The following is a 49901-nucleotide window of genomic DNA, read 5'->3' as shown; positions in this document are numbered from 1 at the left end:
TGAGCAGCAACAACGGGTTCGAATCTTTCTTCCAATTCGACAATGTTCAATTCTTCTAACATAATTTTCTAATTTTAAGGGTTTAACAATTATTGGATACATATTTACTCTTTATCTTTATTTTCAACAGCATTATAAACGCTATCAGCCAGAGAACCAACTGTTTCAAAACTTTTATTATCGAAGCATGAAGGCTCAATATCGAATTCTCCAACCAGAGCTGATGTTACTTCAAGTACACACAAAGAGTTGTCGAATAACCCAGGTTTATAACTTGTGCCGAATAAGGGTGTTTCATCTAGAATATCTTTCACTTCCATGTTTAGATTCAAAGTTTCAATAATAATCTCTTTCACTTTTACATTTAATTCTTGCTTTTTCATCTTAGTAAATTTTAATTATTTATATTACTTATAATTATACTTGCCATATTTCCACCAAAACCAAATGAGTTTGATATTATTGCATTTATTAGGACATTTTTTTTGTTATTATTTACAAATTCAATTTTTTCTGAGGGAGGATAATGATATTCCTTGCCATTAGCGAAAATGGTACTATTTTGCATACTCAACAAGCAAATTATAGCTTCAATACTTCCTGCTGCTCCTAATGCATGACCTGTTAAACCTTTTGTTGAGTTAACATAAGTTTTTGCTTGTTTATTCTTTAATAGCAACTCAATACCCTTTATTTCTGATAGATCATTCTTTTCAGTACCGGTACCATGTGAATTGATATAGCTGATATCATCAATATCCATTTGACTTGCAGTCAAAGCATTTTTCATACATTTGTAAGCATATATACCTTCGGGATGTGGCGCTGTTGGATGATAAGCTTCATTCAAGGTATAATATCCTTTAATTTCACCATATATTTTTGCACCTCTCTCTTTAGCAGATTCATATGATTCTAAGATAAGCATAGAGCATGCATCTCCTAAAGACATTCCATCTCTCTCATTGGCAAGTGGCTTACAGCGGTCTCTTGAGATAGCCATTAGAGAATTAAAACCAGAATAGGTTAATTCTGTAAAAATATCTATACCACCACAAATCATGATATCTTCTTTTCCATTTTTAATTAAATCAAATCCTCTTCCAATTGAATTTGTTCCAGAAGCACATGCAGTAGATATAGTAGAAACAGTCCCATTAAGTCTAAATTTACGAGCAATCTTCCCTATCATTATTGGAGTGGTATATCTCCCAAATTCATAATTCTCTTTATTCAAATTAATCTGATCTTTTATCCTATCCATCATTATGTAGCTTGCTCCTACTGAAGTACCTAAACATAATCCTGTTTGATATTTTTTCAACATTTCTGTATTTAACAAAGCGTTGCTCAGCGCCTCATTTATACACTTGCATGCAATTGAATACATAGTGGATGGCTCATCTTTCTTTGCGGAAGAATATAATTCCTGATCCATAATAAACCCCCGGTTATTCCTATATAATTTATGATCTGTTAAAAATCTATCATCTGGAATTCTTTCGTATTTATCAATCCTATTATTTAAACTATACAACATTTCTTCAATCGTATTACCTAAAGATGATACTGATCCCATGCCTGTAATTACTACTCTTATATCCATTTCGTTTTATATTTAAGCAATTCCACCATCAATTAATATCTCTTGATTTATCAAATAACTAGGTGCTTCAATCGCTAAATAATGAATTATGTTTGCGACCTCTTTGGTAGTACCCATTCTTTGAAGAATACTATTCTCTAGTCTTGAATTGTAATAAGCTGCCGGTGAATTTGAAGTCATTTCAGTTTCAATAAATCCGGGAGCTAGACAATTAATAACTATGCCAGAACCTTTCAACTCTTTAGATAAAGACTTAGAAAAAGCTGATATAGCTGACTTGGAAGCCGAATATGCTGATTGCCCAGGATTTCCTTTAATCCCGGATAAGGATGTTACATTAATTATTCTTCCGTGTTTATTTCTTAGCATTATAGGAAGAACAGCTCTGGTACAGTTTAAAACGCTTCCAAGATTAGTATGCATTACTTTCCACCATTCCTGCGAACCTGTGAGCATAAATTGTTTTGCTGAACTCCCTGTTATACCTGCGTTGTTTATGAGAATATCAATGTTTGACAATATAGATTTATTTTCTTTAAATATTCTTTTAACTTCATTCTCTTCAGATAAATCACATTTGATAGCATAAACCGAAATACGGCTTGTGGATTGTAAATCTGTTATAATTTTATTTGCATCAGCTTCTGAACTATTATAAGTAAAGAATACATTATTTCCAGTATTAGCGAATTTATAAACCAATTCTTTACCAATACCTCTTGAACCTCCTGTAATGAATATATTTTTCATAACTTATGAATTTATGAGTTTAGATTCTTAAGTAAGAATAACGAACTAGAACCTCCCTCTTGAGTAGTATTAACTAATGCTATATTTGCATTGGATTTATGACATCCTTTCATATCTGCAGGGTACTTTTTTTCGTGCAGGCTTTTTGCTGCTAATAAGATTCCAAAAAGGCTACTGGCCGAACGCATATCCCCGGTATATTCTTTATGACTTGAATAATGAATATTTTTAGCTATTAAATCAGCCAATAGTTCTTTAGGCTCATTGGTGCTCTTCTGTATATCAGTCTGAAAGGGGCTAAACCAAAGAATATCTGAGTCATTAGGAATATAGTCGAGAATTCCCATTATATTATTACGAAGGTTCTTTTGAGTTCTTCGTGTTGTGCTATCTATATTCTCATAATCAAAACTGGTATTGTAATCAACTATTTCTGCATAAGGTTTTACCCCTCTTTTTTTTATACTTTCCTGGGTTTCGATTACAATGAAACAAGCACCCTCACCTAACATCTTTTGCTCAATTCGTTCCGTTTTAGAAATAGCTTCTTCTAAAGAATATCTCTCATCTATTAAGCAATATGACTCCTGTTCGCTCAACACATAATAATCTGTATAATGATCAATAGCCCCACAGATCACCATATCAATAACACCTTTACGTACTAAATCAATACCATAGCACAAACTACATTCATTTAAAAGCAATGAACTGGGGCCATTCAGTTTAAAGAGACGTGAAATATCACCTATTGCAGTATTAGTAACTGTTTTAGTGAATTTCATTGGACTTATTTTCGATAATCCTCGTTGATACAGATCCTGAAGATATTGCTCTACTGATGAAGCAGAACCCATTGACGTATCAATCACCATTCCTATTTCATTATTCTCCGTATTCAAATTTAATTTTGCATCCTCAATTGCTTTTTTACAAGCATACATGCCAAGAAGAGAATATCGAGTAGGTGGGAACATTTCAGGCCATTTTATCTCTTCTTTAAAAGAAAGTGATTGTGGTAATCCGTAATAATGGCTCCTAATATTAGAATTTTCCCAATCCTTAATCTTTTCAAGACCAGTATAACCATTTGATATGTTATCCCACGTTTGTTTAATACCATATCCAACAGGAGAATAAACTCCCAACCCGCTTATAAAAATCTTCTTGTTTATCATGATTGTACTGATATAATAAGTTCGGCATTGCACACTTCTTCTTCACCAACAAAAGCATTCACGATAAATTCAGTAAAAGTCATTACACTATACTTTTTAGTAGCTTTTATCTGGATTATTGAATCTGGAGAAACTTCCTTTTTAAATTTTGCAGACTTAATACTGACTGCTTTACCAGCTTGTATATTTGCTGAATTACTTTCTTTGCTGGTGTTACTTAATCGAACCAATATTCCGCAAGTCTGGAACATCATCTCAATTATAAAAACTCCAGGAACAATTGGATGATTTGGAAAGTGACCATCAAAATAAAAATCATTTCTATCCACCGTGCGTTCAGTTACTACAAAACTTTCATAATCAGAATCTATAATTCTATCTACCAATAACATTGTTCCATTATGAGGTAATAAATCAACCGGCTTTAATTTTGTAAGTTCCATATTAGATACATTTAAATTGTATATTATTTTTTTTGAATATAATTTCTCTGCTGAAATAGCGATTATATAGTTTCTGTCAAGCATTATATGAATGGTATCTAAACCGTACTGTTTACTACTTAATTTATTATATATGAAATCCTTGATACCTTTATTATCAAAGTATTTAACAATCGATTCCAGTCTTGTCCATTCTTTAAAGAAAGTAAGATAATCTTTTATGTCAGTCTTAAAGAAATGATTGAATACTTCAAATTCATTTCTTGGAACGTCGAAATTAATATGCTCAACATCAAATCCAACTTTGAAGTCGCTCAACATACAGAATGTATACCCCCCAGAATAAGAAACTGCGATATTATAATTATCCATTATGAGCTTTCCAGAGTGATTGTGATAAATTGTCCCCAATGATGAAGATGGTATTCCCAAAAAACGACAAATATTAATCATCATACACATAAATGTTAAGCGCCGATTTTTATAAAGATAAGAGTAGGATTCTTCTAACCTTTTTATCATTTCAATATTATATAAGCGATTTACCATATTAATTTCCTTATCAGTAAAAACATGCTTTAATTCAGAATAAAATATGAATGTCATTTATATTGATTATATTGATATCCAACTACTGTTAATGAATAATCCAAATCTTTTTTTATACCGAAATATGAATTGAATGAGTCTTCCATATCAAAATTCACACTGTCTTTGCTCTTATAGAAAATCGTAAAAATCAGTTTACTATCTGTATCTTTCTGAATTTTGACCTTTAAAACATTCGGATTATTATAAAAAAATGACTTAAAATCCTGAAACCAATACAGCTTTGAACCGATCATTATATACTCATTATCCCTACCTAACAAACAGTATGTATTATCAGAGTTGTATACAATATCTTTGGTCATTATAAATTCAGAAGATTCTGGTTTACACAAACTGCTCCCTTGTATATAACCTAAATAGATTGAAGGGGTATATATCTTTAAATATCCTATAGCTTTAATCTTCGTGATTTCTCTATATTTTTCATCTTCAACAATTGAAACTTCTATACCAGGATTAATCTGGCCTATATCCACTTTAGTCTTTTCAATATTAAGTTTAGAAGTCGCAACACGCGGCCCAGCTTCTGCCAACCCATATGTACCATATATTTCACAATCAAACAGGCTTCTAACTCCGTTGATTGTTGATTGACAAGGCTTATCTCCACCTAGTGTAACAAATCTTAGATTATTGTTTATAAAAGTATTATTATAGATTAGTATAAGCCGTGCTAATAATGGGGTTAAAAAAATATTCGTAACATCATAATCATGAATAATTGTTTTAAGTTGTATTACACCGACTATTCGAGGGGCTATAATAATATCTGTACCTACAAATAAATGTGTTAAAAATTGGGCTATTAAACCATATGAATAAGAAAAGGGCAATAAAACAAGAGTTCTTTCATCTTTTAATATAGGAAGTGATTTCCTATTAGATTCTATGTTGAACAATGTTTCTTTAGCTCCTAATAATATTTTTTTAGCTACAGTGGAAGTACTCTTTGAGCTTGTTACTATAATAAAATCATTTTCATTTCCTTTATAATAGTCTTCCGAATCCATTTCATATACTACAACACCTGAGATTGAATTCAGAATGATAGGCAAAGTTTTAGTGGATGAAATAATGCTGTTCGTAATAATTGCTTTGTATTTTAGATCCGAAATATTTTTAATATCTTCAGTATCTACTATGAAAGGAATCAGATCACTTTTCAAACAAGCAAAAAAAGCCAATATAGACTCAAATGGATTACTTATTTTATATATAAGTACAATGCTTCTTGGTGTTAATTTTGCCATAAACAGCTCAGAGCTGATATTCATAACTTTTTGAAAAAAAACATCATAGGTATAATGCGATTTTGTGGATACGTCAATTATACATGACTCTTTAAATTCCATAAACGGTCTAAAAAAATCATTGCAGCTCATCTTGATAAAATTTTAATGATTAACTTTATTAATTCTTCATCACTCGAAGTGTTTATATTTTCAGAAAGAAAATGTGAATCGTCATCAATATGGCTTGTAAAATTGACATCTTGAAGTTGTGTCTCAACCATCAACCTTATCAACCTAGCTACAATACAGTCATAATTTATATATAGACTCTTCTGAATGAAAATATTATATTCTTGGATGTACTGTCCCTTTTGCATTATATTTTTTGCCTCTTTAGCCAACAATGCGCAACAAAATGCTTGGTATGCATTCTTTTCATCTTCACTTATCATATTAGCAATGTTTTTATCAGTTAGAACTTTAATTAAATCTGAAACTGATTTTTCTTCATATGCTACATCTATAAAAAGAGTTTTAATAGTATTCATATATATTTATTTGTTTTTTCTAATGAATTTATTTAGTTCAACAGGGATTGGGTAAATCTCTCATTTAACCGATGTTCGTTTTGACTTTGCAACATTAAGGAACATAATTTGATAAATAAAATTTTGGTGACAGACAGCTTAAAATAGTGATATTTGTCTAATAGCAAGCCATGACTGACAAAAACAAATGACAGTTAGCTAACCCATTTTATGAATAGCTAGATACTCTACTTCAACAAAACAAACCTATCCAAACGTGTTTAAAACCTAGTCATTAGAAATATTATTTGTTATTCATCACAAATTGTAGCTGTATATCCTTGTTAATTGCTCGAGTTAATTATAGTCTATAATATTGTGCTATGAACCAAAATATCATATAGATTATGAAATACTTTTTTAAAAGAACACTACTGTTCATTTTGCTTATTTATTGCGGTGGAGAAATGTTATACTCTCAGTCAAAGGCAGAAATAAGTGGCATCGTCAAAGATAAAACGAATGAGCCTCTCATTGGAGCAAATGTTTTTATATATAAAACTATAGAAGGAGGTATTACAAACAATGATGGTAAATTTAAGTTTGTAACGACAAAGACTGAGGCGGATACTGTAACGTTAATAGTAAGCTATCTTGGATTCAAGGATTATAAAATAACCTCAAATGTGTCTCGTCTGAAAAATTTGGAAATAACACTAGAATTAAAAGACATTGCAATAGATGAAGTTGTAGTTGTCGCAAGTAGTTTTAATTTTGGCTCGGACGGTAATAAGCTAAAAAAGATGAACTCTTTAGATATTGTAATGACCGGAAGTTCAAATGGAGATATTTATGCCGCCCTTCAATCTTTACCTGGTACACAAAAAGTAGGGGAGAATGGTAGATTATATGTTAGGGGTGGAGAAAGCGATGAAACCCAAACATTTATTAACGGAATGCATGTTTTAGAGCCATACACAACTAATGCAGAAAATTCAGTCCAAAGAAGTCGCTTCTCTCCTTTTTTATTCAAAGGTATTAATTTAACATTAGGAGGGTATGGGGCTGAATATGGACAAGCCTTATCCTCCGTATTACCAATGCAAACAACTGATGTATCTTCAGGGGACAAACTTGGGATCAGTGTCTCACCATTCAGTTTTAATTTGGGAGGTACTATTTCTCAAAAAAAGAGTTCTATTTCCTTTAATGGTGATTATATGAATATGCATTTATATAACAAAGCCTTTCCCGACAAATACAATTGGGTTAACCCTTATCAGAAAATTTCCGGACAAGGTCAATATAAAATAGAGTTTAATCCTAATAATATATTGAAAGTCTACTTAGGATATGATTATACCTCATTCAAACAAAAAGTAGAAGGGACATTCGATAAAACCAATAAAAGGAACTTATCACTTAGAGAGCATAACGTATATATAAATACAACATATAGGTCATTCTTCAATAATGGATACTCGTTATTTCTAGGGGCAGCAGGTTCAATTGTTAAAGATAAAATGGACAATGCCTTAGTAAATGATGATGATTATAAAAATAACCGGCAAGAAATACACTTAAAAGCCACAGTTGATAAGTCTTTCTCTAATATATACAAAACATCTTTTGGTGGAGAAGCATTCTTAAGGAAAAGCGTGAAAGATTATTCAATCTTACAAGAAAATATACAGCGTAAATATGATTTAGGCTATGATGTATTATCTTTTTACACCGACAATAACCTAAAATTACATAAAGGATTATACTTCAATTTTTCCGGTAGAATGGAATATCAAACTAATAATAAAAAATGGACACTCTTACCGAGAACAACTTTAAGTTATATACCTAATAATAGTCTACAATTTTCTGTAATTTATGGTTCTTATAGTCAATCAACAAAAGATGATATTCTTGCACTGAACAGAAAAGACTTGAAGCAAGAATTATCTAATCATTTCATATTTAGTATGGCGTATAATAAGCCTGGATTAGTATTCAGAATTGAACCATATTATAAAAAATATAAAAAATTACCATTATTAGAAGATGGCATATATTTGTCAAAAGGTTATGGACATAGTAAAGGAATCGATTTGTTTTTGGAAGAAGAAGTTTTAATAAAAAATTTAAGATCGACAATAGCATATTCTTATAATGACAGTAAAAGGTTATATCTCGATTATCCTGTATTATCTCAACCCCAATACGCAACATCGCATAATTTCAATATTTCTTTCAGGTACTACCTTTCTCCTATAAAAACATATGTAGGTGCGTCTAATCTTTTTGCAAGTGGAAGACCTTATCATAATCCTAATAAAACAGGATATATGAATTCAAAAACAAGCCCATACAATAGCCTTGATTTGAATCTTACTTTCCTTTTAAAGCCTAACATTATATTATATACTTCGGTGACAAATATACTAGGAAGAAACAATATCTTTAATTATAACTATTCATCTACTCGTGGCTCTGATAATATATATCATGGAGTCCCTGTAGTATCATCTCGTGAACGTTTCTTTTACGTTGGATTATTTATCTCTCTTAATAATACTAAAGCTTATGAAATCTCTAATTTTTAAACTATTACCCCATGTAAGCATCATAATATTACTTACATCTTCTGTCGTTATCAATTCAAATAACAAGTGCAATTTAACCATTAAGATAACAGACATATCAGCAATAAAGGGCGATATTTATATCGCTATTTATGACAACCAGAATGCATTTGATAATAAGAACGCCATAAATTCCAAACGTTTAATGGTTACGTCTACAAAAGAAGAATATACGCTTTCATTACCTATCGGAGAATATGCTGTTATCCTTTATCAAGATCTAAATAAAAATAAAAAATTGGATAGATTATTTTCTGTACCACTAGAACCGTATGGGATTTCAAATAATGTAAATGGATTCCCGTCTTTTGACATTGCAAAATTCACCCTTAAAAAAAATAAAACAATTATTATTAACATTAAAAAGTAAAAGTTATGAAACAAATTTTATCTATTTTAGTAATGTTCCTATGTATTCAGACTACTAGAACTTATGCAAGCATACCTGAAGAAGTGCAATTTGTTCAAATGTTGAATGAGACTTTATCAAAGTTGGAAAGTAATACTTCTCCTGACCGGCTTCTAACTTGTGTAGCAGAACTCAAAAGAATGTCTACCATGTATCCAAATGAATGGATAATCTATTATTACATTTCTTTATATCAAATCCAGCAGACATTCAGTAACTTATCAGCAAATAATGAAGATATTCTAAATGATGCAATGGCAAACATAAATTTACTAAAACGAAACAAGAATGCTGATAAATCTGAGATAAGCACAATAGAAGGCTATTATTACTATGCAATTATAGCTAAAAACCCAAATAAAAACGGACAGATATATTACAAAAACGTTTTAGAATCATATCAAAAAGCACTTAAATATAATCCTAAAAATCCCAGAGCACAATTATTACTTTTGATGTTTAGAATAAAGATGTCTGGGTTTACCGGAAATAATGAAGAAAACAACTTTTATGATAGTCTCCTAGAGATAGAAAAGCTATTCCAAAAAGAAACAAATAATTATCTTAAACCTTCCTGGGGCGAAAATACTTTAATAGCACTAAAAAAGACTTTATGTAATAATTAAATCATCTCTCAAAGACGCAATATCTGCAATACTGAACTAACCTGTAATTTAAACGGTGTAAGCAAGTTAATAATTTATTAGCACTGTCCATAATTTCATATAAACTATATTCATGTTGAGCTTTAGTCTAGTGCTAAAGCTCAATTCTGTTTTTAAAGATAACTAAAAATGGATTCATTACCACACCCTAATTTCGGGTAGGCATCGTCCATTTCTTTTCAATCTCACAAATAACCAACCAAACAGACTTGCTGAGGGTATCGTCAGTAGAAAAAGATAATTTTATTCTGGTAAATCGCCGTATCTTGCCATTCAGATTTTCTATTAAATAGGTTATATAAATGATAGTACATATTTCTAAGGGAAAATCAAAGAAAGCAATCAGATCGTTCCAGTTGCGATGCCAGCATTGTACGACATGGCGATATTTAGAACCCCATTTTCACTCAAATTCTTCCAATGCGATGGCTGCTTGGTATCGATTGACGGAGGTATAAATCTCTTTCATATCAGCCGTAAATTCTTTTAAATTCTTCCATACAACGTATCTAGATGAATTCAAACTCTTTTTTGCGATCACGAGGAAATTCGATTATATTCTCACGATACTCGTTCTGAATCTTCTTGCTAAAGCTTCCATTGCAATAGTAACCACTGTTATAACCATCAGTATTATGCTTGTCATAACCTAAATGTGCATCCATCTCACCCTGAGGCATTTGTTCCAATACTTAAGAATGAAAATCTTTGAAGAACTGATATTGATTCTTGGCTTACTTGAAGCGCCAATACGAGCAATTCCTTCTCTTTTAGGTGCTATTCACTTGCGATATTTCATTTCTATATTAGCTCACTTTCTAAGCCACTACAAAGGTACTACATTTAATAACAGCTGACTACCTTTGCATCCGACATAAAAGATAAATGACTATATGTATCTAAAAAATATTTTTTTAGTCCAAACAAATCCGATAAAATTCACGCTGAGTATAGAGGATTATTCGTAATTTTGCATAATTGAATATGAAAGACATATGGAGAAAGAACGAGCGAAGATTATCGGAATATCACAGCACCGCCTCTCTACTGACGGGAACGGTGTTACCACGCTCGTAGCTTTTCATGAGTGCCCGCTTCGCTGTCGTTATTGCCTAAATCCGTTGTCGATTGGCGATGATAAGCCTTTTCGCAGCTATTCACCCAAAGAGTTATATACCGAAACACGTATAGACGAACTGTATTTCCTCGCCACCAATGGCGGAATTACTTTTGGCGGTGGTGAACCTTGCCTCCGTCCGCAGTTTATTCGTAAGTTTCGGAAGCTTTGCGGTTCGGATTGGCAACTCAATCTTGAGACATCGCTCAACGTGCCCACCACAAACATCAAGTGCTTGCTTCCAATTGTGAGCACATTGATTATTGACATCAAGGATATGAATGCGGAGATTTATCGCAGTTACACAGGACAAAACAACAGCCTTGTTATTGATAATCTTAAATTGATAGCCGAACAAAACCGACAGAATGACTGTATTATCAGACTGCCGCTGATTCCCAACTTTAATACAGATGCCGATCGCATTGCCAGCCGTGTGGCACTCGAAGCACTTGGTTTTATAAAATTCGATTTATTTACCTATATAATCCGTACATGACTATGGCACGAGGAAAAGACACTTGCAGGATTCTAAAAGACATCCGCCGACAAATAGCCAAAGCAAACGACATTGAGTTTATCACGTCCGAGTGTCGCTACAAAGGCGACTGTCTTGGAACTTGTCCAAAATGTGAAGCTGAAGTGCGTTATTTGGAGCAACAACTTCATACCCGAAGCCTTTCAGGGAAAGCCATTGCTCTTGCAGGAATATCGGCCAGCGCCCTTGCTATGTCAATGCCGTTGCCTTCTATCGCACAAACGCACCCCGATAGCACCTACTTAGCCGCTGATAGCGTAAGTATTTCTACTCCGGTCGATACTTTTGTCGTAAAAGGCAAAGTTACTGGAAGATGGACTTCTTCAAATGAAAAGAAGGAAGGATTTGACACATTGACAGGTGCTTGCGTGTTAAACCGCAATACAAATAAAGGAACAATTACAGATATTGACGGTAATTTTGAAATTAACGCTTGTCGGGGGGATTTAATAGAGGCTTCTTTTATTGGTTATGAATCCCTAACTATTATTGCATCTGATTCTTCGAAACCTATGAATATAATATTGGAACAAGATTCAAATGCTTTGATGGGAGAAGTAGTTATTGTTGATATTCAGACGCGTTACATCGATTTCAATATAGTTGATGAAAATGGTAATCGCATAAATTGGGAGAATATTCACATTGAGAGATTATTCCTTGACGAAGATGGGAAAGAAGATTCTGAAGATATTGATTTAAAGTACATCAATGAAAATAATCCATATCGGATATATTGGTCTTCGGATGATGGTTTGCAAGATAAAGATGGTAATCCATTAAAGAAAACCATGCTCCGTATTAAAGCCAAAGGCTACGAAGAACCCATAGTGATTACAGTTAAACGCCCCAATCACCACTCCAAGAAAACAATTAGGTTCAAACATAAAAAGGAGAAGCAATCCTGATTATTGTATGCGACACCATCCAATTTTGGTATGATCCGGAATAATCAAGTTGTGCAAATGTTGTGCAAGATAAAAACAAAAAACCGCAAAAGCCTTATAATAAGCTATTTGCGGTTTCTATTAGTGATTCCGAAGCGATTCGAACGCTTGACCCACGCCTTAGAAGGGCGTTGCTCTATCCAGCTGAGCTACGGAACCATCCTTAATTGCGGTTGCAAAGGTAGTGCTTTTTGTGGAATCTCAAAACGTTTTCTGCACTTTTTTTAATCTCTTTCTGCGTTAACACGGCTATAATCCTAAGGGTAAACCAGTTACGTACCAAAAAACAAATAACAAAGTCCACAGAATAAGGACACTCACCGAATAAGCCCACGTATGCTTAAGCAGCAATCCGAAATTTGCCTGAGGCTGGTAATGCTGAATGTATGTAAGCACCAACGGTATGTAAAAAAGGAAAGGCGTGATGGCGTTGGTAGCACTGTCGCCTATACGAAAAGCACATTGGGTGTACTCGGGGGCAATGCCCAACTGTTGCAACACGGGGACAAAGATGAAAGCCATAAACGTCCACTTGGCGGTGGCCGACACCATGATTAAATTAATCACTGCCGTAAACAGAATAAAAAGAAGCAGAACTCCAAAACCGCCTACCTTGAGCGACAAAAGAAAATCGGCCCCGAGAATGGAGATGCATTTATCCAAACGGGAGTATTCCAGACAAGCAAACATCTGCGCGGCAAAGAATGCTATAACGAGGTACACACCCAGTAACTGCATGGGTTGCCCCAGACCTTGAATCACATCGGAATCTGTTTTATATTTACCGGATGCAAAGCCGTAAACCATCCCCATCAGTCCGGCACCGAAAGACAATAGGAAGAGAATGCCCATGATAAAAGGAGAACGAATCAGCCCGCCATTAACGCTTCGCAGTATTCCCCACGGAGAGAAAGTGGCAAAAAGAATAACCAATATGTACAGCAGACCTATGAAAAAGGCGATGTTCAGCGCTCTGCGCTCTTTGCGCGACAGCAGTTTATAGCTCTCTACGGGAACTTCGCCCTGATACTCTCCCAATTCAGGAAGTAATTTTCGTTGGGTGATGTAATAAATAATGCCTGCAATAAACAAAGTAGAAACGGACATAAAGTAGTAATTACTCAAAGGTCCCACGTGTCCGCCATACGCTGCAACGGTCAACGCCGCATCTTGTGTGGTGGCTGCAACAAGCGGATCGAGCGTGCTAAGCATGAAGTTGGCGCTATAACCGCATGCCACCGAAACGTAAGCAGTAATGATACCCGCCAACGGGTGAAGTCCCACGGAATGAAAAAGGGTCGCTGCAATGGGAAGCAGAATGATGTAACCGGCATCGCCCACCACATTCGACAGGATTCCCAGGAAGATAACCCAAAGGATGATGCGGCGCGGACGACGGTGTTTGCGGATTCCCAAACGGATGCAAGCCGACAGGAAGCCTGAATGTTGTGCCACTCCCAAGCCAAACAGGGCAATGATAACCAAGCCCAGAGGGGCAAATCCGGTAAAGTTGGGAATAACGCTGCGCAGCATCCATCGCAAACTTTCAGGACTTAACAGACTCTGCACGCGGATCACCTCGTTTGTTTGCGGGTGCACCACGCTGAGTCCGTAGATGTCAGATATCCACGAAAGAAAAACGATGCCCAATGTAATCAGAAAGAACATTGTGGCGGGATGCGGCATTTTAATCCTACTCTTCATCGGCTTCCAAGTTATCAAGATCGAGAATGCGAAGTTCTAAAGCACGAACAACTAATCGAGTGGCATTCACTCCTACTCTTTCACCTTCTGTAAACAGACGTGAGATTAAATCGTTCTGGCGCTTTTCGAGTGACTTCACACCAAAGGGCATTCCTTTTAATGAAGCAATCATTTCCTTGGTATAGCCCAATGCGAGATGTCTGAGGAAGCGTTCGTCATATTCGTCAATATCATAACTGATAACAGCCTCCTGACGACGAGCGTCGTTCAAAACAGATTTCCGGAAACGATCAACTATCTTTTCAAGTATGGGGTAATTGAAAACGAGTTTCTTACCGTCCATAACAGCTTGTACGTCTGTCTTGGTAAGTAGTTCGCCCGTTTTAAGAATGATACCGTCGGCTCCTGCATCGAGTACATCCACCCACAATTTTTCATTCAGTATCTCTCCGGTAAAAATAAGCACGCGAACCTGCGGGTAACGTTTGCAGATGTTGCGGCAAATGTCCACTCCAATGGTAGTCGATCCACCCAGTCCGAGGTCGAGCAGCACCATATCGGGTTGTTGTTTCTCTATCAAAGGCCAAAACTCGTTCTCGGTCATGGCTGTGCCTATTACTTCGGCATTCAGAATTTCGTGGCGAAAAATCTCTTCCGTGCCTTTTAACTCCAGTTTGACATCTTCAACTATAATCACTTTAAACTTTTTCTCTTCCATCTTTCGGGTCTTATTTAGGATGTAATTACTTTATTATTTTTCCGGGAATCGTAAAATAAACGGTGAAACCGCCTTCCGCACACGGTTCGGCATTAATGCGGCAACCGCGTCGAATGGCAAACTCATCGTGATCACGCACTATTTGTTTGCACACCAGGTATTCCGTTCCTACCAGTTCTCCCTTACCGGCAGCGGTCATGCGCAGAAGATTAGGATAAAATAGCTGATTCAGTTCTTCCACCGTCTTTTCTCTCCTTGAGTCTGTAAACAGAAAACGGATGTAATCACCGTCGCTCACTGCTTTCAGGTGCAAAATGCCATCTTCGGGTACTGAGAAAACCTCATCAATGAGGTTTTCGAGCAAGAAACACAGCAAATGTTTGTCACCCGTTACGCGAGCGTGTAAAACTTCGGTATGCAATTTCAGCTTAACTGATTGGTTTTTCGCAAGCCTGCGGAAGTACTTCTCGGCATGCTGAAAGAGTTCTTCCACAGTAATGGTGGTACGCCGAAACGTCACTTCTTCGAGCTGACGGGAAGCACACTGACTCAAAACAGTGAAGATACTTTTGTAATAATCAATCAGTTCGGTAATGGTCTCAACACCTTCTTTTTCTTCTTCCGAATTCAGTATCTGGCTGTTCAGCTTATCTATGATCTGCTTTATTTTGTTGGGGTAATAAATGGTTTCGTGCTTAATGGTCGACAAGCAGTTGTCGAGTACCATGTTTTGCACGTGCAATTGGTTGTCTTCCCAAGAAGCACGGCGCGCTTCTTCGTGTGCCGACTCAATGTCGCGATACCTCATGGCCAACTTCACCACCGCATTGAAAACGACAATGGCCACGTATCGGGCGATGAGTTCCACCAATACGAAATCGGCCTCTTGACGTTCAGGCTCCTGAATGAGCAAGGTCAACACCCCCACGCACTGTCTTTGGCCCCCTACATCAACAATTAACGGCAGGGCTTGGATCTGCTCATCTTGCAAAGCAGCCTGTTGTTCAAAACATCGGTGCACCACGGCAGGAATCTCTTCAACGCGGGGATTGGCTGCATATTCCAACCGATGGGCCGTTTCATTATATACCGCAATGCCCATTCCGTTGACAGTCATCAGTTCATTCACTGCACTAAAAGCATCGTCCACAATGCGCTGCGGAATTTCCTTCAGGGTTTCTTCCTCACGAAGCAGCACTTCCGAAGATTCTTGCGATCGCAACAAGGAAGCTGCAAAAACAGTTTTGTTAATCTCCAGTACTTGCTCCAGGTTTAAACGATTGATGAGTCTCTTACGCACATAGATGATGTAATAGCCGATGAGAAGTGAGGCCAGCAAAAACAAACAGAGAATAACACCTACGTATTTATTGGTTGTTGAACGTTCTAGCTGACGACAATATTCTTCAAGCGACTGGTCTTCGCCCAACAGTTTATACAAAGCTGTGTAGGCTGCATTGTTATAGGTATATTCGTTCCATTGCTTCAGCGCCAGCAAAGACACGGAAGCTTCGTTTCGAATGTCGAGTATCACGTGAAAGTCGCTATCGAAATAGGTATTCCACCACTCAATCTCAGCTGGCGATTTGGTGTCGTACAACTTGATGTACCGGCGTGGGGAACGGGAATATTTGGCATAATGCCGGTTCAAGCGGTTCATGGCCGAGTCAACATATTGTAAAGCCAATTTATAGTCTTCAATGACGTTGCAATAATAAGCTGTATCGGCAAAGAGAGAGGCTTCGTTCAACAGCTCTTCGTAATCTTGCTGTACCGGAATCTCTACTTTTCGCTCCAATCGGTACCTGGAAGTTACTTTGTTCACGGGAGCTTTATCGGGACCGCATGCCACAAAGGAAAACGATGACAAGAACAGCAGTAAAACCCCCACTGTTTTTCGGATGCCCAACGGCAGGCGGAAAAAGAATCGGCTACCTTTGCCCGGCTCACTCTCAACGCTAAACAGGCACACTTTAAAGACGTCATTGGTCTTACGGTATTTTTCAATGATGCCTTTGCAGTTCATCAGTCCGAAGCCACTGCCCTTATTTTGTTTTAACTCTTCCACATCCGAAGAGGCATTATCAATCCCTATGGCTTTGGAGTCATACACCTTTTCGCCTAGTATACGCTGAACATCGGCCTCCGTAAGTCCCCGGCCGTTGTCCTTTATAGAGATTTCCACATACTCACCGGTAATGGTGGCAAACACTTGTATGCTACCTTCCGGAGGTGTGTATTTTCGGGCATTCTCTGTAAGTGTGTTAATCATGAAAAGCGTAAGCGCTTTATCTGCCTTCACGGTAACCCGGGCAGGAAGCACCTCAAAATGTTGCTTTTTCATCTCAAAGGTTTTACGCCCCTTCGCCACGATGGAGAAAAGTTCATCAAGCTCAAAGTTCTCGATGTTTAAGCTCAGGCTTCCTTGCTTCAGTTTGATCCAAAGCGCCAGAATATCATTGTACTCATTAATGGTTGTCACCAGCTCATCCACATACTCGTACTTTCTTCTTTTGATTTCGGCATCGTGCATGAAACCTTTCTCCGTTAGTTTATGCACCTCGTTTATGATGCGGTCAATGTATGGTGTAATACCGTTGACAATGGCCAGACACGATTTTTTAATCATGTTTTGCCGTTTATTGGTTGCAATGTGCTGCTCGTAAACATACCGCTGTTTTTCCAACTGACGTTGCTCTTCTCCCAAAGAAATAAACGTAATTCCGTTGTCCAACGTCCAGGCAATATAAGGAGTGATGACGCTAACCAAAGCGAGTTCATCCTTGCTGAGTTTCTGCTTTGTAGTAATAGTAACGGTTCCAATAGGTTCTTCCTTATCGGGGACATACAAAGGAAACGCTGAACAGATGAGAGACTGGTCTTCATGGGCCTCCTCTTCGGCCGATTCCTCCTCTCCCTTCAGTTGTACTTTAATAGATGTTGCTCCCAAAAGTTCCTGCAAATCGGGCAGAATGGCTTCCGATATGGCTTCAACAATATCATCTTCATCCGTCACATCGGAAGGGATGGAGGCCGTTATTTTTTGGCAAATATCCAGTGTCAGCTTCAGTCGGGCCAGATGCATCAGGTTCCTGTTCCGCGAACGGCTATTAAAGATGGCAAACAAACCCACCACCAGAAACAATCCCGCCAGTACCAACAACATAATCACATTGAGCTGCGCCGATTCCTTTTCAAGAGAAGCGTAACGACTTTCAAACTGTTTGTCCTGCTGCGTGTACTCCAATATATCCAGGTACACATTGCGGTTGTAATCCGAAGGAATCTTCATTCCCAGTCCGGCATAGCTCACACTCAACTGTTCCCTGATTCGCGAAATCCATTCGGGCACAGTCTTCACCTTTTTCTTGCTTAGCCAACTTAATTCGGTGTAAAGCGTGTCCTTGTCAACAAAAGGATCCAGCCTATCAATCTGATTCGATTGATGATGCCGGTTATAATAAAGCTCGTGGTGCTTATTCACACAATCAAGTGCTTTCGACAAGGTATCAATCGCTTCCTGATAACGGTTATGCGTATTCAGGAAACGGCCTATGGTAACGTAAGCAGCTGCGGTTTGGTAAAGGTCATTGTAACGTCGGAACTTATCGAGGGAAATCTGCGCCATTTTCAACGGTAACAATGAATCGACAGGTAGTCCCAGCTGCTTGAGCGCATGAAAACGCCTGTTCTTTAAGAATTCGTAATTATCCGGATTGGCCATCAGGTTAGCCATGCCCTGAATGCCGTTCGCTTCAAAATAAATGCTCTTTTCCTTCACGGCCAGTCGCCAGGAAGTATATAGTTCATCGAACTCATGCAAGCGTTTTACCTCTGCCGTTTCACCATCACACAGAGAGGCCGCTCCTTTTATATAATGATAGTATAAAAGCTGGTTGTTATCACCCGCTAAATCTGTCAGCGGATCAATCTGGTTAATGGCATAATAGGCTTCTTGCTGCTGCTGAAGGTAATAATAGTAAATAGCCGAGACAATGTAGAATTCGGAATAAGCATACCTCAGGCGCGCTATCTCGTGTCGGTCAACAAACAAGTTCTTATCTTCATCAATGCGCTTCATGCGCTTCAACGCACTGTTTCGATAGTCATAGAACTCCTTATTCATGGCTGTGCGCTGATAAATCTTCATCAGGCCAATGTCTGCAATCAGCAATTCGAGCTCATTCTTTGTTAAATCGTAAACCTCCAGATTCAAGTGTTCTGCCTTATCAAAATCCATTTTCATAAAAGAGTAGAAAGCCAGGTTGTTACACGCCTCGGCCTTTCCTAAATGATAAAGTTGAGCAGACTGATAAGCTTTTTGTGCCACATTATACAAAGAATCCAGATTCCTGTAGTGATAAAAATAAGCTTGCCGGTTCAAAGAGTCAACCAACCTTATTTCCTTTGTCGGTGCAGTTCCCATACAAGAGAAAAAGCACGACACGCTAATCACACATAAGAGTATAAGAGGTAAACGATGTTTCATTCTGTATAAATGAGTATTCAGGAAAGCAAATCTACTATTTTTTCTACAGAAAGCAGTTCTTTTTTATAGTTTTATTATCAACTTAACAGATTGAAGGAATAAAGCGCATCGGAAATAAAAAATATTTTTTCTACAATAAGTCTTTTAGATTGAACGGAGAATTCATACCTTTGCGTGCAAATTAATCAATAGGTTCAACTATTACAATAATGAGCGAAAAATCACCTTTTATGGTTTTCTCGGGAACCAACTCGAGATACCTGGCAGAGAAAATCTGCGCTAGCCTTGGTTGCACCCTTGGAAATATGAACATCACCCACTTTGCTGACGGTGAATTTGCAGTTTCATACGAGGAATCAATCCGTGGGTCCAATGTCTTCCTGGTACAATCAACCTATCCTAACTCTGATAACCTGATGGAGTTATTGCTGATGATTGACGCAGCCAAAAGAGCTTCAGCCAAAAACGTAGTCGCAGTTATTCCCTACTTCGGTTGGGCCCGTCAGGACAGAAAAGACAAACCACGCGTTTCCATAGGTGCCAAATTAGTGGCCGATCTGTTATCGGTTGCAGGCATTGACCGCCTGATCACTATGGATTTACACGCCGATCAAATTCAGGGCTTCTTCAACATTCCGGTTGATCACCTTTACGCTTCAGCCGTTTTTCTTCCCTACATTCAATCACTTAATCTTGAAAATCTTGTTATTGCAACACCTGATGTGGGTGGTTCAAAAAGAGCAAGTACATTCTCCAAATACTTGGGTGCACCATTGGTTCTTTGCAACAAGTCACGCGTAAAAGCCAATGAGGTTGCTACGATGCAGATTATTGGTGATGTAGAAGGTAAGAATGTTGTCTTGATTGACGATATTGTTGATACGGCAGGTACCATTACCAAGGCAGCCAACATCATGCTCGAAGCCGGAGCCCAATCAGTAAGAGCCATTGCCAGCCATTGTGTAATGTCCGACCCAGCTTCTACTCGTGTACAAGATTCAGCGCTGACAGAAATGGTTTTCACCGACAGTATTCCATACTGCAAAAATAGTACGAAAGTAAAACAGTTAAGCATTGCCGATATGTTTGCCGAAACCATTCGCCGCGTGCTCAACAACGAATCAATCAGTTCACAATACATCATTTAAAGACTGATCTTTCCCATATATGGCAAGAGCCGCTCCCCCTTACCGGAGAGCGGCTCTTCTAGTAAAAACACTATAATAGACACACTAATTAAATTCCTGTAACATACCAGATGTCATGGTAATAAGGGAACACCCAGTTGGACTGTGAAAAGCAGAGAATAATTGTGAGCAAGCTCACTACCCAAAGAATCAGCAACGTTATTTTAAGTCCGGGAATCATCGGCTGCCAGTTGAATATAACTCTCAAAATACCGTAAAGCAAACTGGCCAATGGTATTCCAACCAATATAATTCCGGCAATACTGGCTACAATGACAATTAACGGAGATGCTGAAATCATATTCCAGTCCAGAGAAGGAAGCAATTCATAAATAATGGCACTGCCACCGGCTAAAGTAGCAATGGCTCCAATGATAAGCCCCACAAATACAAATGAGAGTACCAGCAATACCGGACTAAATATCAAGGCAAGTATAACCAGAAAGACTTTTGAAAGTAAACTAAACAAATGCACCATTCCGTCAACCAACCTTGTCATAAAGTCTTTAGGCTTTTCTGATTTGATGTATGAATTAACTCCATCGGCCATCTTCTCAAAACCATCGGTTACCGTCTTTCCTATATTCTCCATGTTAACCTCCTCGCCCCGCATACTTAGTTTCTCGGCAGCAGTAGTTGCTTCGGGAATCACAATCCAGCACACAATGTAAACCGGAATTAAGGTGCCAACCCCAAAAATCAAAAGCAAGATAACGATTAGACGAAGAGCACTCACGTTCACCTTTAGATATGCAGCTATACCTCCCAATACACCACCTACCACTTTGTCATCGGGGTTACGGAACAAGCGTCGGCGAGGTGAGCCCGACTCCTGCGAATAGGTTTCATGATGATAACCGCCATGTTCCGAAGAACCCTCCTGCTTAGAAGGTTCCTCGTCGGAAAGATCTTCCGGCTTTCCCATACGATGTATCACTTCTTCGGCATCTATTAAGGTTATCACCTGTTGTCCCTTGCTTATTTTCTCAGAAAACAATTCGGAAATTCTATTCTCAATATCGTTTACAATCTCTTCCGCACCTTCCTGTTTGCGAAAGTGGTGCTTTAAATTCATCAAATAATTGTCAAGCAACCTGTAGGCATCTTCGTCAATATGAAAAACGGTTCCACCTAAATTAACAGTCAATGTTTTTTTCATTGTTTTATGGGTTTTATCTGATTATATATTTGCCAAATGATTCACCGTTTCGTTTAACTCCTTCCACGATGCCTCGAGTTCACTCAAAAAAGCTTCTCCTTTTTCAGTTATCTGATAATATTTACGGGGAGGTCCCTGTGTAGACTCTACCCACTCATAGCTCAACAAATCATCATTCTTTAAACGAGTCAGCAAAGGATAAAGAGTTCCTTCCACAACAATCAGCCTCGCTTCTTTTAATCTTTGTATAATATCCGAGGCATACGACTGTTCCTTGTGCAGCAGCAACATAATGCAATATTCCAGCATTCCCTTTCGCATTTGCGATTTCACATTGTCTACATTCATACTTCTTTCTTTAAAACGATGCAAATATATGTATTGCATTAGTACCTTGTATTACAAAGTACTATAATTTCACTTTAATTAACCATAAAACAGTCATTTAAGGTCTCGATTCGAAGAATTATGCTTATTTTCGCATCAAAGAATAAAGTTCAACGATATGTTTACTATACGACAAGCACAAGCGGACGACTGCCTGTTAATCAATCAGTTAGCAGCCAACGTTTTCCCTGCCACTTACAAAGACATACTTTCTCAGGAACAGTTGGAGTATATGTTTGATTGGATGTACGCTCCGCAAAACATTCGCAAACAAATGGAAGAAGGACATGTATACTTCATTGCTTATGAAGAATGTGAGCCCTGTGGATACCTGTCCGTACAGCAAGAGGAGGAAAATCTGTTTCATCTGCAAAAAATATATGTTCTTCCTGCTTTTCAGAAAGCACATGCAGGTAACTATCTTTTCCACGAAGCGATTAAATACATAAAAAAGGTGCATCCGGCACCATGCAGAATGGAACTGAATGTAAACCGTAACAACAAAGCGGTTGGCTTTTATGAGCGAATGGGAATGAAAATTGCACGCGAAGGCGATTTCCACATTGGCAACGGTTATTATATGAATGATTACATCATGGCTATTGAACTATAGCGAGGCTAGCTGCGTTGCCTGTTTGATGCGGTCGGCCAAACCGATGCCGTCACGCAGACTGCCAGCTAAAACCAATCCGGCATACTTCTTTTCCAACTGACATACAGTATTCAGTCGCTGTTCCGTATCAGCCTGGTATTGCGGAATAGCTCTGGGATGCGGAAATATATGTATTTTATCGGGTGCCGTACCTAACGGATATCCCAGCATGCGATGCAACGCATCTGTAACTATAGCAACCATCTCTTCTTCGGGTAAGTTCACCCATTCAGGATGTCTCATTCCTCCGATGAAAAAAGAAAGAGAGGCGGCACCAAGAGGCGCCCGGTCGTCATAGCACGATGAGTTGAATAAAACACCTAATATCTTTTCATGTTCGCAAGAAGGAACCAGTCCGCCGAAAGCCTGCGGTATTAAACTACCATTGTACATCCCAACGCCAACCTGAACTACGGGAGCATAAACCAGCGACGTTATCGGATGCAATTTGTTTTCTTCTATGAAGGGAAATAGTTCCGGCAAAGCATAAGCGGGTACCGTACTAATCAGTCGTGGAGTAAAATAAGATTCGCCGGTAGCCGGTAAAACAACTTTCCAACCATTCTCAACCGGTTCAATTTGTATCTTTCCGGCACCTAAGCGGAGGTGTGTCGGGGTAATTCGGTTTTCCAGCGTTGATACCAGATTCTTAAAACCTCCTTTCACTGAGAATATTTCTTTGGATATTCCTTGCTTCCTTTCTTCCGCAAGCACCGGATGCCGTTTGATAGCCCCACGAATAAAACTTCCGTAATGATGTTCCAGGTTGTACAACTTAGGCATGGCAAAACGGGTAACCAATATCTCGGGATCACCGGCATAAATACCGGAAATAAAAGGATCGACTGCGTAGTTTAAAAAGGATTTTCCAAGCCTGCGGCGGGTCAACGAGGCAATACTCTCGAAAGGATCATTTCCCTTCGGACGAAAAGGTTCAAATAAGATGCGAATCTTATCATGCCATGAAAACAAGGGGGTTGTCACCGCGTCAGCCAATCCGGAAGGTAGCGGACAAAACCGTCCGTTTTTCCATATCAATCGCACTTTTGACTCTTTTCTGGCGGTTTGCAACGTACACTCATCTCCCAATTGGTTGAAAAGATCAAGTACATCTTTATTGGCTACCACGCCTGTGTTAGGTCCCGATTCAAAAAGAAAACCGTCATCATTCACCGTACACAGTTGTCCGCCCGCTCTGGTATTTTTTTCAATCAGCAAAACATTTACCCCTTTCTCCTTCAACAAGAAAGTAGTAACCAGTCCCGTTATACCGGCTCCAATAACAATCACATCCACATTTGTATCCATACACATTCTTTTTCAGATCAGACAGGTTTTGAAAATGATTTCTCAGATCCGCCACGCATTAACGGATCAAAAACAGCCGCCACATTCCTTATAAATAAAGTACCGGACTCCGTAATGGCTATTTCCTCAGGCGAATAGGTAATTAAACCGTCATCGGCCATTTCTTCTAGTTTATGACGATCAAAAGCCAATCTATCCATTATTTCATCTACCGGCATTCCAATGTGCAGCGACAGCTCCTTCCAGTTTAAGCGGTTGTTGCACATGAAAGTCGTTATGACCTCACGAGCCAGTTGTTCCTGTTCATTCAAAACATATCCGCGCATAACCGGTAGTTCACCTTGCGATGCCTTGTCAATATACTCTTGCACGCCCCTTATGTTCTGACTATAGGCTGCTGCCAGCTGACTGATGGCTGTTACGCCGAAAGCGTACACCTGACCGGTGGTAGCCCTCGTGCAATACCCCTGAAAGTTTCTGTGTAACAATCCATTTTGTAAGGCCACGTGAAGCGAATCATCCGGCTGCACAAAGTGGTCGAGCCCTACGGGCACGTATCCTCTCTCACTCAAGCTAACCGCGGCACGTCTATACATATTACTTTTTTCTTCCGCTTCCGGCAGTCCCGCTTTTTCGAGCTTCAACATGTCTTTATTCACCCAAGGCACATGAGCATAAGAAAAGGTAACCAACCTGTCGGGCCTCAACGAAGCAGCCTGCCTGATTGTCTCTTCAAAGCCGGCAGCCGTTTGTCCCGGCAAACCATAAATAAAGTCAAGATTTATAGAAACACCCTGTTCACGCAATAATTCAAAAATACGTGCAGGAGGTAACAGAGAGCCCTTGCGGTTAGCAGTGCGCAGTACCTCTTCGTTAAAATCCTGTATGCCTATACTACACCGGTTAAAACCGGCTTCAACCAATTGCAACCAATGTTTCTCATTCAAATAACCCGGGTGACATTCTATTGCAATTTCCGGCTCATCTATGCAGCGAAAAGAAGAAAGGAAAAGCTCGTTAATCTCTTTAAGGTAATGCAACGGGATAGCTGTAGGCGTACCCCCTCCATAATGAATCTGGGCAATCTTACGCGATTTATCCAGCAAAGGTAATATGGTTTTTATTTCTGTTTTCAGTGCCTCCACGTATGCATCCACCACGCTGCGTTTTTCCATGGCATACGAGTTGCACCCGCAGTAATAACACAAACGCGGACAAAAAGGGATGTGTACATAAAACGAAATATGCCGGGGGTCTTTTTCGTTAGAGGCCGTAACAGCCTCCCTGAAATCTTCGGCACCAAATTGTTCGTGAAAATAATTGGCCGGCGGATAACTGGTGTACCGGGGTGTCGGTACATTGTATTTAGCTAATAAATCAGTACTCATCTTCCGGATATCTTTTTAAAGTAAAACCATACATAAAACAAAGAAGCGAGAGCCAAAGCCGCTTCGGCTACAAATAACACCGTGTAGCCTGACAAATCAGCCAGTTTACCACTACCCACAGCAACCAGCATGCTGCTCAAGTGAAGCACAACTATCTGAAGAGTGAAGTCGGTACCTTCTCGTCCCACACGTACGTAATCCATGGCAATGGTGTAAACCAGTACGGTTGATAATCCGTAAGTAGCCCACAAACAAAAAATACCGATGCAAAGGTTCAACGTGGTCAGCAATCCCCAATAGGAAAGTATCACAAAGTAAATCGCAGTAACAAAAACACAGCTCGCATAAATCACAGCGGCCTTTCCCCTACCCCATTTGCGGATGATGTTTCCGCTGAAATACGAACCCAGGCAGCCACACAAAGAGCCGAACACACTGAACATGACACCAATGTGCGCCATCGGATAATGCAAATCGACCAACCAGGGCTTCAGCATGGAAAGAATTCCAATAAGACCGGAATTAAATAAAATAAGAAAAGTCAGTTGCGGAACAATGCGACGCTGGCGAAAAAACAGAAGCAAATCTTTCATACCGATGGGCACCCTGCCCGCGCGCGACACAAAGTTAGCATCTCTGTAGTAAAACAAAGGCACGAGCATAAACAGTACAAAGACCGACAAGCCCAGCAGCATGGCCGTCCACCCAATATATTTATAGAGGATCAACAGCAATCCCCCTCCTAGAAGTGATCCGGTAAAATTCCCCATACTTTGCATGCTGTTGCCCCTGCTTCTTTCCTTTCTATTAAAAGAAAGTGCAGTCATGGCATCCGTGGCAATATCTTGTGTTCCCGATGCTATAAACGAAAGGATTATCAACGTTAGCACCAACCAAAAATCGGCTTTCAAATCAAGAAAGGCCAGCATCAAAATCAGGAAAGCGTAGACAATTTCCGACGAGAATATCCAGCTCTTATACGTATTCAGTCCCGAAGTCTTCCTGTCAACCAGCGGCGCCCATAAGAATTTAACAATCCACGGTAATTTTATGAATTGAAGCATACCTATGGCAGTCAGCGAAAAATTATCTTGCCGCATCAATACCGGTAACAAAGTACTGAACAGGCTCATCGGTACAGATTGCGCTATATAGAGAGAAAAAAAAGTAAAAAGCTTACTAAACTGTTTTTCGGCCATTATCAAACGTTGCAATTATAGGGTAAATGATATTGTTGTTCCAAAGGTAAGAGGTTTTCCCTTTTGAGCAAAATATTTTCCCGAAGTCTGAAAGAAATAAGCCATATATTCTTTTGATGCAGCATTCTTTATCCATAAATCTACCGTCAGGTTTCTTTTCACGGCAGACAGCTTTCCATTTAAAATACCGTAGAATCCCTGACGCACATCATTGCTGTCATTCCAATAATGCCTGCCTGTAGCTGTGTACTGAGCCGAAAAAATCAAGCGGTCCACATAACGGGCACTGAGGTTCCACGTATAATCTCCACCCAACATCAATGTTTGTTGCGGCACATAAGGAATGTAATTACCTGAATAATCAGCATCGCCATACAGATATTCGCGGAATTTGGCCTCGGTATAACCGTAAGTGAATTGCAAATTCAACATATCTGCCGGACGAGCATTCAGTGACAGTTCCACTCCTTTGCTATATGATTTGCCGGCATTGGTCAACATAGATCCCGTTTTATTGGCAACAGCATGTGAAATTTGTTGGTTCCTCCAATCAATATAAAACAAAGCCAAGTCGCCATAAAGTCTGTTGTTAAAAGCCGAAAAGCGTCCGCCCACTTCATAATTCCAGCTGTATTCCGGTGAATAAGTACGTTCATCTTCCGTGCTGAATGAAATATTAAATCCACCGGTTTTATAACCGCGGGTAGTAGTTGCATATATCATGTTTGATGCGTCAAACTGATATTGAAGAGAAACCTTAGGGGTAAATTGGGTAAAGCTTTCGCTATCGTTCAATCGGGTAGTCTGTTCTTTCTGATCGGCCGACAGTTTCCAGACAATGTAATCTTGTTTGGCTTTCTCATAGTCAAAACGTGCACCCACTGTCAACGACAGTTTTTTCAGCAAAAAGTCCTTCAAGGTAGACTGATGATAGGCAGCCAGTCCGTAGGAAGGCTCATCATAATCCTTCTGAGTAGTGTACAACACCATGCGTTTACCCGTTTGGTAAAAGCCGAAAAGTCCGTTCAACCAAGTAAAACGCTTGCCGTCTTTGGAGCGCATTTCGAGTTCTTGTGAAAACTGATTCTGTTTTTGAGTTTGTATCACAAAAGCCTTTGCCTCTGCTGTAAAATCCTGATCAATGGCCTGCCTGTCATCCAGATTTTGATAACCCGTTACTGATTTCAACACAAAATCATCAAAGGAATAACTCATGGAAAGTCCACTGGTAAGCACCCCTTGCCTGTATGAACTGTATGCGTTGTAATTCACATCACCAATCTGTCCGGTTGTGTTATCCAGTAACCCATAAGGATACCCTCCCTGATCCGTATATTCATAGTTGACAGAAAAAACGCCATCCCATCCCGACTCCGTTTTCCATTGAATCTTTCCTTTGGATGATATCTGATTGAGATTATCAGCTTCACTGCCGGTATATGCGTTGACGAAAAAACCGTCATTGTGTTTGTAGCGAGACGAAACGGCATAGCCTACCCGGTCAGACAGTTTGCCGTAATAGCTTCCTGAAAACTGAGTCTGCCCATAGTTGCCTACCATCTGTTTGTATGTCAATCCTTGATAATCGAGTGGATTTTTGGTATATACATTGATAATTCCTCCCATGGTATTTCGTCCGTAAAGCGTACCTTGAGGCCCCCTTAACACTTCCACCCTATTCACTTCATTCATATCAAAATCAAAAACCGATTTATCAAAGAAAGGAATACCGTCAACATAAAGTCCTACCGAAGGAGTCAACTTGGAACCGATTCCGCGAATGTATATAGGAGAAGTCAGTTTGGAGCCGTAATCGGGTAAAAACAGATTGGGAATATACGAACTCAGTTCCTTAAAATCGACCAGATTCTTTTTATTCAGATCGCCCAAAGAAATTGAAGATATGGAAGCCGGAACTTCACGTAAAGTCTTTTTTTCTTTATAAGAAGTAACCACTACTTCATCCAGCATGACCGACTTACGGGACGTGGAATCGGGCACCGTCACGGCTGCCAATAGATAGCTAGGAAACACCAAAGCTCCCAAAAATGCATATACTTTCATCCTTTTCATCATTTTGCTGCAAAATTAAGGAGTTACAATTAAACTGACAATCCTCATTAATGAGGATTTAGAAAAAATGAGGCCACCTAAAATTAAGGTGACCTCACTCTTTTTATTTATTTGTGTGGTTTATTTCGCCACTCTCTCAAGCCATTTAAGCATGATAAACATTGTTATCATCGAGAGGCTACATGCAACCACAAATACGGTCCAAGTAAGCCAAATAGGAATTGATTCGTAAAGCACAGCACCAATAAACAACAGCTGATTACCAATAGCAGTTGCGCCTAACCATCCACCTTGCATAACTCCCTGATACTTGGGAGGAGCTACTTTAGAAACAAAAGAAATTCCTAGCGGAGAGATATACAACTCAGCAACGGTAAGTATCAGATAGGTCAGCATTAATAAGAATGGAGTTACCTTAACAGACGAAGACCCTAAAGTAATGATGTCTTTATGCAAAGGTAGATTTGACATGTAAGAACCTACTGCCATGACAACAAAGGCCAAAGCCGCAATCCCCATACCAATGGCAATCTTCTTAGGCGTTGAAGGCTCCTTGCCTAGTTTGCGTTGTGCTGCAAAAACTCCCATAACAATAGGTGTTAAGAATACCACGAAGAATGGATTCAATGTTTGAAAGAGTTCAGCTGAAATACTCATACCAAAGAGGTTGAGATCTGTGTATTCTTTTGCAAAGTAGGTCAATGTCAAGCCATTCTGGTGGAAAGAGAACCAGAAGAAAATAACCACACCAAACACAGCAAACAGTGCATACATACGTTGTTTCACTTCCTTTGCATCCATCTCAACCACACCGGCATCATTCTGCTGTGCTTTCTTACCGCTAGGATCGGGGAAGGTTCTCTTATTAACAATATATATAGTCAAAGATAACAACATAGCTAAAATAGCAATAGCAAATGCATAGTGAAAACCGGTAGTAAACACATTCAGATAATCAGCAGCGAAAACAGACATATCAGTTACCGGGTTCACAGAGACTTCGGCAGATAATTTTGTCATCAAATCACTGGCCTCGGGAGATAAAGTTCCGGCTAAATGTCCGTGACAAAGAGATGGAAGATCTGCATTGTACGAATAACCATGCTTATCCAGCCACCAGCCACGAATACCCACAGCTGCAATAGGAGCAAAAATAGCGCCAATATTGATAAACATGTAGAACAACGAAAAGCCTGAATCTCTCATGCTAGAGTATGTAGGGTTGTCATACATCTGCCCTACCAAAGCCTGAAGATTTCCTTTGAATAATCCGTTACCAAAGGCTATGATCAGCAGTCCCAAACAAGTAATAACCAAAAACAATGTTTTATCAGAAACTGGTGTAGGTGTGGGAACGGCCAACATGAAATAACCGACTGCCATGACAACCAGACCTGTTAGAATCGTGCCTTTGTAGTTGCGTGTTTTATCAGCTATGAGACCTCCTACAAATGCTAGGATGTAGATAGAGAAATAAAAAACTGAGTAAATAAGCCCCGCATCTTTGCCATTCAAGCCGAACTTCGCCTGAAGGAAAAGAACCAGTATTGCCATCATGGTATAAAAACCAAAACGCTCACCCAAGTTAGCCAGGGCAGCAGATAATAAGCCTTTGGGATGTTTGTCCATCATAAATTATAAATTTTGAATTAATATATTCTCTCTGAAATACGAATTATATCATATTTAGTGCAAATATATACTTTTTGGCATATTATTCCTAAAAAAGCGTGCAAACTTCCGCCTTTACAAGTCTTATTAACTCATTCGGATCGATTTTTATCTGCAATCCGCGCTGGCCAGCACTTACATAGATAAAAGGATAGTGAATGCATGTATGGTGAATGTAGGTGGGAAAATGCTTTTTCATCCCCACGGGCGAACAGGCACCGCGTATATAACCGGTGGTGGGAAGCAATTCTTTCATGGGAATCATGTCACAGCTCTTATTACCGGACACCTTAGCGGCCAGCTTCAGGTTTACTTCCTCGTCACCGGGAATAACACAAACGAAATGCCCCGTTTTATCTCCTCGCAATACCAATGTTTTAAAAACCTGATTGATGTCTTCTCCTAAGCTTTCGGCTACGTGCACCGCACTCAAATCACTCTCGTCAACTTCATAAGGAATCAGTTCGTAATTCACTTTCTCCTTATCAAGCAAACGCGCTGCATTTGTTTTATTTATCTTCATATTTTCAACTCATTACAATCCCAGTTCTTCCTTCAGAAAACGAGGCGTATATCCTTTAGTGCAGCGGGATACCTCTTCGGGAGTACCGCAGCTTAAAAGTTCTCCACCACCTTTTCCGCCTTCGGGTCCCATGTCGATGATATAGTCGGCCATCTTAATCACATCTAGGTTATGCTCAATAACAATGACGGTATTCCCCTTGTCGACCAGTTTATTCAGAACACCCATGAGCACACGAATGTCTTCAAAGTGTAATCCGGTAGTAGGTTCATCGAGTATATACACAGTCTTTCCGGTGTCTCGCTTTGATAATTCGGTAGCCAACTTCACGCGCTGACTTTCGCCACCCGATAAGGTAGTCGACGATTGTCCCAGTTTGATATAACCCAGCCCCACGTCTTGAATCACCTTGATCTTATTCAAAATCTGAGGCACATTTTCAAAGAACTCCACTGCACGGTTAATGGTCATATCAAGCACATCGGCAATTGATTTTCCTTTGAAACGAACCTCCAGTGTTTCTCTGTTGTATCGTTTGCCATGACATACCTCACAAGGAACATATACATCGGGAAGGAAATTCATTTCGATGGTTTTATACCCGTTACCAGAACAGGCTTCACAACGGCCTCCCGACACATTAAATGAAAAACGGCCCGGTTTATAACCACGTATTTTGGCTTCCGGTAAACCGACAAACAGGTTTCTGATATCTGAAAACACACCGGTATAGGTAGCCGGATTGGAACGAGGTGTACGTCCCAAAGGCGACTGATCCACATTAACCACTTTGTCTATGTGTTCCAATCCTTCTATCGATTCATATTCCAACGGATCCTGAAGAGAATGATAGAATTTCTGCGAAAGAATAGGCTGCAAGGTTTCATTAATCAAAGTCGACTTGCCACTTCCCGATACTCCCGTAACACAAATCAGTTTACCCAAAGGAAACTCAACCGTCACGTTTTTGAGATTGTTTCCGCGTGCTCCTTTGAGCCACAATGATTTTCCATTTCCTTTTCTTCGTTGGGCAGGGACCTCAATCTGCGTTTTTCCATTGAGGTATCTGGATGTCAGCGTATCTGTTTCAAGCATCTTCTGAGGCGTACCCGAAAAGACAACCTCTCCTCCCAGCCGACCGGCTTTGGGACCCATATCAATCACATAATCGGCAGCCAGCATCATATCTTTGTCGTGTTCAACCACAATAACCGAGTTACCAATATCCCGCAGCTCCTTGAGCGAACGAATCAAACGAAGGTTATCGCGTTGATGAAGTCCGATACTGGGCTCATCGAGAATATACAATACATTCACCAATTGCGAACCAATTTGTGTGGCCAGACGAATGCGTTGGCTCTCGCCGCCCGAGAGACTTACCGAGCTTCTATTGAGCGACAAGTACTCCAGTCCCACATCAAGCAAAAACTTCAAACGGGTACGAATCTCTTTTAAGATTTCAACGGCTATCTTCTTCTGCTGTTCACCCAAGTGATCTTCTACATGTTCTAACCACTCGTAAAGTTCGGATATATCCATTGAAGCAAGCTCCATAATATTCTTATCGTGAAAGCGGAAGTGTAAGGCTTCTTTATTCAAACGGGCTCCCTTACATTCGGGGCAAACGGTTGTGCGGGCAAATTGTTCCGCCCATTTCTGTGCCGTAGCCGACGAGTCTTTGTCTTGCAGCATCTGGATATACTTCACCACTCCTTCGTAAGTTGTGAAATAGTCGGACGATGTGCCAATGAGCGAGCTTTTTATTTTAATGCGGTCGTCAGAACCATTCAAGATTTCATCTATTGCCTCCTCGGGCAATTCAGACACAGGTGTTTTTAAATCAGCATCATATTTCTCCAGCAAAGCAGCTATCTGCCAAAAGATCATGGAGTTCTTGTGCTTACCAAGCGGGGTAATGGCACCGTCATGAATAGAAAGTTTCCGATCAGGAATTACCTTTTCAATATCGATTTGATTCACAACCCCCAGTCCTTTGCACTTGGGACAAGCGCCTTGCGGAGAGTTGAAAGAGAAGTTGTGCGGGGCCGGTTCCTTATAAGACAACCCGGTAACCGGACACATCAACCGCTTGCTGTAATGCCGTATGTTTTCGCTTTGAAAATCAAGCACCATCAATAAGCCTTCACCCTGACGCATAGCTGTGGCAATGCTTTGTTTCAAACGCTTGTCGTCCTTGTCGCCCACAATCAGCTTATCAATAACCACCTCAATGTCGTGATTCTTATACCGATCGAGCTTCATACCGTGAGTAATCTCACGCACCTCACCGTCAACACGCACATATAAATAGCCCTTTTTGCGGATCTGCTCAAAAAGTTCTTTGTAATGTCCTTTTCGTGTACGCACCAACGGGGCCAGAATGTATATCTTCTTGTTCTTATAATCCTTCAGGATCAGATCTGTAATCTGTTCCTCAGTGTATTTCACCATCCGTTCACCCGAATAATACGAATAAGCCTCACCGGCTCTGGCATACAGCAAACGAAGGTAGTCGTATATCTCCGTGGTAGTGCCCACAGTAGAACGAGGGTTCTTATTGGTGGTTTTCTGTTCGATAGAGATTACCGGACTCAATCCCGTTATCTTATCTACATCCGGCCGCTCCAGATTTCCCAAAAAGTTACGTGCATAAGCGGAGAACGTTTCAATATACCGGCGTTGTCCTTCAGCAAAGACAGTGTCGAACGCCAAAGATGATTTTCCACTACCACTCAATCCGGTAATAACAGTCAAACTGTCGCGGGGAATTTCTGCATCAATGTTTTTGAGATTATGGACACGAGCTCCATAGACATTTATATATTCTTTTTCTTGCATCTTTCTACTTAAAATATAATACCTGCAAAAATAATGCTTCCTGATGAAAAATAGTTTTAAAAAATGCTTTATTATTTTCTTAACTCATTATGTTGTGCAAATACATGACATTTTTAGTACCTTTGCATTTAGATAGCCATTGGCAAATGGCGCTTCATTTTATTTATAACGTAAAATAACCGCTGATGAGACTTATAAAAAAGATTAGTATTCTGCTATTCGTTTTAAACGCCTGTGTACTGCATATTTCAGCACAAGAAAGAAATTCCTGGTTTTTACATACCATTGAAAAAGGGCAAAGCCTTTATTCTATTGCCAGCATGTATGGAGTAAACAAGGCAGACATTATTACACTAAACCCGGGCTGTGATGAAAAGATCTACGTTGGCCAGACTTTAAAAATACCTCAAAAAGCCTCTAATCAGAAAGAAGATATTTTCCACACGATTAAAAGTGGAGAAACTCTTTACCGCCTTACCGTGATGTATCAGATGTCGGCAGATGCCATCTGCGATGCCAACCCGGGATTAAGTGCACAAAACTTTCGCATAGGAACCGTTATTCGCATCCCCCTGAACAAAAACACTGAAACCACCTTCGTAAAAGAGCCCGTACAAAACAATGTAGCCGCCACTCCTCAATCCCGATGCCGGGAAACTCACAAGGTTAAAAAGAGGGAAACCCTTTACAGCATTGGTCAGCGGTATGGAATCAGCTCGCAAGAGTTAATTGCAGCCAATCCGGAATTAAAGAACAGAGGTTTGAACAAAGGAGACGAATTGTGCATTCCCTTCGCTGCTTCCAACAACGAAGATCAGAGAGGAACTTCAACCATACCGAACGACAGTGATTTGTTCAATGCCAACAGTGCCAAAACATACAAACGGTTATCAACCATCAAAGCTGCGGTCATACTTCCTTTCATGCTCAACGGGAACAAAAGAAACGAATCGGCCAGAATGGTTGAGTACTACGAAGGTTTTCTTATGGCTGTTGACAGTTTAAAAAGAACAGGCGTGTCCGTTGACCTTTACACCTATGATTCGGGTGATGAAACCAGCTCTATCCAGTCTATACTAGATAAAAGCGAATTGAAAAAGATGGATGTCATTTTCGGTCCGTTGCATGCCGAGCACATTGATCCGCTGGCTGCCTTTGCCAAAAAGAACCAAATCCGTTTGGTTATTCCATTCACATCGAAAGACAACGAGGTGTTCCAGAATCCTTGGGTGTATCAAATAAACACCCCGCAATCTTATTTGTATTCGGAAGTATATGAACACTTTAACCGTCAGTTTCCCAACGCCAACGTGATTATACTCGATGCAAGCAACGGAAACGGCGAAAAAGCAGAATTCATCAAAGGGTTCAAACAAGAACTGAAAAGAAAGGGAACTACCCTGCATGTATTGAAAGCCAGTGCTTCACAAGAGGAGTTAAAAGCGGCTCTTCGTTTGGGAAAAACAAATATCTTCGTACCCACTTCGGGCAGTAATCTTACATTAATTAAATTACTTCCTCAATTGAAATTACTGGTGCGAAACAGCCCCGAAATGGTGATCAACCTCTTCGGTTACCCGGAATGGCAGACTTACACCAAAGACCATCTGGATAGTTTCTTTGAGCTTGATACGTATTTCTACTCTTCCTTTTACACAAACAACCTTTTGCCGGCCGCCATCAAATTCAATAACGGCTACCGCAGATGGTATTCGAAAGATATGGCCAACACATTCCCCAAATACGGCATGCTGGGATTTGATACAGGTTTCTTCTTCCTGAAAGGGTTAAGCGAATATGGCACCGGACTGGAACGTAATTTGTCTAAAATGAAGCTTACTCCCATTCAAACCGGATTCAGCTTTGAAAGGGTAAATACATGGGGAGGCTTTGTGAACAAGAAAGTATTCTTCGTTCGTTTCACCAAAGATTTTGAATTAATAAAACTCGATTTCGAATAAAATAAAGCATAAGATTCATGATTAAAAAGTTTCTAAAGACAGGAATCGTACTCACCTTTGCAGCCGTCAGCCTACCCGCTTTGGCGCAGATAGGCGAATTGCGCAATAACATAGCAGTAGGGGTCAATGGTGGAATGAACTTCAGCAATGTATCTTTTACTCCCAAAATAAAGCAGAAAACGACCAATGGCATGACCGGAGGATTAACTGTGAGATATATTTCCGAGAAATATTTCGCCATGATTTGCGGACTGCAAATGGAACTGAACTATTCGCAAAGAGGCTGGACCGAGCTGATTGAAGAGAACACGGATACCTACAGCCGTGAAATGAACTATTTGGAAATACCTTTTCTGGCGCACTTAGCATTTGGAAAAGAGAGGGGCGGACAGTTTTTCATCAATGCCGGACCACAAATTGGTTTCCTGCTTAATGAAAAAGAAAAGAAAAGTGCCGACTTCAGTCCCATCAGTCGCACCAGTTACCAATACGGTAAGATGGCCGATAACAAGTTTGATTACGGAATAGTAGGTGGTGCAGGCGTTGAAATAAGAACAGGTGTCGGTAACTTTCTGGTGGAAGGCCGGTACTACTACGCACTGTCTGACTTTTATAAAACAACTAAAAAGGATGATTTTTCAAGGGCGGCGCACAGCATCCTGTCGGCCCGAATCACATACTTATTTGACCTTAGCAAATAAACCGGGAGGTCACCCAACAAAAAATGCGGAAATTAAGTTTCCGCATTTTTTGTTTCTTTATGTATATCAGGTTCTTACCTTAAACGATCAGCAGCTTTCACCATCACCTCATCACGCCCAATAGCACGTAGAGCTAAGTAGTTAAGTATAATCGCTATCAAAGGAAAACTCAAAGCCCAAGATATGCGGAACGTAGCTTCCAGATCACTCTTTAACATAAACATAAAAGCCAAGAAAGCCAGGTAAAAACCCACCAATAAGACACTGCAAAAAACAGTCATACGTATTTGAAGCATTCTGTTCTTATATAAGAATATGGTCAAAAAAGAAATGATCGAGCTTAATATAAGGATACACAAGATACCCCAGGTTGACTGAAACATGTTGTTGGCACTCACACCGGCAGGCATCAATGTATATTGCACGGCATCTGCCCCTGTAAAATAGCCCAATGGCATACACATGGCAGCAATCAGCAAGCCGGTAACCAAAAGTAGATAAACGGTTTGAATTCGTTGAATCATAATCGGTAAGGTATTAAAATAATAAGTACGGGTTATAACGAGAATAATAAAAGCCAAGCAGTAAAATGTACAGACTTCTCTCCCACTTCAACCACCTGGCTTATAGTATTTTAGCATGCAATGTATTACTGCAACTTTTCTTTTTCTTTAGAAGGATTTCTATAATAAATCTTGCCTTCCAAATATTCCTGCGCAGCAATCAGCGTGGGTTTGGGCAATTTCTCGTAATAACGTGAAATTTCAATTTGCTCTCTGTTTTCGAACACCTCTTCGAGGTTATCATTGTAAGAAGCAAACTCCTGCAACTTCTTAGACAAGTCACTTTTGATCTCAACACTGATCTGATTAGCGCGCTTACCGATGATAGAAACTGTTTCATATACGTTACCCGTATCAGAACATAAATCCATCATATCACGGGTTACTGTTGACGAAGGAGCATTTGATTTTTTGTAGTCCATAAATCTATCTAAATTTAATCTTTAATTATCTCTTTTGATTCCTTGAATATTTTCTCTGCCTCTTTGAGGTATTTGCTTTCGGGGAACTCATTTACAAAGGCATAATATTCATCAATTGTTTCTCTGTAACGTTCTCCTTTCTTTTCCTCCACACTATAAATAGCCATTTCGTATTTTGACTTCAAAATCAAAATGGAAAGGTCTTCGCGGTAGTGCGTGTACGGATAATCCTTGAGTGCATTCTGTGCAGTCACCACACAAGAAAGAAAGTTATTACCCATATAGTTACCCAAATTGTAATACAACCTGGCAGAAAGAAGTTCCTTCTGAACCAGTTTATCCTGCAATTCAAATATCATATTCTGTGCTTCCGACTTCTTGGTGCTATTGGGGAAATACTCCAAAAACATCTGCAACTCCTGAATAGCCTTGTAAGTTCCCGACTGATCAAGACGGGCTTCAGGGGTATCCAGACACAAACCTTTTCCGGCATGGAAACGTGCCAATTCAGCAAACGTGCCTCGCGGATAAGAGTTGTAATACGTAATGAAAGTCTGAGCAGCAGTCTGATAATCTTTTTGATTATAATAACTCATACCAAGCATGTACAAAGACTCTTCCGCCTTATCGGTTCCTTTAAGAATGGTTATCAACTCATTCAGCAACGTGGCCGATTTACTGTATTTTCCTTTCGCAAAGTAGTTCTTGGCTGCTTCGTATTTGTACTCGTAGTCTGTGCTCTTCAGCAACTTGTTATACTCTCCGCATGAAGAGAGCAACATAGCTGCCAACATGTATGTAACGACACTTTTTCTCATTCTAATTACAAAATAATTGTGCAAAGGTACTCATTCGGTTCGAATAAATCAATTAATCAATGTTTTTTAATACTAAAAAACGACAGACTACAGTCGATACAAATCACTGGCTGCAAGGAGGTCGACTTTCTTCTCCGTCAAAACCCTTATACACCCCGGCATATCGTTGGGACGGATAATCACATTGGCCGAACCATTGTTGGCAAACGAGTACATATATTCGATAAACACCCCTGATTCAGACAGATATTCAAGCACTTTAGCCAGTGCGCCCGGCACATTGGGACAGTTGATACCTACTACATCCGTAATGCTTACGGCAAAATGATGTGCTTTCAAAGCATTATAAGCTTTATCGGGATCAGAAACAATTCCTCTTAAGATTCCGAAATCCGCATTCTCAGCAATACACAGTGCCGACAGATTAATTCCTTCATCGGCCAGTATACGTGTAACCTCGGTAAGTCTACCTTCTTTATTCTCTAAAAAAATAGAGAGTTGTTTTGCTACCATATTATTTTCGTTTTATCAGAGTTTTCTATTATCAATAACACGTTTCGCTTTTCCTACACTGCGTTCAATGCTTCTGGGTTCCACAATCTTCACGTTGACTCCCAATCCCAAAACACTTTGCAAACGGGCTGTCAGTTTCTTCTTCAGAGCCAGCATTTTGTTGATTTCATCCGAATAGAAATCAGGGCGTGCTTCTACCTTCAGTTCCATTGTATCCGTATTGTTCACACGGTCAACAATAAGCAAATAGTGCGGTTCGAATTCGGGCATTTCAAGTATAACCGACTCAATTTGTGTGGGGAATACATTGACTCCGCGAATAATAAGCATATCATCACTTCGGCCCAAAATACGATCCATGCGTACCAGTGTTCGTCCGCACGCACATTTTTCATAATGCAGAGCCGTCAAATCTTTAGTGCGATACCTCAGCAAAGGCATTCCTTCTTTGGTGAGGTGAGTAAATACCAGCTCACCCGTTTCACCCGGGTTAACCGGTTGCAACGTTTTGGGGTCAACAATTTCCGGAAAGAAATGATCTTCATTCAGGTGCGTACCGTTTTGGCATTCGCATTCGTACCCCACTCCCGGCCCGGCAATTTCACTCAACCCGTAAATATCATACGCCTTGATACACAACTTCTCTTCAATCTCTTTACGCATGCTTTCCGTCCACGGTTCCGCACCGAAAACGCCGACCTTCAATTTAAAATCTTCACGGGGTACGCCCGAATCTTTGATCGTATCGGCTATAAAAAGAGCGTAAGAAGGCGTACAGCACAAAACTGTCGAGCCAAAATCATGCATCAGCGTAATTTGTTTTTCTGTATTACCACTCGACATGGGAATAACCGATGCACCGATATTCTCGGCTCCGTAATGAGCACCCAGTCCCCCGGTAAACAAACCGTAACCGTAAGCGATATGAAATATGTCCGTATTGCCGGCACCGTAAGCAGAAAAGCTGCGTGAAAGACACTCCGTCCACGCCGCCAGGTCTTTCCGCGTGTAACCCACCACCGTAGGCTTGCCGGTAGTACCCGAAGAACCGTGAATACGCACAATCTGACTCATGGGCACCGCACACAAGCCAAACGGATAATTATCTCTTAAATCAGTCTTGGTTGTAAAAGGAAGTTTTACCAGATCATCTATGTCATGGATGTCATCCGGCGTAATTCCCATTTCCTGCATTTTCTTTCTGTAGAAAGGCGTGTTGTGATAAACGTGTTCAACGATTTTTTTTAATCTCATGCTCTGGAGCTTACGAAGATTCTCGCGGTCCATGCATTCGATGCTTTCATTCCAAATCATGCTTTTCGGTATATAAATGTTAGTAGTATCAGTATTTGAGTTTGATAATGTTGCAAAGTAAAGAATTAATTTGGAAAAACAATTTGTATATCTCGACATTTTTGCCGAATATTGCCACTTGTTTTTGCCCAAAGGGCTTTTTTTATCCATTTTATAACACATTTAAAGAAAAAGTACTCAAAATGAAATTTACCCATTTATTTGGCTATCATGGCCAGACAAGTATCAGAACGGAGATTGTTGCCGGTATTACTACCTTTTTAACGATGTCGTACATTTTGGCTGTAAACCCCGACATTCTTTCGCAGGCAGGAATGAGCAAAGAATCAGTCTTCACCGCCACCGCTCTGGCATCTGCCGTAGCCACATTCTGCATGGCAATCATGGCCAAATTGCCTGTTGCACTTGCCCCAGCCATGGGAGTCAACGCCTTTTTCGCTTTCACCTTAGTACAGGGCATGGGCCTTAGCTGGCAAACAGCATTGGCTGCGGTCCTCATAGAAGGTGTCATCTTTATCTTAATTACTGCTTTCAATATCCGTGAGGCCATCGTAAACAGCATTCCCATGAGTTTGCGTTACGCCATATCAGCCGGTATCGGTATGTTCATTTCCTTCATCGGACTAAAGAATGCCGGTATCATTGTGTCAAACGAAGCTACTTTCGTGATGCTGGGTAAGTTTACACCTGCCGCCGTGCTGGCTATTATCGGTATCATTCTAAGTGGTATCCTGATGAAGAAGAACGTGAAAGGTGCTCTATTTTACAGCATCATGGCTTGTACGGCTATCGGTATTCCAATGGGAGTAACCTTGTTGCCCGATAACTTCTCACCCGTATCCATGCCGCACTCCATGGCGCCTACCTTCATGCAGTTCGATTTCAGTCAGATATTCTCTGTCGATATGCTGATCATTGTTTTTGTGCTGATTTTTATGGATTTGTTTGACACCATCGGTACGTTGATCGGGGTAACATCCAAAGCCGGGTTGATGGACAAAGACGGTAAGATTCCTCACATCAAGGAAGCTCTTTTGGCAGACGCCATCGGTACGACTTTCGGAGCCGTATGCGGAACATCAACCGTAGGTTCTTATGTGGAGAGTGCATCGGGCATCAGCGAAGGGGGACGCACCGGACTGACTTCTCTTACCGTAGCCGTTCTTTTCATCATTGCCTTGTTCTTTGCGCCACTGTTTCTGCTCATTCCAAGTGCGGCAACTACAGGTGCCTTGTTCATTGTGGGCGTATTGATGATTGGAAACATACCGAACATTGACCTGAGTGACATATCCGAAGCGCTGCCTGCCTTCGTTACCATGCTGATGATGGTACTGACCTACTCCATTGCCGACGGTATCGTGCTGGGTATGTTAAGTTATGTCATCATTAAACTGTTTACGGGAGAATACAAAAAGATATCCGCAACCATGTATATCCTTTCTGTGTTATTCATATTAAAATTGATTCTCGGATAATGAATTTTGAGCTAACATCAGCTTACCAACCTACCGGTGACCAGCCGGAAGCGATTGCACAACTCACTGAAGGTGTACTTCAGGGAGTGCCCGCGCAGACGCTTCTGGGTGTTACCGGTTCCGGAAAAACATTCACCATTGCCAATGTGGTGAAAAACATCAATAAACCCACATTGATTTTAAGCCACAACAAAACATTGGCCGCACAGCTTTACAGCGAGTTTAAAAGCTTCTTTCCCAACAATGCGGTTGAGTATTACGTATCTTACTACGATTACTATCAGCCTGAGGCTTACCTGCCGGGCAGTGATACGTATATTGAAAAAGACCTTGCCATCAATGACGAGATCGATAAACTGAGACTTGCCGCTACTTCCGCCCTTCTTTCAGGACGTCAGGACGTGCTGGTTGTGTCGTCCGTATCGTGCATCTACGGTATGGGTAACCCGGCCGATTTCTATAGCAACGTGATTGATGTTGAAAAAGGAAAAGCCGTTAACCGTAATGTATTTCTGCGCCGACTGGTCGACAGCCTGTATGTGCGCAACGACATTGACCTGAACCGGGGTAACTTCCGCGTAAAAGGAGATACCGTTGACATTGCACTGGCCTATTCCGATCACATACTACGCATTATTTTCTGGGGCGATGAGGTAGACGCCATTGAGGAAGTCGACCCACTTTCGGGCATAACCGTAGGAGTGTTCGAATCGTATAAGATATATCCGGCCAACCTATTCATGACAACCAAGGAGGCCACACAACGGGCCATCCACATGATTGAAGACGACCTGACACGTCAGGTGGCCTACTTCGAATCAATGGGCAGATCCTACGAAGCCAAAAGACTGTACGAACGTGTAACGTATGACATGGAAATGATTCGGGAGCTGGGACACTGCTCGGGCATTGAGAACTATTCACGCTATTTTGATGGTCGCGAGGCCGGCACACGCCCCTACTGTCTGCTCGACTTTTTCCCCGATGATTTCCTGATGGTCATTGATGAAAGCCACGTGAGCGTGCCGCAAATCAGAGCCATGTACGGAGGCGACCGGGCACGAAAGACCAATTTGGTTGAATACGGTTTCAGACTTCCTGCCGCACTCGACAACCGTCCGCTGAAATTTGAAGAGTTTGAGGAACTGGCCAAACAGATTATTTACGTGAGTGCCACACCGGCCGATTACGAGCTAATCCGCTCCGAAGGCGTCGTTGTTGAACAGGTTATACGTCCTACCGGACTACTGGATCCGATCATCGATGTGCGTCCCAGCATGAATCAGATTGATGATTTGATGGAAGAGATACAGCAACGTATTGAAAAGAACGAGCGTGTGTTGGTAACTACCCTCACCAAACGAATGGCCGAGGAGCTTACCGAATTCCTGCTCAACAATCAGGTAAGTTGCAACTACATCCACAGTGATGTTGACACGTTGCAGCGCGTTAAAATCATGGATGATCTTCGCCAAGGTGTGTACGATGTACTAATTGGAGTCAACCTACTCCGTGAAGGGCTCGACTTACCCGAGGTTTCCTTGGTTGCTATTCTGGATGCCGACAAAGAAGGTTTCCTTCGTTCGCACCGTTCACTCACGCAAACGGCAGGCCGTGCCGCCCGAAACGTTAACGGAAAGGTCATTATGTATGCCGACAAGATAACCGACAGCATGCAACTGACCATTGACGAGACCAACAGACGACGCGAAAAACAGCTGGCCTATAACGAAGCCAACGGCATTACACCGCAACAAATTATTAAGGCGCGCAATCTTTCTGTATTCAAAGACAACCTGACCGAGAACGATGCGCAGCGAGCCAAAGCTTACATTGAACCCGAAAGGCCTAACATTGCAGCCGATCCCGTAGTGCAATACATGAACCGTGAACAGATGCAGAAAGCCATTGACCGGACACGTAAGCTGATGCAGGAAGCCGCTAAAAAGCTCGAGTTCATTGAAGCGGCACAATACCGCGACGAGTTGTTGAAGCTGGAAGACCTGATGAAAGAGAAGTGGGAAACTGTGTAAATCTGTTACATAATTAAACATTTCAAGGTTCAAAATATTAAATCATGTTATAAAACACATGTTTTCGTACACAACACTTGCAAATACCAAAAAAGTGCGTACCTTTGCAATGTGTTTTTCATAGTATTAGATTTAAGGTTAACAAAGGTTGGAGTCAGGCGTGACTCCTTTTTTTTTGCCCATACCCCAACTTTTGCGTTCCCGTCTCATCAATCTTCATCCAAAAAGCTTTTATCTTTGAGGTACGAAGCCGCCTGCTTGCAATAACGTGTGTTTGTTAGGTAATAATAATAATTGTCTACGTTTTTATACGCCAGCTTGCGCTCTTCGGCCGTGAGCATGCTCCACTCCTTCTTTGCCCGTGCTATGTTTACCTTACGCATTTGTGTCGTTTCATGATAATAATCCCAAAACTCCTGAAATTCCTTTTCATAATTAGGATCCTTCTTGTAGGCATCCTTGCGCACCCCTGTCCACAAATCATAATTAATCACCCGAATATGTGTTGTTCTCTTGTGTGCAAGCAGCATAATTACATTTATTTTCTCCAGCTTCTCAAAATAGCGACGCGTCTTGGCACGACTCCAGCCAAACATATCGGCCCAAGTCTGCATGCTGCGAAAAGACTCCCCTCGCTTGCAGAGTTCATTCGTTCCATACACATCAAACGTGGCATCGCGGTAATTCACATGGCACAAAACAAGCATAAAAGCTTCAAACTCGCTACAAACCTTGGATCTGTCGGCCAGACGACTTTCCATGAGCGCTTTGGGAACTAAAATATATCCCTTTACAAAGACCGAATCCAACGGTGATTTTTCCATAATACAGTTATTTAGTAATAAATTTTCAGTCGGCAAAAACGTCCAAAAGCCGTATAAGCAGTTGAACAGGCAGCGTACAACTCAATCACTTCATTTACAGCAACTTACACACACCCTTGTTTTAAAAGCGGCCATGCCATCGGCCACAAATAAATATTATAATCTTAAATAATTAATAAAATAATAAATATTGTATTTTGAATTTGAATCCAAAACACCAAAAACACCCCTCCTGTAAAACAGGTGGCAGGTTCTTTTACCATCAATGAGTTGGGAGCTTATATAAAATGAAGCATTCGTCGTGTTTATGCAGGTATATCTTATATCAGTACGTATTCTCAGCAACAATGGCTTAACAAAGATAGATAAAAATAGATGATAAATAAAATGTAGGCCAACAAATTTAAATCGCAGGCCTAGAATTTTTATTTGTTGGCCTAGAATAAAAGAAAGTTGGTGAACAGTTCATTTTATGATCGTATTATTTCCATTTCAACAAATTAAATCGTAAATTTATAGCCTGAATTAAAAACGTATTCTTCTATCTAATTTTATAACGAGATGAAAAACATCATACTTACCGTATTCTCTTTCCTCTACTTATCAAGTTTCTGCCATGCGCAGGAAGGTTATCAGAATCCGGTTATCCCGGGATTCCATCCCGACCCCAGTGTATGCCGTGTTGGTGACGATTATTATCTGGTCAACAGCACCTTTGAGTATTTTCCGGGGGTACCGTTATTTCACAGTAAAGACCTCATTCACTGGCAACAATTGGGTAACGTACTCACCCGTCCGTCGCAGTTGAACCTTCAAAAAGCAGGTTCTTCAGGCGGTATATACGCACCTACCATTCGTTACCACGAAGGGACTTTTTACATGATCACCACCAATGTGACCGACAAAGGCAATTTTCTGGTTCACACCAAAGATCCTGCCGGTGAATGGTCGGACCCGGTATGGATTAAACAAGGCGGCATTGACCCGTCTATCTACTTTGAAGGCGGGAAGTGTTACCTGGTCAGCAACCCCGACAACACCATTATGCTATGCGAAATTAACCCCATGACGGGTGAGCAGCTTAGCAGTTCCAAAGCTATCTGGCGAGGAACCGGAGGACGCTATCCCGAGGGGCCTCATCTGTATAAAAAAGACGGGTGGTATTACCTGCTTATCTCCGAAGGCGGCACGGAGTACGGCCATAAAGTAACCATTGCACGCAGTCGAAACATGGAAGGTCCTTATGATTCCAATCCGGCCAACCCCATATTAACCCATATCAATATGGAAGCGCAGCTCAATCCCATTCAAGGAACCGGCCATGCCGATTTGGTAGAGGCAGCAGATGGTTCGTGGTGGATGGTTTGTCTGGCTTTTCGTCCGCAATCGGGACTGCATCATCTGTTGGGACGCGAAACATACCTGGCTCCTGTGCGCTGGGATACCAATGCCTGGCCCGTGGTTAACGGCAACGGAACAATCAGTCTGGATATGCGAGTGCCTACCCTGCCTCAGCATCCGTTTCCTGAAAAGCCTGCACGAGATGAATTCAACGCCGGTAAAGCTTCACCGGAATGGATACACCTCCGAAATCCGCACATGGAAAACTACCAATTCACCAAAGACGGCAAACTACGCTTGCTGGCAACCGGCGTGAAACTGGATGATTCGGGGAGTCCTACTTTCATCGGTCGCCGACAGGAGCACCTGCGCTTCACGGCCACCACATCGGTTAAACTTCAGAAAGCCGCCCCCAACGACGAGGCAGGTCTTACCGTATGGATGAACAACCAGGCACATTACGACCTTTACATCAAGCAATTGGACCAAGACAAGCAAGCCGTGGTGCTGCGCTACCGAATGGGATTACTCACGCACATTGCCAAGGAGGTTATCGTACCGGCTTCAAACATTCAGCTACAGGTGAAAGGTGAAAATGACACCTACTCATTCGCCTATTCATTGAATGGAACTACGTTTCAGTCAATCGGGCAAATGGACACCCGTTACCTGAGTACCGAAACCGCCGGAGGGTTCACCGGAATTATATTGGGACTATATGCAACATCTCAAACACCGGCCACGCGTGCGTATGCCGACTTTGATTGGTTTGAGTACTTGAGTCGGTAAGAAAAGCCAAGTTGAAATTCTTAATAAGCGTTTATAACATTTGCCTTTCAACTCCAAAATATTAAATCATGTTATAAAACACATGTTTTCGCACACGAAACTTGCAGATTTCAAAAAAGTACGTACCTTTGCAATGTGTTTTTCATAGTATTAGATTTAAGGTTAACAAAGGTTGGAGTCAGGCGTGACTCCTTTTTTTTTGCCCATAAGCGAAAATCAAGGAGTTCAGGACACCATAACAAAAAAAACAATGGAAAAGCCCATATTAAACGAGCATAACAAACAGGAGCATCCGCCAATGCATACAGCAGAACACATTCTGAACCAAACCATGGTAAGGATGTTTGGTTGCCCCCGCTCTAAAAATGCACACATTGAACGAAAAAAGAGTAAATGCGATTACCTGCTTCCTGCCTGTCCCACGGCAGACCAGATGCAGGATATTGAAGATAAAGTAAATGAAGTCATCAAGCAACATTTACCGGTAACGGTTGAATTCTGCTCACGCGAAGAAGTGCCCCACGATGTTGATCTCAGCAAACTTCCCGAAGAAGCGAGTGATTTGTTACGTATCGTTAAAGTAGGCAATTATGATACTTGTGCCTGCATCGGCACACATGTCAACAACACCTCGGAAATAGGGACTTTCAAGATTATCAGCAGTGATTTTGAAAACGGACGGCTACGAATTCGATTTAAGTTAAGTTAGTTTTTAAAATACAAATTATTAAATCATGTTATAAAACACATATTTTCGCACGCAACGCTTGCAAATTTCAAAAAAGTGCGTACCTTTGCAATGTGTTTTTCATAGTATTAGATTTAAGGTTAACAAAGGTTGGAGTCAGGCGTGACTCCTTTTTTTTTGCCCATACCCTACTTGGCTTTACGAGAACATCCCGCTAGTATCTAGATTCCAAAGGAATTCAAAATCCTATTTTACATGTATAATAATTCGTCGGTAAGAAACCAAATTGAAAGGACCACTATCGTGAACCTCACAAACAAAGTGTAGACTCTTACCCTGTGCATCTTTAGGAATGGCTATTTCAAGGCAATCAGAATCAGTCGTATGGATACTTATCTTTTGTCTGTATGTACCGGCCTCGGGCTGTTGCCACCAATGAAACTTTAGCTGATCGTTATCAGGATCATAACTTTGGGTTGCATTCAATTTGACGGTCTTACCTGCCACTGCTTTAATGACCACGAGTTGCAAACCTTTTATGCCGTTGACGATAACTACGGGATTGCGATTTCCTTTACCCTCAGCAGCCCACTGCATACGCGCTGCAAAATCATTAAACTCGTCCGGATAGAAATGTTCTTCATAACGCCGGGAAATGCTTTTCTGTGACGGTTGCCAGTTTGTCCACGCGTCAGTAATGCTATCGGGCGACATACCGAACAGGTGATACCCTCCCCAGCCAACTTGCTCGGGGTCATCCGGATCATTCAAACCGTTAGGCATCACATGAAGAAAACTCGGGGTATCTCCTTCCACACCATATTTGTAACGTGGATAAACAGCGCCCATTTGCCCGTGCCCTTGAACATACTTGGCATATAATTCCCAATTCTTGCTGCCAAGTTCGCACTGCGTCAACCAAGCCGACTCATCCCAAATCAACATCAAATCATTGGCAAACTCCTGCCTAAGCCATTGATGGGAACTATAAGCACGATTCATGCGCATGTTGTACTGCATGTCCTGATCTGTAATGGTATACAATCGGATTTTGTGGAGAAAACGATCTAATTCCTCTTTCGAGCGCTCCTTCTTCACCCGCCACACCGCCTGAGCCAGCGTATTGGCACCTCCCCAGGCACAAAACCAAATCGGACGCTCGTCGGCCTCATCAACCAATTGAATGATCAACCGGCTTCCGTCCGTGTCGTTACCTTCACCTATAACACCGATACCGGCCCGCTGACTGCCCATGACCGTACGCTGACGTATATACTCCACACTTGGCCAATATCCCAGCTTTTGAGGTTTATTCCGTTCCGCATCGACCGACATAAATGCTGTCTGTGCAGAACGCTTCATCAAGTTCTTCACATCCGTCCCATATCCATCAATGACCTGATGCAAATACTCAGCCCAATCCGTAGGGTACGGGTCGCAATTCCAGCCGATAGTGGTAATAAGTGCCTCTATTTCAAATCGGTCGGCATAAGCTAGCAGTCGGACAGCCGATTCCATGTCGTCCGGCTCAACATCACCGGGTCCGATATCTGTCATTATAACAATTCGAGGTTTCGGCGTTTTGCTGTCTGCAACATAACTCTTCGCAGCACCATTTGCACTGATTGTCAGGAAAATACAGGTTGAAAATAGTTTTAAGAATAATGTTTTCATAGTAATCTGTTGCTATATCCCCTAACAGGATGATAAATGTGATTTCACCGGAGTAAGACTTGCCAAAGCTATACACCTTGCGAATCTAATCAAAATATTTAATTTATGCACCACTTGATTGTGCAAATGAATTTCCTGTCCGTGATCAAGCTTAATTCTATAAAATATACCATCAAAAAAAGTAAGACTATTTAATTTTATGTCTAACCACTTTAAATCTTAAATAAATTATATATATTTGCAAACAACTACAAATTATGTAGTGTTTCGCAAATGTGATTTATGGTAGATTTGAAATCAGATAGAAGCAACAAATGGGATCAGTTCTTTGTTGAACTACAATCCAAAGGGCGCTATACCTTTACGTTTAAAGAATTACGTAATCGTTTCAAGTCGTCTGAAAAAACATTGCTGCAAGGCTTGTACAGATATAAGACCAAGAGACAAATTGCTCAAATAAGGAAAGGCTTTTATGTAATCATACCACCCAGTTACTCCAATCAGGGAATGCTTCCACCATATTTGTTCATTGATGATCTGATGAAATCTTTGAATAAGCCTTATTATGTAGCTTTGTTATGTAAATAATAATCAGAAAAGGTACCATATAATAATTAAAAAATGGACCACTGCCACTTGCAAAAATATTAAAATGTTGGAACGTGGCAAAGGATATTTTCCCTTTTCCCGTTTTCTGTTTAGATAAACTTCTATACACATAATAAATCATTTATTTTTTGTTTAATAATTTCGTCTGCTTCAGTCTGTAAGAATCCCCGTTCATATTTACCAGATAAGCTTTTTGCGTAATTCTGTCTATAAGTGCAGC

The 49901-nt window shown here is 40.5% G+C and carries 40 protein-coding genes, 1 tRNA gene and 1 pseudogene; 14 read left to right on the top strand and 28 right to left on the bottom strand.

Annotated elements, in window-relative coordinates:
* Nucleotides 1-104: 104 nt before the first annotated feature.
* From C511_RS16720 to C511_RS0110995, 7 genes are all read right to left on the bottom strand, one after another.
* Entirely contained in the window at nt 105-383 is a 279-nt protein-coding gene (locus C511_RS16720) for an acyl carrier protein (protein WP_034782260.1), read from the bottom strand.
* Nucleotides 384-394: 11 nt separating this feature from the next.
* Complete coding sequence (locus tag C511_RS0111020; RefSeq protein ID WP_024997438.1) at nt 395-1606, bottom strand: beta-ketoacyl-[acyl-carrier-protein] synthase family protein; 1212 nt, start codon at nt 1604-1606, stop codon at nt 395-397.
* A gap of 12 nt (nt 1607-1618) precedes the next feature.
* On the bottom strand, nt 1619-2356 hold the full coding sequence (locus C511_RS0111015) for an SDR family NAD(P)-dependent oxidoreductase (RefSeq protein ID WP_027318143.1): 738 nt from the start codon (nt 2354-2356) through the stop codon (nt 1619-1621).
* A gap of 11 nt (nt 2357-2367) precedes the next feature.
* Nucleotides 2368-3534, bottom strand: coding sequence for a beta-ketoacyl synthase N-terminal-like domain-containing protein (locus tag C511_RS0111010; RefSeq protein ID WP_027318142.1), 1167 nt, complete (start codon nt 3532-3534; stop codon nt 2368-2370).
* Entirely contained in the window at nt 3531-4433 is a 903-nt protein-coding gene (locus C511_RS17290; protein WP_158332567.1) for a 3-hydroxyacyl-ACP dehydratase FabZ family protein, read from the bottom strand. The genes C511_RS0111010 and C511_RS17290 overlap by 4 nt, the downstream gene beginning before the upstream one ends.
* A 146-nt stretch (nt 4434-4579) precedes the next feature.
* Nucleotides 4580-5971, bottom strand: a complete 1392-nt coding sequence (locus tag C511_RS0111000) for an AMP-binding protein (RefSeq protein WP_024997435.1) — start codon at nt 5969-5971, stop codon at nt 4580-4582.
* On the bottom strand, nt 5968-6369 hold the full coding sequence (locus tag C511_RS0110995; protein ID WP_024997434.1) for an LbetaH domain-containing protein: 402 nt from the start codon (nt 6367-6369) through the stop codon (nt 5968-5970). Before C511_RS0110995 ends, C511_RS0111000 begins: the two co-directional genes overlap by 4 nt.
* 386 nt (nt 6370-6755) lie before the next feature.
* Here C511_RS0110995 and C511_RS0110990 point away from each other — a divergent pair, with 386 nt between their 5' ends.
* Genes C511_RS0110990 through C511_RS0110980 form a run of 3 tightly spaced genes read left to right on the top strand, consistent with a single transcriptional unit; the run spans nt 6756 to nt 10016 of the window.
* Nucleotides 6756-8942 (top strand): TonB-dependent receptor, encoded by a 2187-nt coding sequence (locus C511_RS0110990; protein WP_034782254.1) that lies wholly within the window; start codon nt 6756-6758, stop codon nt 8940-8942.
* On the top strand, nt 8923-9351 hold the full coding sequence (locus C511_RS17285; RefSeq protein ID WP_024997432.1) for a DUF2141 domain-containing protein: 429 nt from the start codon (nt 8923-8925) through the stop codon (nt 9349-9351). Before C511_RS0110990 ends, C511_RS17285 begins: the two co-directional genes overlap by 20 nt.
* A gap of 5 nt (nt 9352-9356) precedes the next feature.
* On the top strand, nt 9357-10016 hold the full coding sequence (locus C511_RS0110980; RefSeq protein WP_148297765.1) for a hypothetical protein: 660 nt from the start codon (nt 9357-9359) through the stop codon (nt 10014-10016).
* A 187-nt stretch (nt 10017-10203) separates the two neighbouring features.
* Here the strand turns inward: C511_RS0110980 and C511_RS18640 are convergent.
* Nucleotides 10204-10774 (bottom strand): annotated as a pseudogene (locus C511_RS18640) (transposase); the annotation flags it as partial.
* 276 nt (nt 10775-11050) lie between these two features.
* Here C511_RS18640 and C511_RS0110970 point away from each other — a divergent pair.
* Together C511_RS0110970 and C511_RS17280 are read left to right on the top strand one after the other, a co-directional pair.
* Nucleotides 11051-11671 (top strand): radical SAM protein, encoded by a 621-nt coding sequence (locus C511_RS0110970; RefSeq protein ID WP_024997430.1) that lies wholly within the window; start codon nt 11051-11053, stop codon nt 11669-11671.
* Nucleotides 11672-11673: 2 nt separating this feature from the next.
* Nucleotides 11674-12618 carry a carboxypeptidase-like regulatory domain-containing protein gene (locus C511_RS17280; protein ID WP_024997429.1) on the top strand — a complete coding sequence of 315 codons (945 nt, stop codon included), beginning with the start codon at nt 11674-11676 and terminating at the stop codon, nt 12616-12618.
* Between the two features lie 124 nt (nt 12619-12742).
* On the opposite strand, the gene C511_RS0110960 is transcribed toward C511_RS17280, so the two are convergent.
* The 4 genes from C511_RS0110960 to C511_RS0110945 form a co-directional block, all read right to left on the bottom strand.
* Nucleotides 12743-12816, bottom strand: a tRNA-Arg gene (locus tag C511_RS0110960).
* 90 nt (nt 12817-12906) lie between these two features.
* Nucleotides 12907-14361 carry an AbgT family transporter gene (locus C511_RS0110955; RefSeq protein ID WP_034782251.1) on the bottom strand — a complete coding sequence of 485 codons (1455 nt, stop codon included), beginning with the start codon at nt 14359-14361 and terminating at the stop codon, nt 12907-12909.
* On the bottom strand, nt 14351-15079 hold the full coding sequence (locus C511_RS0110950; protein ID WP_024997428.1) for a DUF5932 domain-containing protein: 729 nt from the start codon (nt 15077-15079) through the stop codon (nt 14351-14353). The genes C511_RS0110955 and C511_RS0110950 overlap by 11 nt, the downstream gene beginning before the upstream one ends.
* Nucleotides 15080-15104: 25 nt before the next feature.
* Nucleotides 15105-19568, bottom strand: coding sequence for a DUF5113 domain-containing protein (locus C511_RS0110945; RefSeq protein ID WP_024997427.1), 4464 nt, complete (start codon nt 19566-19568; stop codon nt 15105-15107).
* A 209-nt stretch (nt 19569-19777) separates the two neighbouring features.
* Between C511_RS0110945 and C511_RS0110940 the strand changes: the two genes are divergently transcribed.
* A complete protein-coding gene (locus tag C511_RS0110940) occupies nt 19778-20716 on the top strand; it encodes a ribose-phosphate pyrophosphokinase (RefSeq protein WP_024997426.1) in 939 nt (312 codons plus the stop codon).
* Between the two features lie 88 nt (nt 20717-20804).
* Here C511_RS0110940 and C511_RS0110935 read toward each other — a convergent pair whose 3' ends face one another.
* Nucleotides 20805-21914 carry a PspC domain-containing protein gene (locus tag C511_RS0110935; protein WP_024997425.1) on the bottom strand — a complete coding sequence of 370 codons (1110 nt, stop codon included), beginning with the start codon at nt 21912-21914 and terminating at the stop codon, nt 20805-20807.
* A 21-nt stretch (nt 21915-21935) separates the two neighbouring features.
* Nucleotides 21936-22262, bottom strand: a complete 327-nt coding sequence (locus tag C511_RS0110930; protein ID WP_024997424.1) for a PadR family transcriptional regulator — start codon at nt 22260-22262, stop codon at nt 21936-21938.
* 157 nt (nt 22263-22419) lie between these two features.
* Here C511_RS0110930 and C511_RS0110925 point away from each other — a divergent pair, with 157 nt between their 5' ends.
* The gene (locus tag C511_RS0110925; protein ID WP_024997423.1) at nt 22420-22914 is read left to right on the top strand and encodes a GNAT family N-acetyltransferase; all 495 of its coding nucleotides are present in this window, start codon (nt 22420-22422) and stop codon (nt 22912-22914) included.
* Here C511_RS0110925 and hemG read toward each other — a convergent pair.
* The 7 genes from hemG to uvrA form a co-directional block, all read right to left on the bottom strand.
* Nucleotides 22909-24261, bottom strand: coding sequence for a protoporphyrinogen oxidase (gene hemG / locus C511_RS0110920; RefSeq protein ID WP_024997422.1), 1353 nt, complete (start codon nt 24259-24261; stop codon nt 22909-22911). The two genes, C511_RS0110925 and hemG, sit on opposite strands and share 6 nt — an antisense overlap.
* Nucleotides 24262-24278: 17 nt before the next feature.
* Entirely contained in the window at nt 24279-25649 is a 1371-nt protein-coding gene (gene hemN, locus C511_RS0110915; protein WP_024997421.1) for an oxygen-independent coproporphyrinogen III oxidase, read from the bottom strand.
* Entirely contained in the window at nt 25646-26848 is a 1203-nt protein-coding gene (locus tag C511_RS0110910; protein ID WP_262482337.1) for an MFS transporter, read from the bottom strand. Before C511_RS0110910 ends, hemN begins: the two co-directional genes overlap by 4 nt.
* A gap of 15 nt (nt 26849-26863) precedes the next feature.
* Nucleotides 26864-28912 carry a TonB-dependent receptor gene (locus C511_RS0110905; protein WP_027318139.1) on the bottom strand — a complete coding sequence of 683 codons (2049 nt, stop codon included), beginning with the start codon at nt 28910-28912 and terminating at the stop codon, nt 26864-26866.
* 129 nt (nt 28913-29041) lie between these two features.
* Nucleotides 29042-30553, bottom strand: a complete 1512-nt coding sequence (locus C511_RS0110900; RefSeq protein WP_024997420.1) for a peptide MFS transporter — start codon at nt 30551-30553, stop codon at nt 29042-29044.
* 88 nt (nt 30554-30641) lie between these two features.
* Nucleotides 30642-31115, bottom strand: coding sequence for a Cys-tRNA(Pro) deacylase (gene ybaK / locus C511_RS0110895; RefSeq protein ID WP_024997419.1), 474 nt, complete (start codon nt 31113-31115; stop codon nt 30642-30644).
* A 12-nt stretch (nt 31116-31127) separates the two neighbouring features.
* Nucleotides 31128-33953, bottom strand: a complete 2826-nt coding sequence (uvrA, locus tag C511_RS0110890; protein ID WP_027318138.1) for an excinuclease ABC subunit UvrA — start codon at nt 33951-33953, stop codon at nt 31128-31130.
* A gap of 185 nt (nt 33954-34138) precedes the next feature.
* Between uvrA and C511_RS0110885 the strand changes: the two genes are divergently transcribed.
* Complete coding sequence (locus C511_RS0110885) at nt 34139-35914, top strand: LysM peptidoglycan-binding domain-containing protein (protein WP_024997418.1); 1776 nt, start codon at nt 34139-34141, stop codon at nt 35912-35914.
* Between the two features lie 17 nt (nt 35915-35931).
* Entirely contained in the window at nt 35932-36615 is a 684-nt protein-coding gene (locus C511_RS0110880) for a porin family protein (protein WP_027318137.1), read from the top strand.
* A gap of 74 nt (nt 36616-36689) precedes the next feature.
* Here the strand turns inward: C511_RS0110880 and C511_RS0110875 are convergent, their stop codons facing one another.
* The 5 genes from C511_RS0110875 to C511_RS0110855 form a co-directional block, all read right to left on the bottom strand.
* Nucleotides 36690-37139 (bottom strand): DUF4293 domain-containing protein, encoded by a 450-nt coding sequence (locus C511_RS0110875; RefSeq protein ID WP_024997416.1) that lies wholly within the window; start codon nt 37137-37139, stop codon nt 36690-36692.
* Nucleotides 37140-37264: 125 nt separating this feature from the next.
* Nucleotides 37265-37600: a DNA-directed RNA polymerase subunit omega gene (locus C511_RS0110870; RefSeq protein ID WP_024997415.1), complete on the bottom strand. Its 336-nt coding sequence runs from the start codon at nt 37598-37600 to the stop codon at nt 37265-37267.
* Between the two features lie 14 nt (nt 37601-37614).
* Nucleotides 37615-38418: an outer membrane protein assembly factor BamD gene (locus C511_RS0110865; protein ID WP_024997414.1), complete on the bottom strand. Its 804-nt coding sequence runs from the start codon at nt 38416-38418 to the stop codon at nt 37615-37617.
* An 87-nt stretch (nt 38419-38505) separates the two neighbouring features.
* Nucleotides 38506-38931: an amino acid-binding protein gene (locus tag C511_RS0110860; protein ID WP_027318136.1), complete on the bottom strand. Its 426-nt coding sequence runs from the start codon at nt 38929-38931 to the stop codon at nt 38506-38508.
* A 15-nt stretch (nt 38932-38946) separates the two neighbouring features.
* Entirely contained in the window at nt 38947-40245 is a 1299-nt protein-coding gene (locus C511_RS0110855) for a phenylacetate--CoA ligase family protein (protein ID WP_024997751.1), read from the bottom strand.
* A 182-nt stretch (nt 40246-40427) separates the two neighbouring features.
* On the opposite strand from C511_RS0110855, the gene C511_RS0110850 reads away from it, so the two are divergent.
* Together C511_RS0110850 and uvrB are read left to right on the top strand one after the other, a co-directional pair.
* A complete protein-coding gene (locus tag C511_RS0110850; RefSeq protein ID WP_024997750.1) occupies nt 40428-41723 on the top strand; it encodes an NCS2 family permease in 1296 nt (431 codons plus the stop codon).
* Nucleotides 41723-43756 carry an excinuclease ABC subunit UvrB gene (gene uvrB, locus C511_RS0110845; protein ID WP_027318135.1) on the top strand — a complete coding sequence of 678 codons (2034 nt, stop codon included), beginning with the start codon at nt 41723-41725 and terminating at the stop codon, nt 43754-43756. The genes C511_RS0110850 and uvrB overlap by 1 nt, the downstream gene beginning before the upstream one ends.
* Before the next feature lie 209 nt (nt 43757-43965).
* Here the strand turns inward: uvrB and C511_RS0110840 are convergent, their stop codons facing one another.
* Complete coding sequence (locus tag C511_RS0110840) at nt 43966-44580, bottom strand: hypothetical protein (protein ID WP_024997749.1); 615 nt, start codon at nt 44578-44580, stop codon at nt 43966-43968.
* Nucleotides 44581-45141: 561 nt separating this feature from the next.
* Here C511_RS0110840 and C511_RS0110835 point away from each other — a divergent pair.
* Together C511_RS0110835 and C511_RS0110830 are read left to right on the top strand one after the other, a co-directional pair.
* On the top strand, nt 45142-46710 hold the full coding sequence (locus tag C511_RS0110835) for a glycoside hydrolase family 43 protein (protein ID WP_024997755.1): 1569 nt from the start codon (nt 45142-45144) through the stop codon (nt 46708-46710).
* A 250-nt stretch (nt 46711-46960) separates the two neighbouring features.
* Complete coding sequence (locus C511_RS0110830; RefSeq protein WP_024997754.1) at nt 46961-47419, top strand: alanyl-tRNA editing protein; 459 nt, start codon at nt 46961-46963, stop codon at nt 47417-47419.
* Nucleotides 47420-47644: 225 nt separating this feature from the next.
* On the opposite strand, the gene C511_RS0110825 is transcribed toward C511_RS0110830, so the two are convergent.
* Nucleotides 47645-49072: a DUF1593 domain-containing protein gene (locus tag C511_RS0110825; protein ID WP_024997753.1), complete on the bottom strand. Its 1428-nt coding sequence runs from the start codon at nt 49070-49072 to the stop codon at nt 47645-47647.
* Nucleotides 49073-49354: 282 nt separating this feature from the next.
* On the opposite strand from C511_RS0110825, the gene C511_RS16695 reads away from it, so the two are divergent.
* A complete protein-coding gene (locus tag C511_RS16695; RefSeq protein ID WP_051260509.1) occupies nt 49355-49660 on the top strand; it encodes a type IV toxin-antitoxin system AbiEi family antitoxin domain-containing protein in 306 nt (101 codons plus the stop codon).
* The last annotated feature ends 241 nt before the right edge of the window (nt 49661-49901 follow it).

Origin of the sequence: Bacteroides graminisolvens DSM 19988 = JCM 15093 (genome assembly GCF_000428125.1) — a bacterium.
Taxonomy (GTDB): Bacteria; Bacteroidota; Bacteroidia; order Bacteroidales; family Bacteroidaceae; genus Bacteroides; species Bacteroides graminisolvens.
This window is presented reverse-complemented; position numbering and strand designations above follow the sequence as displayed.

Bases quoted from the DNA above. Each gene is read 5' to 3' on its own strand.
- C511_RS16720 (WP_034782260.1), bottom strand. From the start codon at position 383: ATGAAAAAGCAAGAATTAAATGTAAAAGTGAAAGAGATTATTATTGAA.
- C511_RS0111020 (WP_024997438.1), bottom strand. From the start codon at position 1,606: ATGGATATAAGAGTAGTAATTACAGGCATGGGATCAGTATCATCTTTA.
- C511_RS0111015 (WP_027318143.1), bottom strand. From the start codon at position 2,356: ATGAAAAATATATTCATTACAGGAGGTTCAAGAGGTATTGGTAAAGAA.
- C511_RS0111010 (WP_027318142.1), bottom strand. From the start codon at position 3,534: ATGATAAACAAGAAGATTTTTATAAGCGGGTTGGGAGTTTATTCTCCT.
- C511_RS17290 (WP_158332567.1), bottom strand. From the start codon at position 4,433: ATGATGATTAATATTTGTCGTTTTTTGGGAATACCATCTTCATCATTG.
- C511_RS0111000 (WP_024997435.1), bottom strand. From the start codon at position 5,971: ATGAGCTGCAATGATTTTTTTAGACCGTTTATGGAATTTAAAGAGTCA.
- C511_RS0110995 (WP_024997434.1), bottom strand. From the start codon at position 6,369: ATGAATACTATTAAAACTCTTTTTATAGATGTAGCATATGAAGAAAAA.
- C511_RS0110990 (WP_034782254.1), top strand. From the start codon at position 6,756: ATGAAATACTTTTTTAAAAGAACACTACTGTTCATTTTGCTTATTTAT.
- C511_RS17285 (WP_024997432.1), top strand. From the start codon at position 8,923: ATGAAATCTCTAATTTTTAAACTATTACCCCATGTAAGCATCATAATA.
- C511_RS0110980 (WP_148297765.1), top strand. From the start codon at position 9,357: ATGAAACAAATTTTATCTATTTTAGTAATGTTCCTATGTATTCAGACT.
- C511_RS0110970 (WP_024997430.1), top strand. From the start codon at position 11,051: ATGGAGAAAGAACGAGCGAAGATTATCGGAATATCACAGCACCGCCTC.
- C511_RS17280 (WP_024997429.1), top strand. From the start codon at position 11,674: ATGGCACGAGGAAAAGACACTTGCAGGATTCTAAAAGACATCCGCCGA.
- C511_RS0110955 (WP_034782251.1), bottom strand. From the start codon at position 14,361: ATGAAGAGTAGGATTAAAATGCCGCATCCCGCCACAATGTTCTTTCTG.
- C511_RS0110950 (WP_024997428.1), bottom strand. From the start codon at position 15,079: ATGGAAGAGAAAAAGTTTAAAGTGATTATAGTTGAAGATGTCAAACTG.
- C511_RS0110945 (WP_024997427.1), bottom strand. From the start codon at position 19,568: ATGAAACATCGTTTACCTCTTATACTCTTATGTGTGATTAGCGTGTCG.
- C511_RS0110940 (WP_024997426.1), top strand. From the start codon at position 19,778: ATGAGCGAAAAATCACCTTTTATGGTTTTCTCGGGAACCAACTCGAGA.
- C511_RS0110935 (WP_024997425.1), bottom strand. From the start codon at position 21,914: ATGAAAAAAACATTGACTGTTAATTTAGGTGGAACCGTTTTTCATATT.
- C511_RS0110930 (WP_024997424.1), bottom strand. From the start codon at position 22,262: ATGAATGTAGACAATGTGAAATCGCAAATGCGAAAGGGAATGCTGGAA.
- C511_RS0110925 (WP_024997423.1), top strand. From the start codon at position 22,420: ATGTTTACTATACGACAAGCACAAGCGGACGACTGCCTGTTAATCAAT.
- hemG (WP_024997422.1), bottom strand. From the start codon at position 24,261: ATGGATACAAATGTGGATGTGATTGTTATTGGAGCCGGTATAACGGGA.
- hemN (WP_024997421.1), bottom strand. From the start codon at position 25,649: ATGAGTACTGATTTATTAGCTAAATACAATGTACCGACACCCCGGTAC.
- C511_RS0110910 (WP_262482337.1), bottom strand. From the start codon at position 26,848: ATGGCCGAAAAACAGTTTAGTAAGCTTTTTACTTTTTTTTCTCTCTAT.
- C511_RS0110905 (WP_027318139.1), bottom strand. From the start codon at position 28,912: ATGAAAGTATATGCATTTTTGGGAGCTTTGGTGTTTCCTAGCTATCTA.
- C511_RS0110900 (WP_024997420.1), bottom strand. From the start codon at position 30,553: ATGATGGACAAACATCCCAAAGGCTTATTATCTGCTGCCCTGGCTAAC.
- ybaK (WP_024997419.1), bottom strand. From the start codon at position 31,115: ATGAAGATAAATAAAACAAATGCAGCGCGTTTGCTTGATAAGGAGAAA.
- uvrA (WP_027318138.1), bottom strand. From the start codon at position 33,953: ATGCAAGAAAAAGAATATATAAATGTCTATGGAGCTCGTGTCCATAAT.
- C511_RS0110885 (WP_024997418.1), top strand. From the start codon at position 34,139: ATGAGACTTATAAAAAAGATTAGTATTCTGCTATTCGTTTTAAACGCC.
- C511_RS0110880 (WP_027318137.1), top strand. From the start codon at position 35,932: ATGATTAAAAAGTTTCTAAAGACAGGAATCGTACTCACCTTTGCAGCC.
- C511_RS0110875 (WP_024997416.1), bottom strand. From the start codon at position 37,139: ATGATTCAACGAATTCAAACCGTTTATCTACTTTTGGTTACCGGCTTG.
- C511_RS0110870 (WP_024997415.1), bottom strand. From the start codon at position 37,600: ATGGACTACAAAAAATCAAATGCTCCTTCGTCAACAGTAACCCGTGAT.
- C511_RS0110865 (WP_024997414.1), bottom strand. From the start codon at position 38,418: ATGAGAAAAAGTGTCGTTACATACATGTTGGCAGCTATGTTGCTCTCT.
- C511_RS0110860 (WP_027318136.1), bottom strand. From the start codon at position 38,931: ATGGTAGCAAAACAACTCTCTATTTTTTTAGAGAATAAAGAAGGTAGA.
- C511_RS0110855 (WP_024997751.1), bottom strand. From the start codon at position 40,245: ATGATTTGGAATGAAAGCATCGAATGCATGGACCGCGAGAATCTTCGT.
- C511_RS0110850 (WP_024997750.1), top strand. From the start codon at position 40,428: ATGAAATTTACCCATTTATTTGGCTATCATGGCCAGACAAGTATCAGA.
- uvrB (WP_027318135.1), top strand. From the start codon at position 41,723: ATGAATTTTGAGCTAACATCAGCTTACCAACCTACCGGTGACCAGCCG.
- C511_RS0110840 (WP_024997749.1), bottom strand. From the start codon at position 44,580: ATGGAAAAATCACCGTTGGATTCGGTCTTTGTAAAGGGATATATTTTA.
- C511_RS0110835 (WP_024997755.1), top strand. From the start codon at position 45,142: ATGAAAAACATCATACTTACCGTATTCTCTTTCCTCTACTTATCAAGT.
- C511_RS0110830 (WP_024997754.1), top strand. From the start codon at position 46,961: ATGGAAAAGCCCATATTAAACGAGCATAACAAACAGGAGCATCCGCCA.
- C511_RS0110825 (WP_024997753.1), bottom strand. From the start codon at position 49,072: ATGAAAACATTATTCTTAAAACTATTTTCAACCTGTATTTTCCTGACA.
- C511_RS16695 (WP_051260509.1), top strand. From the start codon at position 49,355: ATGGTAGATTTGAAATCAGATAGAAGCAACAAATGGGATCAGTTCTTT.